The organism is Phytobacter sp. V69 (assembly GCF_965644215.1).
In the GTDB taxonomy this organism is placed as follows: Bacteria; Pseudomonadota; Gammaproteobacteria; order Enterobacterales; family Enterobacteriaceae; genus Phytobacter.
Genome location: NZ_CBFFRL010000011.1, coordinates 1 through 45933 on the forward strand (window position 1 = coordinate 1; position 45933 = coordinate 45933).

General features: G+C 56.1%; 44 protein-coding genes, 4 tRNA genes and 1 pseudogene. 26 read left to right on the forward strand and 23 right to left on the reverse strand.

Features of this window, described 5'->3' with window-relative positions; all coding sequences use genetic code 11:
* Window positions 1-201 precede the first annotated feature (201 nt).
* The 5 genes from ACSZPU_RS02785 to ACSZPU_RS02805 are packed head-to-tail and all read right to left on the reverse strand — an operon-like array spanning window position 202 to window position 4591.
* Window positions 202-621, reverse strand: coding sequence for a hypothetical protein (locus ACSZPU_RS02785; RefSeq protein ID WP_498995248.1), 420 nt, complete (start codon window positions 619-621; stop codon window positions 202-204).
* A 36-nt stretch (window positions 622-657) separates the two neighbouring features.
* Window positions 658-1389 carry a proteasome-type protease gene (locus tag ACSZPU_RS02790; RefSeq protein WP_498995249.1) on the reverse strand — a complete coding sequence of 244 codons (732 nt, stop codon included), beginning with the start codon at window positions 1387-1389 and terminating at the stop codon, window positions 658-660.
* Window positions 1390-1413: 24 nt separating this feature from the next.
* Window positions 1414-2232, reverse strand: coding sequence for a transglutaminase family protein (locus tag ACSZPU_RS02795; protein ID WP_498995251.1), 819 nt, complete (start codon window positions 2230-2232; stop codon window positions 1414-1416).
* Window positions 2229-3158: an alpha-E domain-containing protein gene (locus ACSZPU_RS02800; protein WP_498995253.1), complete on the reverse strand. Its 930-nt coding sequence runs from the start codon at window positions 3156-3158 to the stop codon at window positions 2229-2231. The genes ACSZPU_RS02795 and ACSZPU_RS02800 overlap by 4 nt, the downstream gene beginning before the upstream one ends.
* Complete coding sequence (locus tag ACSZPU_RS02805; RefSeq protein WP_498995255.1) at window positions 3158-4591, reverse strand: circularly permuted type 2 ATP-grasp protein; 1434 nt, start codon at window positions 4589-4591, stop codon at window positions 3158-3160. The genes ACSZPU_RS02800 and ACSZPU_RS02805 overlap by 1 nt, the downstream gene beginning before the upstream one ends.
* Before the next feature lie 244 nt (window positions 4592-4835).
* Between ACSZPU_RS02805 and ACSZPU_RS02810 the strand changes: the two genes are divergently transcribed.
* Window positions 4836-5180 (forward strand): nitrous oxide-stimulated promoter family protein, encoded by a 345-nt coding sequence (locus ACSZPU_RS02810; protein ID WP_498995257.1) that lies wholly within the window; start codon window positions 4836-4838, stop codon window positions 5178-5180.
* Window positions 5181-5210: 30 nt separating this feature from the next.
* Here the strand turns inward: ACSZPU_RS02810 and ACSZPU_RS02815 are convergent, their stop codons facing one another.
* The 6 genes from ACSZPU_RS02815 to hypA all read right to left on the reverse strand — a co-directional run bounded on the left by ACSZPU_RS02815 (window position 5211) and on the right by hypA (window position 9389).
* Entirely contained in the window at window positions 5211-5639 is a 429-nt protein-coding gene (locus tag ACSZPU_RS02815; protein WP_498995258.1) for a TOBE domain-containing protein, read from the reverse strand.
* A gap of 135 nt (window positions 5640-5774) precedes the next feature.
* A complete protein-coding gene (hypE, locus tag ACSZPU_RS02820) occupies window positions 5775-6785 on the reverse strand; it encodes a hydrogenase expression/formation protein HypE (protein ID WP_498995260.1) in 1011 nt (336 codons plus the stop codon).
* Window positions 6782-7903 (reverse strand): hydrogenase formation protein HypD, encoded by a 1122-nt coding sequence (gene hypD / locus ACSZPU_RS02825; RefSeq protein ID WP_498995262.1) that lies wholly within the window; start codon window positions 7901-7903, stop codon window positions 6782-6784. Before hypD ends, hypE begins: the two co-directional genes overlap by 4 nt.
* Window positions 7903-8175, reverse strand: coding sequence for a HypC/HybG/HupF family hydrogenase formation chaperone (locus ACSZPU_RS02830; RefSeq protein WP_498995264.1), 273 nt, complete (start codon window positions 8173-8175; stop codon window positions 7903-7905). The genes hypD and ACSZPU_RS02830 overlap by 1 nt, the downstream gene beginning before the upstream one ends.
* A complete protein-coding gene (gene hypB, locus ACSZPU_RS02835; protein WP_498995266.1) occupies window positions 8166-9038 on the reverse strand; it encodes a hydrogenase nickel incorporation protein HypB in 873 nt (290 codons plus the stop codon). Before hypB ends, ACSZPU_RS02830 begins: the two co-directional genes overlap by 10 nt.
* Before the next feature lie 3 nt (window positions 9039-9041).
* Window positions 9042-9389 carry a hydrogenase maturation nickel metallochaperone HypA gene (gene hypA, locus ACSZPU_RS02840; RefSeq protein WP_498995268.1) on the reverse strand — a complete coding sequence of 116 codons (348 nt, stop codon included), beginning with the start codon at window positions 9387-9389 and terminating at the stop codon, window positions 9042-9044.
* Window positions 9390-9614: 225 nt separating this feature from the next.
* Between hypA and hycI the strand changes: the two genes are divergently transcribed.
* The gene (gene hycI / locus ACSZPU_RS02845; RefSeq protein WP_498995271.1) at window positions 9615-10079 is read left to right on the forward strand and encodes a hydrogenase maturation peptidase HycI; all 465 of its coding nucleotides are present in this window, start codon (window positions 9615-9617) and stop codon (window positions 10077-10079) included.
* A 97-nt stretch (window positions 10080-10176) separates the two neighbouring features.
* On the opposite strand, the gene ACSZPU_RS02850 is transcribed toward hycI, so the two are convergent.
* Both ACSZPU_RS02850 and ascF read right to left on the reverse strand, forming a co-directional pair.
* Window positions 10177-11601: a 6-phospho-beta-glucosidase gene (locus tag ACSZPU_RS02850; RefSeq protein ID WP_498995273.1), complete on the reverse strand. Its 1425-nt coding sequence runs from the start codon at window positions 11599-11601 to the stop codon at window positions 10177-10179.
* Between the two features lie 12 nt (window positions 11602-11613).
* Window positions 11614-13062, reverse strand: a complete 1449-nt coding sequence (gene ascF / locus ACSZPU_RS02855) for a PTS cellobiose/arbutin/salicin transporter subunit IIBC (protein WP_498995275.1) — start codon at window positions 13060-13062, stop codon at window positions 11614-11616.
* Between the two features lie 253 nt (window positions 13063-13315).
* Between ascF and ACSZPU_RS02860 the strand changes: the two genes are divergently transcribed.
* The 4 genes from ACSZPU_RS02860 to hypF all read left to right on the forward strand — a co-directional run bounded on the left by ACSZPU_RS02860 (window position 13316) and on the right by hypF (window position 19446).
* A complete protein-coding gene (locus ACSZPU_RS02860; protein ID WP_498995277.1) occupies window positions 13316-14329 on the forward strand; it encodes a LacI family DNA-binding transcriptional regulator in 1014 nt (337 codons plus the stop codon).
* 133 nt (window positions 14330-14462) lie between these two features.
* Entirely contained in the window at window positions 14463-15008 is a 546-nt protein-coding gene (hydN, locus tag ACSZPU_RS02865; RefSeq protein ID WP_498995280.1) for an electron transport protein HydN, read from the forward strand.
* 52 nt (window positions 15009-15060) lie between these two features.
* Window positions 15061-17211 (forward strand): formate dehydrogenase subunit alpha, encoded by a 2151-nt coding sequence (gene fdhF, locus ACSZPU_RS02870; protein ID WP_498995283.1) that lies wholly within the window; start codon window positions 15061-15063, stop codon window positions 17209-17211.
* A 3-nt stretch (window positions 17212-17214) separates the two neighbouring features.
* Complete coding sequence (gene hypF, locus ACSZPU_RS02875) at window positions 17215-19446, forward strand: carbamoyltransferase HypF (RefSeq protein WP_498995286.1); 2232 nt, start codon at window positions 17215-17217, stop codon at window positions 19444-19446.
* Window positions 19447-19632: 186 nt separating this feature from the next.
* On the opposite strand, the gene norW is transcribed toward hypF, so the two are convergent.
* Both norW and norV read right to left on the reverse strand, forming a co-directional pair.
* The gene (gene norW, locus ACSZPU_RS02880; RefSeq protein ID WP_498995288.1) at window positions 19633-20766 is read right to left on the reverse strand and encodes an NADH:flavorubredoxin reductase NorW; all 1134 of its coding nucleotides are present in this window, start codon (window positions 20764-20766) and stop codon (window positions 19633-19635) included.
* Window positions 20763-22211 (reverse strand): anaerobic nitric oxide reductase flavorubredoxin, encoded by a 1449-nt coding sequence (gene norV / locus ACSZPU_RS02885; protein ID WP_498995291.1) that lies wholly within the window; start codon window positions 22209-22211, stop codon window positions 20763-20765. The genes norW and norV overlap by 4 nt, the downstream gene beginning before the upstream one ends.
* A 178-nt stretch (window positions 22212-22389) precedes the next feature.
* On the opposite strand from norV, the gene norR reads away from it, so the two are divergent.
* Complete coding sequence (gene norR, locus ACSZPU_RS02890) at window positions 22390-23907, forward strand: nitric oxide reductase transcriptional regulator NorR (RefSeq protein ID WP_498995293.1); 1518 nt, start codon at window positions 22390-22392, stop codon at window positions 23905-23907.
* Here the strand turns inward: norR and gutQ are convergent.
* The 7 genes from gutQ to srlA form a co-directional block, all read right to left on the reverse strand.
* A complete protein-coding gene (gene gutQ, locus ACSZPU_RS02895) occupies window positions 23904-24866 on the reverse strand; it encodes an arabinose-5-phosphate isomerase GutQ (RefSeq protein ID WP_498995295.1) in 963 nt (320 codons plus the stop codon). The genes norR and gutQ overlap by 4 nt on opposite strands.
* Complete coding sequence (gene srlR, locus ACSZPU_RS02900; RefSeq protein ID WP_498995296.1) at window positions 24859-25632, reverse strand: glucitol operon DNA-binding transcriptional repressor SrlR; 774 nt, start codon at window positions 25630-25632, stop codon at window positions 24859-24861. Before srlR ends, gutQ begins: the two co-directional genes overlap by 8 nt.
* 67 nt (window positions 25633-25699) lie before the next feature.
* Window positions 25700-26059, reverse strand: coding sequence for a transcriptional regulator GutM (gutM, locus tag ACSZPU_RS02905; RefSeq protein ID WP_498995299.1), 360 nt, complete (start codon window positions 26057-26059; stop codon window positions 25700-25702).
* Window positions 26060-26174: 115 nt separating this feature from the next.
* Window positions 26175-26954 carry a sorbitol-6-phosphate dehydrogenase gene (srlD, locus tag ACSZPU_RS02910; protein WP_498995301.1) on the reverse strand — a complete coding sequence of 260 codons (780 nt, stop codon included), beginning with the start codon at window positions 26952-26954 and terminating at the stop codon, window positions 26175-26177.
* 17 nt (window positions 26955-26971) lie between these two features.
* Window positions 26972-27334 (reverse strand): PTS glucitol/sorbitol transporter subunit IIA, encoded by a 363-nt coding sequence (gene srlB / locus ACSZPU_RS02915; protein WP_498995302.1) that lies wholly within the window; start codon window positions 27332-27334, stop codon window positions 26972-26974.
* A 10-nt stretch (window positions 27335-27344) separates the two neighbouring features.
* Window positions 27345-28316, reverse strand: a complete 972-nt coding sequence (gene srlE / locus ACSZPU_RS02920) for a PTS glucitol/sorbitol transporter subunit IIB (protein ID WP_498995304.1) — start codon at window positions 28314-28316, stop codon at window positions 27345-27347.
* Window positions 28313-28876 carry a PTS glucitol/sorbitol transporter subunit IIC gene (gene srlA / locus ACSZPU_RS02925; protein WP_039077628.1) on the reverse strand — a complete coding sequence of 188 codons (564 nt, stop codon included), beginning with the start codon at window positions 28874-28876 and terminating at the stop codon, window positions 28313-28315. Before srlA ends, srlE begins: the two co-directional genes overlap by 4 nt.
* Window positions 28877-29143: 267 nt before the next feature.
* On the opposite strand from srlA, the gene mltB reads away from it, so the two are divergent.
* From mltB to ACSZPU_RS03020, 19 genes and pseudogenes are all read left to right on the forward strand, one after another.
* Complete coding sequence (mltB, locus tag ACSZPU_RS02930; protein ID WP_498995306.1) at window positions 29144-30241, forward strand: lytic murein transglycosylase B; 1098 nt, start codon at window positions 29144-29146, stop codon at window positions 30239-30241.
* A gap of 230 nt (window positions 30242-30471) precedes the next feature.
* Entirely contained in the window at window positions 30472-31149 is a 678-nt protein-coding gene (locus ACSZPU_RS02935) for a metal ABC transporter ATP-binding protein (protein ID WP_498995308.1), read from the forward strand.
* Window positions 31146-32009 (forward strand): metal ABC transporter permease, encoded by an 864-nt coding sequence (locus tag ACSZPU_RS02940; protein WP_498995310.1) that lies wholly within the window; start codon window positions 31146-31148, stop codon window positions 32007-32009. The genes ACSZPU_RS02935 and ACSZPU_RS02940 overlap by 4 nt, the downstream gene beginning before the upstream one ends.
* The gene (locus ACSZPU_RS02945) at window positions 32009-32887 is read left to right on the forward strand and encodes a metal ABC transporter substrate-binding protein (RefSeq protein WP_498995334.1); all 879 of its coding nucleotides are present in this window, start codon (window positions 32009-32011) and stop codon (window positions 32885-32887) included. The genes ACSZPU_RS02940 and ACSZPU_RS02945 overlap by 1 nt, the downstream gene beginning before the upstream one ends.
* Window positions 32888-33010: 123 nt before the next feature.
* On the forward strand, window positions 33011-33508 hold the full coding sequence (gene pncC / locus ACSZPU_RS02950) for a nicotinamide-nucleotide amidase (RefSeq protein WP_498995312.1): 498 nt from the start codon (window positions 33011-33013) through the stop codon (window positions 33506-33508).
* 89 nt (window positions 33509-33597) lie between these two features.
* Window positions 33598-34662: a recombinase RecA gene (gene recA, locus ACSZPU_RS02955; RefSeq protein WP_498995314.1), complete on the forward strand. Its 1065-nt coding sequence runs from the start codon at window positions 33598-33600 to the stop codon at window positions 34660-34662.
* A gap of 68 nt (window positions 34663-34730) precedes the next feature.
* The gene (recX, locus tag ACSZPU_RS02960) at window positions 34731-35231 is read left to right on the forward strand and encodes a recombination regulator RecX (protein ID WP_498995316.1); all 501 of its coding nucleotides are present in this window, start codon (window positions 34731-34733) and stop codon (window positions 35229-35231) included.
* 129 nt (window positions 35232-35360) lie between these two features.
* Complete coding sequence (gene alaS / locus ACSZPU_RS02965; RefSeq protein ID WP_498995317.1) at window positions 35361-37988, forward strand: alanine--tRNA ligase; 2628 nt, start codon at window positions 35361-35363, stop codon at window positions 37986-37988.
* 242 nt (window positions 37989-38230) lie between these two features.
* Window positions 38231-38416 carry a carbon storage regulator CsrA gene (csrA, locus tag ACSZPU_RS02970; RefSeq protein ID WP_000906486.1) on the forward strand — a complete coding sequence of 62 codons (186 nt, stop codon included), beginning with the start codon at window positions 38231-38233 and terminating at the stop codon, window positions 38414-38416.
* 322 nt (window positions 38417-38738) lie between these two features.
* Window positions 38739-38831, forward strand: a tRNA-Ser gene (locus ACSZPU_RS02975).
* Between the two features lie 3 nt (window positions 38832-38834).
* Window positions 38835-38911, forward strand: a tRNA-Arg gene (locus ACSZPU_RS02980).
* A gap of 63 nt (window positions 38912-38974) precedes the next feature.
* Window positions 38975-39051 (forward strand) — tRNA-Arg (locus ACSZPU_RS02985).
* A 63-nt stretch (window positions 39052-39114) separates the two neighbouring features.
* Window positions 39115-39191 (forward strand) — tRNA-Arg (locus ACSZPU_RS02990).
* A 399-nt stretch (window positions 39192-39590) separates the two neighbouring features.
* Window positions 39591-39905 carry a BON domain-containing protein gene (locus ACSZPU_RS02995; protein WP_498995335.1) on the forward strand — a complete coding sequence of 105 codons (315 nt, stop codon included), beginning with the start codon at window positions 39591-39593 and terminating at the stop codon, window positions 39903-39905.
* A 116-nt stretch (window positions 39906-40021) separates the two neighbouring features.
* Window positions 40022-40588 carry a fructose-1-phosphate/6-phosphogluconate phosphatase gene (yqaB, locus tag ACSZPU_RS03000; protein WP_498995326.1) on the forward strand — a complete coding sequence of 189 codons (567 nt, stop codon included), beginning with the start codon at window positions 40022-40024 and terminating at the stop codon, window positions 40586-40588.
* A pseudogene (locus ACSZPU_RS03005) lies at window positions 40585-41014 on the forward strand (YqaA family protein). The gene yqaB and the pseudogene ACSZPU_RS03005 overlap by 4 nt, the downstream one beginning before the upstream one ends.
* An 80-nt stretch (window positions 41015-41094) precedes the next feature.
* Complete coding sequence (gene gshA / locus ACSZPU_RS03010) at window positions 41095-42639, forward strand: glutamate--cysteine ligase (protein WP_498995327.1); 1545 nt, start codon at window positions 41095-41097, stop codon at window positions 42637-42639.
* Window positions 42640-42791: 152 nt separating this feature from the next.
* The gene (gene luxS / locus ACSZPU_RS03015; protein WP_498995328.1) at window positions 42792-43307 is read left to right on the forward strand and encodes an S-ribosylhomocysteine lyase; all 516 of its coding nucleotides are present in this window, start codon (window positions 42792-42794) and stop codon (window positions 43305-43307) included.
* A 52-nt stretch (window positions 43308-43359) separates the two neighbouring features.
* A complete protein-coding gene (locus ACSZPU_RS03020; protein ID WP_498995331.1) occupies window positions 43360-44133 on the forward strand; it encodes an AraC family transcriptional regulator in 774 nt (257 codons plus the stop codon).
* Here the strand turns inward: ACSZPU_RS03020 and leuA are convergent.
* The gene (gene leuA, locus ACSZPU_RS03025) at window positions 44127-45785 is read right to left on the reverse strand and encodes a 2-isopropylmalate synthase (protein WP_498995332.1); all 1659 of its coding nucleotides are present in this window, start codon (window positions 45783-45785) and stop codon (window positions 44127-44129) included. The two genes, ACSZPU_RS03020 and leuA, sit on opposite strands and share 7 nt — an antisense overlap.
* Window positions 45786-45933 lie beyond the last annotated feature (148 nt).

Consider the following 45933-nt stretch of genomic DNA (forward strand, 5'->3'; position numbering starts at 1 on the left):
AGCGGGCATCGTGAAAAGTCTATGTCAAAGAAAGGGTTATGTTCTCATAATTGACGATTAAATCGCACCTTCCCTAACCGACGAGTGAATCTGTGATATCGCAGGATATTTTTATGCGAATAAAACAGCGCTGGTAGAGGAAACGGAAGGGCGCAGGCGTGCGATCTCAGCGGCTTTCACCGCTGGGATCGAAGAGACAGATTACTGGCTGGTCAGGTTTTCACATTCCGCAGAGGCATACTGTGCGGCGCTGAGCGGCACATTATCCAGCGCCTTTTTAATGGCGGAAGAAGAGGAAAACTGGTTTACCGCATCCCGTTGCATGATCTCGAAGCTTTTTTGAATATTCGCGGTGATATCGTCGCAGCTTGCCCCCTGGTTCAGGCCGCCAATCACGACGTTATTCAGGCGCTGGGACATGTCGGTGCCCATTTTTACGCCCATTTTGGCCGGGTCTGCTTTGCCTTCTTCCGGCATGGCACCGGTCAGCAGCGCAGACTTATACAGCGCCTGGCCCAGGGTCACTTTCGCTGCCGCGACCGCTTCTTCGTTCGATGTGGATGCCAGCGCGGATGTTGACGCTGCAAGCAAAAATAAGGTGCTAATGACTGCCAGTCTCATTGAGGAGCTCTTTGGTTATTACCGGTATCGCCCAACTTAGCCCTGTGCCGGAAAAGGCGGCAACTGGCGGAATGTGTTAACCAGACCTTCCGACCAGGCTTTGCGGATTCCGGTAAAGTAGGGATCGGTTTCCGTGATGCGCCGCTGTTCGCTGGCATCAAAGGTATTCGCGCGATAAATCATGACGTCCAGCGGCATGCCGACTGACAGGTTACTGCGTAACGTCGAGTCGATGGAGATCAGTGCGCAGCACATAGCGTGCTCCAGAGGGGTATCAACCGTCAACACCCTGTCGATAATCGGCTTACCGTATTTGCTTTCGCCAATCTGGAAGTAGGGGGTGTCATTCGTCGCTTCAATGAAATTGCCTTCGGGATAGATATGAAACAGGCGCGGGACTTCGCTGCCAATCTGGCCCCCAATCAGCATATTGCAGCCAAAATTGGTGCTGCTGTTTTGCTGCGCCGCGCTGTCGCGGTGGATCACTTCACGCACCGTCTCCCCAACCAGCGTTGCGGCGTCGTACATCGTTCCCATCTGCATCAGGTTTGGCGTATGCTGGCCCTGTATCCGCTCGTTAAGCAGGCTGACAATGCTCTGTGTGGTGGCCAGGTTTCCCGCCGACTGGATCACCAGCACCCGTTCCCCCTCCTTGCTGAACACATGGAGTTTTTTGAAGGTTGCAATGTGATCTACCCCCGCATTGGTGCGGGAGTCGGATGCAAAAACCAGCCCGTCGGAAAGACGCATGGCCACACAGTAAGTCATTAAAATACCTTAATTAATATCAATTCATTGTTGCTGCTGTACCTGTTGTTGTCGCTCAAACAGGCTAACCTCTGCGGCGGAAAACATCTCTTCACAGCCGCCGCCAAAACGGCTGCCACGCACCGGGCAGGCATCAAGATAATCCATTCCGACAGCCAGGCGTAGATGTTGGTTCAATTCACGCGTGTTATTGGTGATATCGAAACTCTGCCAGCGACCGTCAAGCCAGGCCTCTGCCCAGGCGTGCATTGCCACATGGTTCGTATCCCGGCTGTAAACATAGCCGCTGACGTAGCGCGCCGGAATGCGCAGGCTGCGACAGCAGGCCAGAAACACATGGGTGTGATCCTGACATACCCCTTTGCCTTTGGCAAAGGCGACGGCGGCGGTGTCATGCACCTGCGTGGCCCCCGGCGTGTAGGGCATTTTCAGGCGCAATTCCGCCATCAATTCCCCCAGGCTGGCAACGGCGTCGTGTTCCCGGTAATAGCGCAGGGCAAACTCGCGAATCGGCGCGTCGGCGTCGGTTAACGGGGTCGGACGCAGGAACACCAGCGGAGATAACGCCTCGCTGGCTTCTTCCGCTTCTCCCGTATTATCGGCGATCTCCACCACACCTTGAGCATGGATGACAATCTCCTGATGGGGATGATCGAGGGTTAAGACGTGCATCAGGTTGCCGTACGCGTCGGTGGTGGCCACTGCTGAAGCGGGCAGCAGCAGGTTCCACTCTTTAATATACTGGCGGGCGGAGGTTTGCGGCGTCAGACGCAGATACTGGGTGCTGAACTTCACTTCTTCATCGTAATGGTAGTGGGTCAGGTGATTAATGGTCAGTTTCATAGCGCCTCCAGATAGGTCTGGCGGATGCTATCGGCCAGCTCGTTAATTTTGGTGAGAAAACGGTTTAACCAGGCCTGAACATCTTCGGCCAGCACATCATCGAGCGAGCCAAAACGCAGCTCCACGTGCAGTTGATGGGCAAGGCGCAGTGGCACACGCGCCCGCTCGCTGCCAATCATCTCCAGCTGTTGCACCAGATCGCCGACGCAGGCATGTAGCGAACGCGGCACGTCATTGCGGAACACCAGCAATTCGGTGACGGTCTCGCGGCTGATCGGCTGGCGATAAATGCTGTGGTAGGCTTCCCGGGCGCTCACCGCACGCAGCAGCGTGTCGAGACGGTAATATTCGCGCACCGGATCCGGGTCGTTGCTGAGCTGCTGATCTTTAAGCGCCAGCAGCTGCGCGGTGGCAAACGAGCGCTCAATTAAGGTGCCGATACGGATAAAACACTGGGCGTCGTTACGCAGCAGGGTGCCGAACATCGCGCCACGGAACAGATGCGCGCGCTCCTTCACCCAGTCAAAAAAGGCGTCGATACCTATCTTATCCACCCCGGTCTGGCGCAGGTTGCGGATATCAATACGGGTGCTATTGATGCACTCCCACACTTCCGATGAGAGGCTGCCGCGCACGGCGTGGGCGTTGTTCCAGGCCATCTCAATACAGCTAAAAATGCTGCTGGGATTGTTGCTGTCGAGGGCAAAGAAATTGAGCAAGTTGTTCATGCTGAATCGGGCGTAACGTTCCCGAAACAGTTCATGCCCGAATGTCAGGTTCAGCGGCAGGGCTAAATCATGCTGCTGTTGGCTGTGGCGCGGCATCATCGACAATTTGTAGGTCACGTCGAGGACGCGGGCAAAACTCTCTGCCCGTTCCAGATAACGGGCCATCCAGTACAGTTCGCTGGCTGTGCGGCTTAACATTATTCGTCCTCCTCCATCACCCAGGTGTCTTTCGTGCCACCCCCTTGCGAGGAGTTCACCACCAGCGAACCTTCGGTCAGCGCCACGCGGGTCAGCCCGCCGGGCACCAGTCTTATCTCCTCGCCGCAGAGGGCGAACGGACGTAGATCAATGTGGCGTGGGGCCAGCCCTTCCTCGACAAAGGTCGGGCAAGTGGAGAGCGCCAGCGTATTTTGTGCAATGTAGTTACCGGGGTTCGCCAGCAAACGCTGACGGAAGGCGTCGATTTGCGCCTGAGTTGAGCGAGGTCCGACCAGCATGCCGTAGCCGCCCGCGCCGTGAACCTCTTTCACCACCATCTCATCCAGATGGGCCAGCACGTAGCTCAGGTCTTCGGCTTTGCGGCACTGCCAGGTGGGAATGTTGCCGAGGATCGGTTCCTCAGAAAGGTAAAAGCGGATCATCTCCGGGACGTACGGATAGATGGATTTATCGTCCGCCACCCCGGTGCCAATCGCATTGGCCAGCACCACGCCGCCCGCACGATAGACCGACAGCAGCCCCGGTACGCCCAGCATTGAATCGGAACGAAACGCCAGCGGGTCGAGGAAGGCATCGTCAATTCGGCGATAGATAACATCTACCCGGCACGGGCCTTCGGTGGTGCGCATATAGACACCGCCTTCTTTGACGAACAGGTCGGCGCTTTCGACCAGCTCCACCCCCATCTGTTGGGCAAGGAAACTGTGTTCAAAATAGGCGCTGTTAAAACGCCCGGGCGTCAGTACCACCACGCAGGGGTCATCAACCCAGGTGCTTTCACGCAGGGTTTGTAGCAGGTAGCTGGGGTAACGCTCGACGGGGGCGATATGCGAACTGGCGAACATTTCCGGGTAGAGGCGCATCATCATCTTGCGGTTTTCCAGCATATAAGAGACGCCGGACGGGGTACGCAGATTGTCTTCCAGCACGTAATAGTGCCCGTCGCTGTCGCGGACCATATCAATCCCGGTGATATGGGCATAAATGTTGTTGTGCAGGTCGACGCCCTGCATGCAGGGTTGATATTGCTCGTTAGCAAGCACTTGCTCACGGGGGACAATACCGGCATTGAGAATATGCTGGTGGTGGTAGATATCGTACAGGAAGGCGTTGAGTGCCTTCACTCGCTGACGTATTCCGGCATCAAGCATCCGCCATTCATGGGCCGGAATGATGCGCGGCACGCTGTCGAACGGAATTAAACGCTCCGTTCCCCCCTCTTCACCGTAAACGTTAAACGTAATACCGACGCGGTGAAACAGCAGTTCTGCCTGCTCTTTCTTCTGGCGAATGGCGTGCTGGTCGGTGTGCTGTAACCAGTGCCACCAGGCGTCATAGTGCTGGCGTTGCGTGCCTTCTGCGGTGAGCATCTCATCGTAGTATGGCGCGGTCGGAAGCGTCATTTTTATCATTGTCATCCCCTGCATTCCGTTTGATGAAGATATAGTCAAAATGCAGAAACCATGCCAGCGCACCAAAAGCACGGCTTATCACGGTATCGCGGGGTGGGGTGCACCGTAATGAGGAGCAAGCGACGAAAAAGTGCACCACAATGGCGTACAAGCGGCAGAAAGGGACGGAAGATGGTGCAAGTGTAAAGACGACTGCACCAGGACTTTAAAAGGTATAAAATAAATACCTCTTTAAGGAGGGGTGATGACGGGAAAACGCATTAGCCGCGAAAAACTGACCATCCGCAAAATGATTGCGCTCTACCTGCAGCGCTGTCCACAGGCGGTGGCAGATGAGGCGCACTACCAGGCGCTGAATGATTACGCGGATAAACGGCTGGATAAATGTGTGTTTGGCGAAGAGAAACCGGCCTGCAAACAATGTCCTGTGCACTGTTATCAGCCTGCAAAGCGTGACGAGATGAAGCAGATTATGCGCTGGGCCGGGCCGAGGATGCTGTGGCGCCACCCGATTTTGACCCTCCGTCATCTGATTGATGACAAACGTCCTGTTCCCGAGCTGCCGGAAAAATACCGCCCAAAAAAATAACGCCGTGGCGAGCACGGCGTGATGATTTTCTTACGCGCGCGTGGCAATAAGAATGGAAGAGGCTTTGACCAGAGCAATAACGCGTTTGCCCGGCGCCAGTTGCAGTTCTTCACAGCTTTCGTTAGTCACCACCGCCACCACTTCAAAACCAGCGTCGGTTGCCACGTGCACGGTCGCGTTCACCGCGCCTTCGGTTACGGAACTGACCGCACCGGCAAACTGATTGCGGGCAGAGAATTTCAGGCCGCAATCTTCCGTTGCCAGCATCACCCACGGCGCTTTAATCAGCGCGATCGCTTCTTTACCCGGATTCAGGCCCAACGCTTCTTTACTGCTGGATGTCACGATGGCGATCAGCTTTGCGCCACCGTCCAGGGTTAATTCCACTTCATCGTTAACCGCACCGTGCGCGGTTGCACTGACTTTACCGACGAGTTGATTACGAGCTGAAACTGCCATGTTGCCTCCAGATAAGTAAGATAAACATTCGTGCAGGCCTGCAACCGGCATCCATAACCCTTTTATTATTATGGAACTCTCCATAACCTAGGCAGACCTGAGTGATCACTATAGCGCACCCGCACAAACAAGAAATTAACAAATACGGGGTAGGGGCTCGGCGTGCGGTAAATCCAGAATCCGCTTCACGCCGTACAGTCCGGCCAGCCGCACTCCTTTACGCTCCATCACTTCGCCGATGATGGCGGCGTCCTGGCCGAGCGGGTGGGCGCGTAACTGCGCCAGCACCTGCTGCGCCGACTGACGCTGCACCGCAATTACCAGCTTGCCTTCGTTGGCAAAGTTTAGCGCTTCCAGCCCCAATAGCTCGCACACGCCGCGCACCGCGGTTTTGACCGGCAGGTCTCGCTCGTTAAGTTCGATACCGTATCCGCAGGCAGCGGCGAATTCATGCACCACCGCATTGACCCCGCCGCGCGTCGCATCGCGCAGTGCTTTCACGCCGGGAATATCGCGCAGTTGCTGAATCAGCGGGGTTAACACGGCACAGTCGCTGGTCAGTTCACCGTCCAGCCCTAATTGTTCGCGCAAATTGAGGATGGTCGCCCCGTGATCGCCGAGCGTGCCGCTGACCAGCAGCACATCCCCGGCTTCCAGGGTGCTGGCACCCCAGCGAATATTGGCCGGAATAGCGCCAAGGCCCGCGGTATTGATAAACAACTTATCCGCCGCCCCGCGCTGCACCACTTTGGTATCGCCGGTGACAATGGCAATATCCGCACGGCGAGCGGTTTCCGCCATGCTGGTGACCACCGCTTTCAGGGTCTCTATCGGCAGGCCTTCTTCGAGAATAAAACCGCAGGAGAGATAGCGCGGGATCGCACCGCTGACCGCCACATCGTTCGCCGTGCCGCAAATCGAGAGCTTGCCGATATCGCCGCCCGGGAAGAACAGCGGGTCGATAACGTAGCTGTCGGTGGAAAAGGCCAGCCGGTCGCCGCTGGCGGCGAGGGTGGCGAGATCGAGACGCGCCTGATCTTCCTGCTCACTGAGCCACGGGTTGGCGAACGCGTCGATAAATAGCTGGCTGATAAGCTGCTGCATGGCCTGACCGCCACTGCCGTGCGCCAGTTGTACTTCATTCATACTTCGCACTCCTGAGCACGATATTGATACCAGGCGGCGCAGGCTCCCTCAGAGGAGACCATCAGTGCGCCAAACGCGGTTTGTGGATTACAGGTATTGCCGAAAAGCGGGCACTGGTGTGGTTTACATTTGCCGGTCAGCACTTCGCCGCAGCGGGCACGTGGGTCATCGCAGGTTTGCTGCGGCGCAGGGTTAAAGTGGATCTCGGCATCAAAGCGCTGGTACGGTGCGGTTAAGCGCACGCCGGAATCGCCGATCATGCCCAGCCCGCGCCACTCGCTGTCACCCTGGACTTCAAACACCTCGTTGATGGCCTGCTGTGCGAGACGGTTCCCTTCGTCCGGCACCACGCGGCGGTACTGGTTTTCTATCTGATGGCGGGCGCTGATTTTCTGCTCCACCAGCATCAGTACGCCTTGCAGCAGATCCAGCGGTTCAAATCCGGCAACCACCAGCGGGCGATGGTACTCCTCGGCGATAAAGCCGTAGGCGTCGGTGCCGATCACCATGCTGACGTGGCCCGGCGCGAGGAACGTGTCGATGCTGTTATCCGGCTCTTCCAGCAGGCTGCGCAGGGTCGGAATAATGGTGATGTGCTGACAGAAAAAGTAAAAGTTACTCATGTCCTGCAGTTTTGCCTGCTGTAGCGTGATGGCGGTGGCGGGCATGGTGGTTTCGAAACCGAGGCCGAAAAAGACCACTTTGCGCTGCGGGTTCTGTTTTGCCAGGGTCAGCGCATCCAGCGGGGAATAGACGATACGCACATCCGCGCCGCGCGCTTTCGCCTGCAACAGAGAGCCGTTTTTCCCCGGCACGCGCATCGCATCACCGAAGGTACAGAAGATCACCTCCGGATGGCTGGCGATTTCCACACAGGTGTCAATGCGCCCCATTGGCAGGACACACACCGGGCAGCCAGGCCCGTGAATAAACTCTATGTTGTCCGGCAACAGCTGGTCGAGGCCGAACTTAAAGATGGCGTGGGTGTGCCCGCCACAGACTTCCATCACCCGCAGCGGGCGCTTCGCCGTATAGTCGAGCAGCGCCGCCCGTTTACACAGGCGATCGATAAGCTGCATAACCTGCTCCGGCGAGCGGTATTCATCAACAAAACGCATTATCTCTCCTCACCGAACAGCAGCGCGCCAACATCCGGCTCAACATCGTACATATTTTGCAGTGCCGCCAGCGTCTCCCGGGCCTCTTCTTCGTTTATCACGCTCATGGCGAAGCCCACATGTACCAACACCCACTGCCCGAGGCGAGTGTGCCCCGCTTCATCCGTGCTTCCCACCAGCGTTAAGTCGACGTCGCGCTGAATGCCGCACACGTCCACTTTCGCCTGATTGCCGTCAATGGCGCTAATTTGTCCCGGAACGCCTATGCACATCGTTGGGTCTCCAGCCAGTCCAGCCATCTGTCCATGCCTTCGCCGCTGGTGGCGGAAATCAGGAAAACCTCAATCGACGGGTTCACTTCCCGTGCATAGGCGAGGCATTTTTCCACATCAAACTTGAGGTAAGGCAGCAGGTCGATTTTGTTGAGCAGCATGATGGATGCCGCTGCAAACATATGCGGATATTTCAGCGGCTTGTCTTCACCTTCGGTGACCGACAGCACCGCGACTTTATGGCGCTCGCCGAGATCAAAACTGGCCGGGCACACCAGGTTGCCGACGTTTTCGATAAACAGAATGCCGTTGTCCGCCAGCGGCAGGCGCGGTGCGGCATCGGCAATCATTTGCGCATCCAGATGACACCCTTTGCCGGTGTTTACCTGAATCGCCGGGGTGCCGGTCTCGCGGATACGTGCGGCGTCGTTAACGGTTTGCTGATCCCCTTCGATAACCGCGCAGGGGACGCGGGCGTTCAGGCGGGTCAGGGTTTCGGTCAGTAGGGTGGTTTTACCGGAACCGGGGCTGGAGACCAGGTTCAACACCAGTTGATGGCTGGCGGCGAAGCGGGCGCGGTTGCGCGCGGCGATGCGGTTATTTTTGTCTAACACATCTATTTCCACTTCCAGCATCCGCCGTTGGCTCATGCCCGGCGCGTGGGTTCCGGCTTCGCCATGGCCGTAATGTAAATCCCCGTTCTCTGCCGTCGTCGGGCTGAAATTGTCAGTCTTCACGCCGGTTATCTTGATGGCCGGACGGGCGGCGGGAGCAAATGGCGCGCCGCGAAACGCAGAATGGGGATTATGCTCGTCACCCTCAATGTAGAGGTTACCGTCCTGACAACCACATGTCGTACACATTGCTCACTCCTCGATTTCCAGCCGCTGAATTTGCATGCCGTCATCAGCGACGATTTGCAAAGTATCGCTGTTGCATTGCGGGCAGCGACGCACGTGCTGGCTTAGTAAGGTCACGTATTGCTGGCAGTTTTCGCACCAGCATTCCGCCTGTTGTTCTTCGATGTGCAGTGTACAGCCCTCTGCCAGGGTGCCACGGCAGACCAGATCAAAACAAAACGTCAATGCGGCAGGTTCCACGCAGGAAAATGCGCCAACTTTGATCCAGACCTCAGTTACGCGCCGGGCGGCGTGTTGTTTCGCCTGTTGTTCAATAATCTCCAGCGCGCGCTGGCACAGTGTAATTTCATGCATACCGCCTCCTCATTGATCCGGCGCGTGTTGCAATAACAATGCCAGGGTTATTCGCTTTATTGCGGCGAGGATCAAGGTGTTAATACGTTGTTTTCCGGCAAAATAGCCGCCGCTGATGGCTCCGGACATTTCATTGATGACGAAAATGACGATTGCCAGGTTTCTCTGGCGTCAAAAATGACCGGGTGCGATGTAAATATCTCTATGGGGAAGTGAGGAGAGAAGGTGACGGACGTATTGCTCTGTGTGGGTAACAGCATGATGGGTGACGATGGCGCGGGCCCGCTGCTGGCGGAGATGTGCGCGGCGAATCCGCCCGGTAACTGGCAGGTGATTGATGGCGGTAGCGCACCGGAAAACGACGTGGTGGCGATCCGCGAACTGCGCCCGGACAGGCTGTTGATTGTCGACGCGACGGATATGGGGCTGAACCCTGGTGAGATCCGCATTGTCGACCCGGACGATATTGCCGAGATGTTCCTGATGACCACCCACAACATGCCGCTCAATTACCTCATCGATCAGCTTAAAGAAGATGTAGGTGAGGTGATTTTCCTCGGCATTCAGCCAGATATCGTCGGTTTTTATTACCCGATGACGCCCCCGGTAAAAGAGGCGGTTGCGGTGGTTTATCAGCGTCTTGAAGGATGGCAGGGGAACGGCGGGTTTGCGCAGTTGGAAGCGGAGTAGTTAGCTTGTAGCCCCGGTAAGCGCAGCGCCACCGGGGAATGTCCCGGATGCGGTGCTTAACGCACCTTATTCGGGCTACGAAATGACCGCCCGGCGCTTAATCCAAATCGGCCCCGTTGCTGGCGATCACCTTCTTGTACCACCAGAACGATTTTTTGCGCGTACGCGCCAGCGTGCCGTTGCCCGCGTCATCGCGGTCGACATAGACAAACCCGTAGCGCTTGCTCATCTCGCCAGTGGAGGCCGCCACCAGATCGATACAACCCCAGGTGGTGTAACCCATCACCGGAATGCCGTCTTCGATGGCGTCGCCCATGGCGCGGATATGCTCGCGCAAGTAGCTGATACGGTAATCGTCTTCGATCTCACCCTCGGCATTAAATTCATCTTTCGCCCCGAGACCGTTTTCCACCAAAAACAGCGGCTTCTGATAACGGTCATACATCATATTCATGGTGATACGCAGGCCCAGCGGGTCGATACCCCAGCCCCATTCGCTCACCTGAATATGCGGGTTACGCAGCGATTTCACGATGTTGGCCGCCGAGGTATTCAGCGCATTCATCTCGGCTGAGGCACAGCGCGAGGCGTAATAGCTAAACGACACGAAATCGACGGTATTTTTCAGGATCTCGCCGTCACCAGCTTCCTTCGCAATGGTGATGCCTTTTTCGCGGAACACGCGGGCGGCGTAGGCAGGGTAGGTACCGCGCGCCTGCACATCGATAAAGAACAAATTCTCGCGGTCTTTTTCCAGCGCCGTCCATACGTCTTCCGGCTTACAGGAGTACGGATAGAAATTGCCGCCGGCCAGCATGCAGCCGACCTGATTTTGCGGGTTCACCTCATGGGCGATTTTGGTCGCCAGCGCGCTGGCAATCAGCTCGTGATGCGCTGCCTGGTATTTCACCTGCTCCTGATTTTCGCCTTCTTCAAACACCAGCCCGGCACCGGAGAACGGGCTATGCAGCATGATGTTGATTTCATTAAACGTCAGCCAGTATTTCACCAGTCCGTCAAAAGCTTCAAAACAGGTACGGGCGTAGCGGGTGAAAAACTCCACCATCTTGCGATTACGCCAGGAGCCGTATTCGGTGACCAGATGCATCGGTACATCAAAGTGGCACAGCGTGACCAGCGGTTCGATACCGTACTTTTTGCACTCTGCGAACATGTCGCGGTAAAACGCGATGCCTTCGGCATTCGGCGTCAGCTCATCACCCTGCGGGTAGAGGCGGCTCCACGCGATGGAGGTGCGAAAGACGGTAAAGCCCATCTCCGCCATCAGCGCGATATCTTCCTTGTAACGATGATAGAAATCGATCGCCTGGTGGCTGGGATAATATTCGTCTTCACGCAGGGTGAAGCGTTTTTCCAGACCGAGTTTCACCGGCAGACGGTTCGCGCCGTGGGGAATGGTATCGACGGTGGTTAACCCTTTTCCGCCTTCCAGATACGCCCCTTCGGCCTGGTTGGCGGCAATGGCGCCGCCCCATAAAAATCCTTTCGGAAATACAGACATGCGTTACCTCGCTTAATGAGCCCGTGCTTCGTGAACAGCGGCCGTCTTTGCCGCCTGCGGTTTCTGCGTCTCGTCTTCCACCGGGATATCTTCAAAACCGAGAAGCAGCGTCAGAATAAAGGAGAGCACCACCGCCAGCGCCATCACCCCGAACACCCAAACAATGGTCATTGGGTTGGCCGGGTCGAAGAACTGTACGCTGGTGAACAAACCGGGTGCTGCCATCGAGTGGCTGGCAAGCCCGGCAATCCCAGCCACGGCACCGCAGATAAAGCCGCTGATAAGACTGGCAATCAGCGGGCGTTTCAGGCGAACGGCTACGCCGTATAGCGCCGGTTCAGAGATACCCGCCAGAATAGCGGAAGCCGCTGCCGCAAGCGCGGTCTGGCGCAGTTCCGGGTTTTTGGTTTTCCACGCCACCGCCAGCGACGAACCGCCCAGCGACAGGTTGGCGCCAATTTCTGACGGCATGACCATCCCTTCTTTGCCGGTTTCGGCAATGGTCTGAATGATGGTCGGAGTAAACACACGGTGCATCCCGGTCATCACCAGCAGCGGCCACAGCGCGCCCATAATGGCAACGGATAACCAGCCCAGGTAGCCGTGAATGGTGTAGACCAGAGACGAAATGCCGCTACCGATCCAGATCCCTAGTGGGCCAATCAGCACGATCGCCAGCGGCGCGGCAATCAGCACAATCAGCATCGGTTTAAGGAAGTTTTTGGTCACCGCCGGGGTAATTTTATCCACCCAACGTTCGATGTACGACAGGCACCAGGTCATCACCAGCGCCGGGATCACCGTGTAGGTGTATTTCACCGCCGTCACCGGCACCAGCGCGAATTCCACATGCTCACCCTGCGCGGCCTTCGCCATCAGGTCGATAAAGCTTGGGTGCACCAGTACGCCCGCAATAGCTATCGCCAGCGACATGTTGGTTTTGAATTTGACCGCCGCAGATGCCGCCACCATCAGCGGCAGGAAGAAGAACGCGCCGTCGCCAATCACCGTCAAAATGGTCAGCGTGGAGGAGCCTTTTGGCAGCAGGCCGGACATCTCCAGCACCATCGCCAGCAGCTTGACCATCGAGCCGCCGATGATCGCCGGGATCAGCGGAGACATGGTGCCGATCAGCGCGTCGAGAATGCCCGCACCAATGCGTTTAAGCGTCAGTTTCTGTTTGCCGACCGGCTGTGCTGGCTGCATGTCGCCTGGCAGTAGCGCCACCACTTCACGAAACGCATGCGATACCGTGTTGCCGATGATCACCTGGCACTGGCTCTCGTTACGTACCACGCCCATGACGCCACTAATGCCTTTGAGCGTTGGGCTGTCAATTTTGGCGTCGTCTTTCACCACGAAGCGCAGACGCGTCATGCAATGGGTGACGGCTGCGATGTTATCGACACCGCCCAGCGCATTCACCACCGCGCCGGCAAGCGCCGCATAATTCTTCGACAACGGGTTATATCCTGTTTTATCAATAGGGTATGGCCTCACCGCCCGGTTTGAGGTGGGCAATGAAACAGCAAATAGGAAACCGGTTCCACAAAATGATGATGAGTTTCATATGTGCAAACAAGATCAAAATTCCATCTTTTTTTATTTTTGTGATGGTGATCGCTTAATAATTTTTGACCTGATTTAACCCGTTGCGACATTCTCAGGAGGGTGAAGTACACTGCATGGCATCGAAATCAAACGGATAAGCAACATGACCACAATGCTTGAGGTGGCAAAGCGGGCAGGGGTGTCGAAGGCGACGGTCTCCCGCGTGCTATCGGGCAACGGCTACGTCAGCCAGGAGACCAAAGACCGGGTGTTTCAGGCGATTGAAGAGAGCGGATATCGCCCGAATTTGCTTGCGCGCAGTCTGGCGACGAACAAAACGCAAACGCTGGGGCTGGTGGTTACCAACACGTTGTATCACGGGGTCTATTTTAGCGAGCTGCTGTTTCATGCCGCGCGGATGACCGAAGATCAGGGGCGGCGTTTAATTCTGGCGGACGGGAAACACAGCGCGTTAGAAGAGCGCGAAGCGATTCAATATCTGCTCGATTTAAAATGCGATGCGATCATTATTTATCCGCGCTTTTTAAGCGTCGATGAAATGGACACACTCGTTAAAAGCCACTGCCAGCCGATTATGGTGCTTAATCGTCGCTTACGTAAAAATAGCAGCCACTGTGTCTGGTGCGATCAAAAAGCCTCGAGCTTTAACGCGGTGGCGAGATTAATTGCCATGGGCCACCGGGATATTGCATTTATTACCGGCTCACTGGATTCCCCAACCGGTATTGAGCGGCTTTCTGGCTATAAAGATGCGCTCACGCAGCAGGGCATTGAGTTACGTAATAAATTGATTGTGGAAGGAAAGTGGTCACCAGAAAGCGGGGCGGCAGGCGTGGAAATGCTGCTGGCACGCGGCGTCAAATTTAGTGCACTGGTGGCGAGCAACGATGATATGGCCATTGGTGCTATGAAGAAGCTGGATGAGCGGGGAATATCCGTACCGAAACAGGTTTCGGTTATTGGCTTCGATGATATAGCCATTGCCCCTTATGTGATTCCTGCCCTTTCCAGCGTCAAAATTCCGGTCACCGAAATGATTAAAGAAACCATCGAGCGATTAATCTTTATGCTGGATGGCGGTGAGTTTAATTATCATCAGCCGTTTCTCGGCGAATTAATGTTACGTGACTCACTGGTTGCTGGCCCCGCAAACTGACCTCGTCAACTGTCATCGTCACTTCTGTCGATGACAGCCTTTCCGTTAATAAAATTCTATATATAACAACTAAATACGAGTTGGCATGAAACCTGTATATCCGGCGTGATGAAACTCATTGCTGGAGAAGACGATGAACCGTTTTATTATGGCGGATGCCAGTAAATGTATCGGCTGTCGCACCTGTGAAGTGGCCTGTGTGGTCTCACACCAGGCGCAGCAGGACTGTGCGGCCCTTACCCCTGAAACCTTTTTACCCCGCATTCACGTTATCAAAGGCGTTAACGTCTCGACGGCAACACTCTGCCGCCAGTGCGAAGACGCCCCCTGCGCCAATGTCTGTCCGAATGGTGCAATCAGTCGCGACAAAGGCTTTGTTCATGTCATGCAGGAGCGCTGCATTGGCTGCAAAACCTGCGTGGTGGCCTGCCCCTATGGGGCCATGGAGGTCGTGGTCCGCCCGGTAGTGCGCCATAACGGCATCGGCCTGAACATGTCAGGGCAGAAGGCCGAAGCCAACAAATGCGATTTATGCTATCACCGCGAAGGCGGCCCGGCCTGTATATCGGTATGCCCGACGAAAGCGCTGGTCTGCGTAGATCGTGATGTACTGGAACACATGAGCGAAGAGAAGCGTCGTCGCACCGCGCTGGAAGGTGCCGTGTCGCTGGGTTTCTAAAGTCACTGGATTTCTAAAAACATAACTTTCACTTTTAACAGGTCTGTTACTGATGAAAAAAATTACGAGCGTATGTCCCTATTGCGGCGCTGGCTGCAAACTAAAACTGGTGGTGGATAATGGCAAAATTATCCGCGCCGAAGCGGCGGACGGGCACACCAATCAAAATGAACTCTGCCTGAAAGGCTATTACGGTTGGGATTTTCTTAACGACACCAAACTGCTGACGCCTCGCCTGACGCAGCCAATGATTCGCTATGAACGCGGCGGAAAGCTTACCCCGGTGAGCTGGGACGAAGCGATTCGCTATACGGCGAAACGGCTTGGCGAAATCAAAGCTAAATTTGGCCCCCGTTCCATTATGACCACCGGTTCATCGCGCGGCACCGGTAATGAGACCAACTACGTGATGCAGAAATTTGCCCGTGGGGTCTTACATACCAACAACGTCGACTGCTGCGCCCGTGTTTGTCACGGCCCTTCCGTTGCCGGGTTACAGCAAACCCTGGGTAACGGCGCAATGAGTAACTCTATCGGCGATATCGAAAACTCCAGCTGCCTGCTTGTCTTTGGCTACAACTGCGCCGATTCACACCCGATTGTGGCCAGACGCGTTATCAAAGCGAAACAGAAAGGGGCGAAAATCATCGTTTGCGATCCGCGACGGATTGAAACCGCGCGTATTGCCGACCAGCATCTGCAAATCAAAAATGGCTGCAACATGGCGCTGGTGAACGCCTTTGGCTATGTCCTGCTGGACGAAAAACTCTATGACCAAAGGTATGTTTCCAGCTTTACCACGGGCCTGGATGCGTACCGCGAGATTGTGAAAGATTACGCCCCGGAAGCTGTGGAGCATTTGACCGGCGTTTCGGCACGCCAGGTGCGTGAAGCCATGCGCACTTACGCCGCCGCGCCGAGCGCCACCATTATGTGGGGCATGGGGGTCACCCAGTTTGGCCAGGCGGTGGATGTGGTGAAAGGGCTGTCGAGCCTGGCGCTGCTGACCGGTAACCTCGGGCGCGAGAATGTCGGTGTCGGTCCGGTTCGTGGGCAGAACAACGTGCAGGGTGCCTGCGACATGGGCGTGATCCCCAATCAGTTCCCCGGCTACCAGGATGTGGTTGACCCGGATGTCCGCGCCAAATTCGCCAGCGCATGGGGCATCGACCCGGCGGTGATGGATGACAAAGTCGGCGTGCGCATTACCGAGGTGCCGCATCTGGCGCTGGAAGGCAAAGTGAAAGCCTATTACATCATGGGCGAAGATCCATTGCAGACCGAAGCCGATCTCGGCCTGGTGCGTAAAGGCTTTGAGGAGCTGGATTTTGTGGTGGTGCAGGACATCTTTATGACCAAAACCGCCGAACAGGCGGATGTGCTGCTCCCCGCCACCTCCTGGGGTGAGCATGGCGGCGTCTTTACCTGTGCGGATCGCGGGTTCCAGCGCTTCGAAAAAGCTATCGAGCCGATGTATAACGTCAAGCGTGACTGGGAAATTATTAGCCTTATCGCTACCGAGATGGGCTACCCGATGCATTACGATAACAACCAGCAAATCTGGGATGAACTGCGCGGTCTGTGTCCACTGTTCTACGGCGTGACCTACGAAAAAATGGGCGATATGGGACACGTACAGTGGCCGTGTCCGACGCTGGATCACCCCGGCACGCCGTATTTATACAAAGATAATAAGTTCGATACGCCGGATGGCAAGGGCCTGTTGTTTGCGGCTCCGTGGCGTGCGCCTGCCGAAGTGCCGGATGCGGAATTCCCGTTGGTGCTCAGCACCGTGCGCGAAGTCGGCCACTACTCTTGTCGCTCAATGACCGGGAACTGTGCCGCACTGCAAACTCTCGCCGATGAACCCGGTTTTGTGCAGATTAACCCACAGGATGCCGCTACGCTGGGCATCAAAAATCGCCAACTGGTGTGGGTGGAATCGCGCAGAGGGAAAGTGATCAGCCGTGCCGATGTGAATGAACGCACTAACAACGGCAGTGTCTACATGACCTACCAGTGGTGGATTGGCGCCTGCAACGAACTGACGCAGGATAATCTTGATCCCATTTCTAAAACCCCGGAAACCAAATATTGCGCGGTGCGGGTGAGTGCGATCAACGATCAGGCCTGGGCGGAAGAGTACACTCAGACAACCTATCAGCAGATGAAGACGCGCTTGCTGCATGCAGCGTTACAGTAAACGATGACCCACAACGGCGTTTGTATTCGCGTCTATGGAAAAGTACAAGGGGTGGGCTTCCGCCCCTTTGTCTGGCAACTGGCGCAACAGCTCAATCTTACCGGCGATGTCTGTAATGACGCGCAGGGCGTAGAAGTCCGCTTATGGGGCGACGAACGCCGTTTTCTTCCGTTGTTGTATCAGCAATGCCCGCCGCTGGCGTGCATTGATGACACCGAGGTTACCCCTTTTCAGTGGCCGCAGGCACCACGTGGTTTCACCATCCGCGAGAGTGCGGGTGGCTCGATGAACACGCAGATTGTGCCCGATGCCGCCACCTGTCCCGCCTGCCTGGCGGAGATGAATGACCCGGCTGAGCGGCGCTATCGCTACCCCTTTATTAACTGTACCCACTGCGGCCCGCGTTTCACCATTATCCACGCCATACCTTATGACCGCCCCTACACCGTAATGGCGGCGTTTCCACTGTGCCCAGTCTGCGAGGCCGAGTACCGCCATCCGGCCGACCGCCGTTTTCACGCCCAGCCCGTTGCCTGCCCGGCGTGCGGCCCGCAGCTGGAGTGGCACAGCGGAAAACAGCAACTGACTGGAGAAGACGCGCTGCAGGCGGCCATTGCGCTGCTTAAATCTGGCGGGATCGTCGCGGTGAAAGGTATCGGCGGCTTTCATCTGGCGTGTGATGCGCAGCGGCAGACGGCGGTGCAGCACCTGCGCGCCCGTAAACATCGCCCGGCGAAACCGCTGGCGGTGATGCTGCCTTCGGCTGACGGGCTGAGCGAGGCGGCTGTCCATTTGCTGAAGACGCCCGCTGCCCCCATCGTACTGGTGGCGAAAACGTTGCTGCCAGAACTGTGTCCGGCCATCGCCCCGGAGCTGGATGAGGTAGGGGTGATGCTGCCTGCCAATCCGTTACAACATCTGTTAGCCCAGGGGGTACAGCGCCCGCTGGTGATGACTTCTGGCAATCTGAGCGGCAAACCGCCCGCTCTGACAAACGCGCAGGCGCTTGATGACCTGGCAGAGATAGCCGACGGTTTTCTGCTGCACAACCGCGATATCGTGCAGCGAATGGATGATTCGGTGGTGCGCGAGAGCGGCGAGATGCTGCGCCGTTCCCGTGGCTACGTGCCGGATGCGCTGCAACTGCCGCCCGGTTTTCGCGACATCCCGCCCACGTTATGTCTGGGGGCGGATATGAAAAATACCTTCTGCCTGGTGCGTGACGACAGCGCGGTGTTAAGCCAGCATTTCGGTGATTTAACTGATGAGGGTGTGGAGACACAGTGGCGTAACGCGCTGCGTCTGATGCAGGCGATGTATGATTTTACCCCGCAACAGGTGGTCGCCGACGCGCACACGGGCTATCGCGCCACCCACTGGGCGCAGGAGACGGGGCTTTCGCAGTACACCGTGTTGCACCACCACGCGCATATTGCGGCAACCCTGGCCGAGCATGGTTGGCCGCGTGACGGTGGTGATGTGATTGCCCTGGCGCTGGACGGTATCGGCATGGGGGAAAACGGGGCGCTGTGGGGCGGTGAATGTCTGCGGGTCAATTATCGCGAAGCTGAACATTTGGGTGGTTTGCCCGCCGTGGCGCTGCCCGGCGGCGATCTGGCGGCCACTCAGCCGTGGCGCAACCTGTTTGCGCAGATGCTGGCATTTGTCCCTGACTGGCCGTCGTTCCCGGAAACCGCCGTGCTGCAACGGCAGAACTGGCCGGTACTGGCACGCGCCATAGCGCGCAATATCAATGCGCCGCTGGCGTCGTCGACCGGGCGGCTGTTTGACGCCGTCGCCTGTGCGCTGGACTGCGCGCCGCTTCATTTGAGCTATGAAGGGGAGGCCGCTTGCCAGTTGGAAGCGCTGGCGATGCGCGGCGGGGAGGTTACGCATCCGGTCACGCTGCCGCTTAAGGGCTATCGGCTTGATTTGGCGACCTTCTGGCGACAGTGGCTGACATGGCAGGCACCGGCAGAGCAGCGTGCCTGGGGTTTTCACGATGCGCTGGCGCATGGGCTGGCGCAGCTTGCGCGTAAGCAGGCCGATGCACGGCAAATTACCACTGTTGCCTTTGGCGGTGGCGTGTTGCATAACCGTCTGCTGAAAGCCCGTTTGTCGGTCTATCTTGCGGATTACACTTTGCTTTTCCCGCAGCATTTTCCCGCCGGCGACGGCGCGATTGCGCTGGGGCAGGGGGTTATCGCCGCCGCGCGCAGTCTGGCGCAGGGGTGAGACAACGTCCCCGGTGGCGCTGCGCTAACCGGGGCTACAAAACCAATCGGTGCCAGGAAACAACTTGCGGTCTGTTCCCCCTCACCCTGGCCCTCTCCCTCAGGGAGTGGGGACCGTTCGTGCTCACAAGAAAATCGTAGCCCGGATAAGGCGTTTTGCGCCGCATCCGGGAATGGCCACAGGCTCTCAAACGGGCAGCGTTTTCAACAGTGCGAACGCTTCCTTCATCCGGTCTTCGCTTACCACAAAGGCACACAGCTGGCCTGCATCGTTCAGGCCGCGGGCAACCATACCCTGTGCTTCGGTGGTGATATGCCAGTTCAAATCCCGGCGTGAGCTCTCACCTGCCAGATGCAACGGCAACTCAGGCGTTTTGACTTTCACCAGCATGGCGGGAAGCTTAAGCGGCGTACTCGCCCCGAGCAGGTTTTTCGCCAGATACATGGCGCTCAGTTGAATCGGCTGCAGGAACGGCAACAGCTTGCCGTCAATTTCCGCGCAGTCGCCGAGCGCATAAATATCCGGATTGCTGGTTTGCAGATAACTGTTCACGCAAACCCCGCGATTTACCGCCAGTCCGGCACTGCGTGCCAGCCCGGTTTCTGCGCGCAGCCCGGTGGCGGCAATCACTGCATCCACCTCAACGCTGCGCTGTCTGTCCAGTGTGGCGCGAATCCCGGACGCTGTTTTCTCCAGCCCCTTGAGCTGCGATTTCAACAGCAGATGCACGCCCATCTCGGTCAGGCGATGCTGCAAACGGCTGCTCACTTCCGGCGGCATCAGCGACGAAAGGATGCTGGCTTCATTGTCCACCAGCGTCACCGCTTTCCCCGCGCGACAAAAATCCATCGCCAGCTCAGTGCCAATCAACCCGCCGCCGATAATCAGCACCCGCCGGGCGTCACGCAGCTGTGCCTCGCAGACCTGATACTCCTGCTGACTGTTCAGGGTGAGCATCAGTTCGCTGCCCGCGACGGGGGGAACAAACGCACTGGCCCCGGTCGCCAGCACCAGCTTGTCGTACTGGCACTGCTTATCCGCGCTTTTGAGCACGTGGGCTTCGGCATCCAGCGCCGTCACCACCGTATGGGGAAACAGGCGCAGATTGAACTGTACGGCGAACTCCCCCGCTGACTGGCGGGTGAGGTCACTGGCGCGCTGCCCAAGGCTGATGACATGGCTCAGATCCGGCTTGTTGTATTCATCCATACTGTCGCTGGCGATAAGCGTCAGCGGCGTGGTGGTATCTGCCTTGCGGATGTTTTTTACCAGCTGTCGGGCGGCAAAGCCCGACCCGACAATCACAATGCCTGCACTCATACTGCCTCCGTTGCCAGTACGTCGAACACCTCTTTGCCCAGTGAACATTCCGGGCAGAAGAAATTATCCGGCACGTCACTCCACGGGGTACCCGGTACCACGTCCTGCATGGGTTCGCCGGTTGCCGGGTCGTAAATCCATTGGCACACGCTGCATTGCATGCAGGGGCCGAGATCTGCGGCGGCTTTTGCGGCACAGGCGCAGGCGGATTCCTCAACTGTCTTGGTGTTAACTGGCGTTGGCAGCGGTGCGAGCGCCCACTGGCGAGCAATATCACGGCCGTGCTGACGGCACAGTTCCAGCGCGTCGATATCCGGGCGCCATTTGGCTTTCAGGCTCAGCGACATCTCGAAGCCCGCATCCTGCAAACGGGTGGACAAACGGTCTACCGCGCCGCCGCTCCAGCCGTGGGAGCCGAAGGCGCTGGCGTGTTTGTTACGAAAACGCAGACCGGTTATCTCTTCTACCAGCCCGGCGATTTTCGGCATCATCACGTTGTTCATGGTGGAAGTACCCACCAGCACACCTTTGGAACGGAAGACGTTGGTCAGGATGTCGTTTTTGTCGCTGCGGGAGACGTTGAAAATCTTCACCGCCACGTTCGGGTCAACTTCGTTAATGCCCTGGGCAATCGCGTCGGCCATCATGCGGGTGTTATTCGACATGGTGTCGTAGAAGATGGTGATACGGTCTTCCTGATAGTCCGCCGCCCACCTCAGGTACAGCTCAACGATTTGCGTCGGGTTATCGCGCCATACCACGCCGTGGGAGGTGGCAATCATATCTACCGGCAGGTTGAAGCCGAGGATCTCGGTGATTTTCGGCGTCACCAGGCGGCTGAACGGCGTAAGGATGTTGGCGTAATAACGCTGGCATTGCTCGAACAATTCGGTCTGATCCACTTCGTCGTTAAACAGGCGTTCGTCGCAGTAGTGCTGGCCGAAGGCATCGTTGCTGAACAGCACCGCGTCGCCGGTCATATAGGTCATCATGCTGTCCGGCCAGTGCAGCATCGGGGTTTCAACGAAAATCAGCTGCTTGCCGTTACCGATATCCAGGCTGTCGCCGGTTTTCACGGTGTGGAAATTCCACTCCGGATGGTGGTGGTGACCGTTGATAGAGTCGATGGCATTGGTGGTGCAATAAATCGGGGTGTTCGGAATGTACGACATCAGCTCGGTGAGCGCACCCGCATGATCTTCTTCCGCGTGGTTGATAATGATGTAGTCGATGGCATCCAGGTCGATCTCCGCGCGCAGGTTCTGCACGAACTCGCGGCTGAATTTATGATCGACGGTATCAATCAGCACGTTTTTGCCTTCACGGATGACATAGCTGTTGTAGCTGCTGCCGCGCAGCGTTTTGTATTCGGTACCGTGGAAGTCACGAACTTCCCAGTCGCGTTGCCCAACCCAATGAATGTTATTTTTTACGTGAATAGCCATTTTGCGTACCTGTTCTGTATTAAAAAGATGTGATGGCTATTTCAAGATGCGTGCCAGTTTTTATGATTTTGATTTTTATGGTTTTATTTTTATTTAACTCGTGGTGGGTAGTCGAAATGACTATGCGTGATACTGTCATTATGACAACATGCATTGTCAAAATGACTGTGAGGCGACGATGAGTTTTTCCGTGAACGTGCTGGCGGGTATCGCCATTGAGTTACAGAGCGGCATTGGTCATGCCGACCGTTTTCAGCGTCTGATCGCCACCCTGCGCCAGGTGCTGGAGTGCGATGCCTCTGCGCTGTTGCGTTATGAAGCGCGGCAATTTATCCCGTTGGCGATTGATGGCCTGGCCCAGGATGTGCTGGGACGGCGCTTTACGCTGGAGGGCCACCCGCGACTCGAGGCGATTGCCCGCGCCGGGGATGTGGTGCGTTTCCCGGCAGACAGCTCTCTGCCGGACCCGTATGACGGGCTGATCCCCGGCCAGGAGAGCCTGAAAGTGCACGCCTGCGTGGGGCTGCCGCTGTTTGCCGGGCAAAATCTGATAGGCGCGCTTACTCTGGATGGCATGGCACCGGATCAGTTCGATAATTTTAGCGACGAAGAGCTGCGCCTGATTGCGGCGCTGGCGGCAGGGGCGCTCAACAATGCGCTGCTCATTGAAAAGCTCGAAAGCCAGAACATGGCTCCGGGCCTGCCTGCGACGTTCGAACAGGTCGCGCACACCGAAATGATCGGCCTTTCAGAAGGCATGGCGCAGCTTAAAAAAGAGATTGAGATTGTCGCCGGTTCCGATTTAAACGTGCTGGTAAGCGGTGAAACCGGCACCGGTAAAGAGCTGGTGGCGAAGGCCATTCACGAAAACTCGCCCCGGGCGGCTGATGCGCTGATCTATCTCAACTGTGCGGCACTGCCGGAAAGCGTGGCGGAAAGCGAGCTGTTTGGCCATGTGAAAGGGGCGTTTACCGGGGCCATCAGCAACCGTAGCGGCAAGTTTGAAATGGCCGATAACGGCACGCTGTTTCTTGATGAAATCGGCGAGCTGTCGCTGGCATTGCAGGCGAAGCTGCTACGCGTGCTGCAATACGGCGATATTCAGCGCGTTGGCGATGACCGCAGCCTACGGGTGGATGTGCGCGTACTGGCCGCCACCAACCGCGATCTGCGCGAAGAGGTGCTGGCCGGGCGTTTTCGTGCCGACCTGTTTCACCGCCTGAGCGTGTTCCCGCTGTTTGTTCCGCCGCTGCGCGAACGCGGTGAGGATGTGGTGTTGCTGGCGGGGTATTTCTGCGAGCAGTGCCGTCTGCGCCTTGGCCTTGGGCGCGTGGTGCTCAGCCCTGGCGCGCGGTCACATTTGCTGTCCTATCGCTGGCCGGGCAACGTGCGGGAGCTGGAACATGCCATTCACCGGGCGATTGTGCTGGCACGCGGAACGCGAAGCGGGGATGAGGTGGTGCTGGAAACGCGCCATTTTGCGCTGAGTGATGAGCCGGAACAGAATGTTGTCGCTGTGCAGGCCGTCCCTGTGGAGACGCAAAATCTGCGGGAGGCGACCGATGCGTTCCAGCGTACCGCCATTCGCCGGGCGCTGGAACACAGCCAGCATAACTGGGCGGCCAGCGCCCGGTTGCTGGAGATGGACGTCGCCAACCTGCATCGGCTGGCGAAACGTCTGGGGTTGAAAGATTAAATAATCCCGGCCTGATAGAAGGCCTGCAGGTTAATCGCGCCAACCAGTTTGCCGCTGTCATCCACCACCGGGGCGGCGGAGATTTTGCGTTTCATCAGCAGCTCTTTGGCGTCGATAGCGCGGCTGTCGGCGTTGAGGGTGATGCCGCCTTTGGTCATGGCTTCGCTGACATTCGCGTCCAGCGCACCGCCTGCAACCAGCCAGCGTCGCAGGTCGCCATCGGAGAAGATACCGAGGATTCCATCGGCTTCACTGCAGATAGCAACCATCCCCATCCCGGTGTGACTCAGTTCCAGCATGGCGTCCATCACCGTGGCGTCGATGCGCACGTGGGGAATCTCTTCTTTACGCATCAGGTGATGCACTTTATTCAGCAGGCGTGCGCCGAGCGCTCCCGCCGGGTGCGAGCGGGCAAAATCTTCCTCGTTAAAGCCACGCGCCTGCATCACCGCCATCGCCAGGGCGTCACCCAGCATCAGGGTGTTGACGGTGCTGGAGGTGGGGGCCAGCAGCATCGGGCAGGCTTCGCGTTCAACGGAAATATCCAGCACTGCGTTTGCGGCCAGCGCCAGCGGCGACAGGGATTTCCCGGTCATCGCCAGCACGATTACAGACCTTTCCTGCAACTGCGGGAGGATCAGATCCAGCTCTTTGGCCGAGCCGGAATAAGAGATAAAGAGCAGCACATCACGGCTTTCTATCATCCCCAAATCGCCGTGCAGCGCTTCTGCTGCGTGGACAAAGAAGGCGGGGGTGCCGGTGCTGGCGAAGGTGGCGGCAATCTTTTTACCAATATGCCCGGATTTGCCAATGCCCGAGACGATCACTTTCCCCTGGCAACGAATAATGGCATCGGCGGCGCGTAAAAACGCCTCGCCCAGGCGCTCCGGCAATCGGCTGGCTTCCTGCAGCTCAAGCAGCAGCGTCTGACGTGCGGTATGTAATAAAAGCTCACTCATGTTTTTCTCCAGCCACGATCACTTCGATGCCTTTCTCTTCCAGAGCGGCACGAAAGTCTGCCGGGATCCCGGCATCGGTGATCAGTTTATCGACGCTTTCCAGACTGCACACAATATTCGGGCTTTTGCGGCCAAATTTGGACGAATCTGCCATCAGGATCACTTCCCGCGCCGCGTTGCACATGGCTTTACTGACGGTGAAGACTTCATTGAAGGTGGTGACCCCGGCATGCAAATCGATGCCATCGGTGCCCATAAACAGTTTGTCGAAGCTGAAATGCTCAAAGGCGTTTTCCGCCAGTTGCCCATGGAAGGACGCGGATTTTTTGCGAAAGGTTCCGCCCGGCATCAGGATGGTTTGTTCATTATCCAGCTCGGAAAGCGCATTGACGATATGCAGGCTGTTGGTCATCACGGTGATGTTGTTGAAATGGCTCAGCAGGGGGACCATTTGCAGCACCGTGCTGCCCGCGTCCAGAATGATGGAATCGCCATCCTGAATAAATCCCACGGCGGTTTCGGCAATCAGCCCTTTTTGCAGGGTGTTGATTAAGGTCTTGTGGTCGATCGGCGGATCGGCTTCGTCTTTATTCAGCACGACACCGCCATAGGTGCGGATGACCGCGCCGGAGTGCTCCAGCACCACTAAATCTTTACGTATGGTGGTGCCCGTAGTGTCGAAGTGTGCTGCCAGCTCTTCAACCGAACATTTTCCCTGCTTTTGCAGATGCTCAAGAATGGCTGCCTGCCGCTGACGTGGTTTCATGGGCGCTTTTATCCTGCGTTAAGTTGCAAAATGATAATTTCGCAAGCTCATTGCGTTCACAACGAAATTATCCATGCTTCAGTTTAAGCGCTAATAATAGAGCATTCTGACAGATCGGATCATGGGGAAAGATCACATCAGGCTCTAATTCCTCACGTTTCAGGCCGATTAAGGTGTCGATTTTCGCGGGTCTGGCGAAAACGGTTAACCCGCGCATCAGCAGGGTGTCGGCGACGCGGTCCTGTTTATCGAACGCAACGGCAAGAACAACGCGCGGTTTGAAACGCCCGCCGGAGCGCCCGACGCCAACGCGCCCTTGCTGGCACAGCGCATCAAAGGCACGATTGAACTGGCGAATTTGCCAGCCGCCCAGCGCCATCTGGCTGAGCCAGGCGATAACAGCAAAGGTAATCAGTGCGGAAACCATTATTCCTCCTTTCCCCGGATGCGGCGCAAGCGCCTTATCCGGGCTACATTGATCTCCCTCTCCCTGTGGGAGAGGGTTGGGGTGAGGGCCGGGTGAGAACGTCAGACCACCCGATTCAGAACATCACCTGCCCGCCGGTAATATTGATCGACTGCCCGGTACAATAAGAGGCCTTCGGGCTTGCGTAAAACAGCAGCACGTCCAGCACATCCTGATAATCACAGCCGCGCTCAAGCGGGACCTTATCAATGTAATGCTGCTCAACCTTATCGGCGGCGATCCCCAGCTTGCTGGCATATTGCGGGATCAGGGACTGGAACATCGGCGATTTCAACAGGTTGCCCAGCATCAGTGAATGCACAGTAATACCGTATTCCGCGAGATCCAGCGCCAGTGATTGCGTCAGCCCCACGCCGCCAAACTTCGCCGCGCTGTAGCCGGAGTTGTGCTTGCTGCCCACCTTGCCGGATTTCGAGTTGATCTGGATGATACGACCCTGAATCCCGTCGCGAATCATCAGACGCGAAAACTCACGGGCACACAGAAAATACCCCACCAGATTCACCTGCAGTGAACGGTCAAAATCCCCGAGCTGCACATCGCTGATAAACGCCGCTTTGGCAATGCCCGCGCTGTAGACCAGTAAATCCGCGCGGCCAAAAATCTCATCCACACCGCGGGAAAGTGCCAGAACGCTCTGCTCGCTGGTGGCATCTGCGCCAAAACCGTAGGCCATGCCTTCACCGAACTCAGCGTTAATCTCTTGCGCCACGGTCGCGGCCTTATCACTCTGAATATCCACTACCGCTACGCGATAGCCTTCTGCGGCCAGCCCACGGCTGAGGAACGCCCCGAGTGTTTGTCCCCCACCAATGACAACGGCAACCTGTTTCATACTTTTCTCCTTACGACTTAAGCGACAAATTTCAGTGTGCAACCTGGATTGATGCTCTCCGGCACGTCACCTGCGACGTGTACCGTGCCGGGATATTCCGCCTGCGTCTGTCCATCGAAACGCAGGGTAATGTGCCCAAGTTCGCGCAGATTCAGCTCCGCCACCTCGCCGACGGCGGTCACCGGGTACTGCTTGCCGCCCAGCTCGAAACGGGCGCCGGGCTTAAGCTGTCCGTAGAAATCGCCGTGACAGTGGATAAAGCAAAACTCGGCCACATCGTCGGGGGCGCCTTCCCGGAAGGTAATCAGCATCCGGTCGCTTAGCGCATCGCGGGCGCAGTCACCAATCTGCGTAATAGTGGTTTGATAAATCACGCTCATGAACAACCTCTTATTGATAAATAAAGCCAGAGACAAACCAGGCGATAAGCACCGTTGGCGCGCCGGTTAAGAAGCGGCTGACCAGCACGGACGGCACGCCGACGCGCACGGTGTCCTGGCGTGCTTCGGCCAGTGAAAGCCCAACGGGGATAAAGTCACATGCGGCCTGGGCGTTAATGGCGAACAGGGCTGGCAGGGCAAGATGCGGCGGGATATTGCCCTGGCCAATTTGCACGCCAATCAAGACGCCGATCACCTGCGCGATGACCGCCCCTGGGCCGAGGAACGGCGACAGCAGGGGGAAAGAGCAGATCAGCGCCAGCGTCACCAGCCCTAACGGATGGCTGGCCAGCGGTGCCAGGCCGTGGGCAATCCAGTCACCCAGGCCGGAAGCCATGATGATGCCAATAAGCGCCGAGACGAACGCCATAAACGGCAGGATGGTTTTCAGCACCGTATCGATGGTGTCGCGCCCGGCCTGGAACAGCACGGCGACGGCGGAGCCCATCCCCATGCCGACTTTCGCCAGCAGCCCGTCGCTCTGCTCGGTGATTTTTTTACTGCTGTCGTAATCTCGGGCGCTCGATTCACGCTGCACGGGTTTACTGGTGAACTCGCCGTCCTGCCAGTAGATGTTTTCTTCCCTTACGCCAGAGACATAGATGTCTTCCAGGATGTACTGCGCCAGCGGGCCTGACTTGCCGGTGGCATGGATATTGATGGTTGGAATGCGGCGTTTCGGGTAGATACCGCAGCGCAGCGTCCCGCCGCAGTCGATCACCGCCACACCGATTTCCGCTTCTGCAGGTTCACCCTCTTTAAAGCCATCGACCGCTTCCCAGCCGGTCATTTGCGCCAGCTTGTCGACGATCGCCGGGCGCGTACCCGCGGTGATATAGACGATCTTTTTGTTCGCGGTGGGATCGAGTTCCAGTGGGCCGCCCCAGCCGCCGGTGCCTTTTTCAATCACAATGCAGCTCATGATGTCGCTCCTGCCAGTTGTACTTTCTGTTCAAGCTGAATGCCCATTTTTTTCTCGAAAATCGCCGTCGTCAGATCGGTAATCCAGCCGCGGAAAAAGTTGGTGACCAGACCCACCAGCAGATAGCTCACTGCCAGCGGGCCGAGCGGCAGACCGAGGGTGGTCAGGCCGTTGGCGATACCCAAATAGACGAACAATTCGCCGGGGTTGATGTGGGGGAACAGGCCATTCATCGAGTGACAGCTGTACGAGGCGGCCGCGTAATAACTGGGTTTGTAGCGTTCCGGCATAAAGCGCCCAAGACTCAGCGTCATCGGGTTACAGAAAACAAAGGTGCCCACGCACGGCAGCAGCAGGTAACGGGTCACCGGGTTGCCAGCACAGCGCTGTGCCAGCCGCTCGATGCGGTGCTGACCAATGAAGTTGATCAGTGCGTTCATGATAACCAGCAGGCTTATCAGCAGCGGCAGAATACCGGTCACCATCCCGGTAAACACAACCCCGCCTTTCTGAAACAGCCCGATGAACCATTCGGCACCATGGGTAATGGTTTCGATCATTGTTCTCTCCTGTAGGGTTTCACGTTGTTGCAAAACTGGGGCTTATAATAATCATTATGAAAGTTTAAAAAGTGTTATTTAGATCTCAATATGAAAGATAAAATGATCATTGTGAAAGTTTTTAGTAAGGAGGAAGTGTGAAACGAATACAAACGCGGGATTTCAGAAAAGAGAAGGGAGAAGATGTTTGGAAGCCGCTTCCTTGTGGAAGCCCGCATGCTTTACCATAATTCCTCCTGGTTGAATGAATTGTTAAATGGATGTCCCATGTTTAAGCGTCGTTACGCAGCGCTCCTCCCTGCGCTCGTTTTACTTGCCGCCTGTAGCAGCAAACCTCAACAAACCGCCGCGTCCACCGAAGGGGTGATCACCGGTCAGCCCGCGGAACCGTCCGGCGGTTTCCTGCTCAAGCCGCAGCACAATGTGATGGCGATGGGCGGTGACTTCGCCAATAACCCGGCGGCGGAGCAGTTCATCAATGAAATGGTGAGCAAGCACGGCTTTGACCGTCAGCAACTACACGAAATTCTTTCTCAGGCGAAGCGACTCGATTACGTGCTGCGCCTGATGGACAGACAGGCGCCTACCGGCCCGGCACCGGTTGGGCCGAATGGCGCATGGCTGCGCTATCGCAGCCAGTTCATCACCCCGGACAACGTGCAAAACGGCGTGGCGTTCTGGGATCAATATGAAGACGCGCTGAATCGCGCATGGATGGTCTATGGCGTACCACCGGAAATTATCGTCGGCATTATCGGCGTGGAAACCCGCTGGGGCCGCGTGATGGGCAAAACCCGCATCCTCGACGCGCTGGCGACCCTCTCATTTAACTACCCCCGCCGTGCGGCGTACTTCTCCAGCGAGCTGGAAACCTTCCTGCTGATGGCGCGTGATGAAAGTGATGATCCGCTCGATTTGAAAGGTTCGTTTGCCGGTGCGATGGGTTACGGGCAGTTTATGCCATCGTCCTACAAGCAATATGCCGTTGATTTTAATGGTGACGGACACATCAACCTGTGGGACCCGGTGGATGCCATCGGCAGCGTGGCAAACTACTTTAAAGAGCACGGCTGGGTGAAAGGCGACGCCGTTGCGGTACCGGCCAACGGCCAGGCACCGGGGCTGGCGAATGGCTTTAAAACCAACTACAGCGTGGCTCAACTGGCGTCGGCGGGCTTAACGCCGCAGCAATCGCTGGGGAATCATCAACAGGCCAGCTTGTTGCGCCTGGATGTGGGCACCAATTACGAGTACTGGTACGGCTTACCGAACTTCTACACCATCACCCGTTACAACAGCAGCACGCACTATGCGATGGCGGTCTGGCAGCTAGGCCTGGCGGTTGCAGAGGCGCGCGGTCGCTAATCCTCTTGCCCCCCTCCTGCGGGAAGGGGCAGAAACATTTCGACGCACTCCCCCGATAAATTCCAATTTACTTCATTTTTGTTTCTCATTATTGTTATGTTATAACATATTGAAGGCCAAATAATGATGGATGTTACCCTTTTCTCCTGCGCCAGCGCAGTCCGACTTGGACTGGCTGTGGCGTTGTTGGTTGTGCTGTGGCTGCTGACTGCATGGGCGGTGGCACTGGCATGATTGAGCTTGATCATCTGGTGGCGGGCTACGGCTCGCGCGCCATTACCCCCTCCCTGTGTGGTGTAGTGGAAGCCGGCAGCATGACCGCGATTGTCGGTGCCAATGGCTGTGGTAAATCGACGTTACTCAAAACGCTGGCAGGCTTACTGCCACCGGTCAGTGGCACGCTGCGCTGGGCTCCTTCACGCCCGGTTATCGGCTGGCTGGCGCAACGGCAGACGCTGGACCCGCATTTTCCGATTACCGTGCAGGATGTGGTCAGCATGGGGGCCTGGCCGCGTATCTCGCTGTTTCGTGGTCTCAATCGCCAGGCCAGGGCGCACGTGTCTGAAGCGCTGGAGCGGGTCGGGATGCGGGATATGGCCAAAACCACCGTTGAAGCCCTCTCTGGCGGCCAGTTTCAGCGCATGCTTTTCGCTCGCATGTGGTTACAGCAGGCGCCGCTCGTCATGCTCGATGAACCCTTTACCGGCATTGATGAAGCCACAAGCCATGTGTTGATGGAGCAGATTGTCGATATGCATCAGCAGGGACAAACCATTCTTGCCGTCTTGCACGACAGCGAACGCGTTAAACGCTACTTCCCCCAGACGCTGCGTCTGGATACGGAAAGCGCCCATTGGGGCGCGACCGAATTGACCCTGGCGCAGAACAGCGGAGCGTGCCTGGCATGATATGGCATCTCTTTTTCCAGCCGTTTATTGAGTTCGGCTTTATGCGCCGTGCGCTGGTGGTGTGCCTGGCGCTATCCATTAGCACCACGGCACTGGGCGTATTTTTACAACTGCGCCGCATGAGCCTGATGGGCGATGCACTTTCGCACGCGATTTTACCCGGCGTGGCGGCAGGTTATTTGCTCAACGGCATGTCATTGCTGGCGATGAGCCTGGGCGGATTCTTTGCCGGGATTATCGTGGCGCTGGTGGCAGGGGTTATCAGCCGACGCACGCCGCTAAAAGAGGACGCCAGCTTTGCCGGTCTGTATCTCGCGTCGCTGGCGCTGGGGGTTACGCTGGTGTCGCTGCGTGGCTCGAGCGTTGACCTGCTGCATTTACTGTTTGGCTCGGTGCTGGCGGTCGATCAGGACGCAGCGATGTTTGTCGCAGGCGTCGCCAGCCTGACGCTGCTGTGCCTGGCGCTGTTTTACCGCGGACTGGTTAGTGAAGCCTTCGACAGCAGCTTTTTACAGATTAACGCACCGCGCCTGCCCGCTGTTTTCCACAGCCTGTTTCTGGCGCTGCTGGTGCTAAACCTCGTCGCCGGGTTTCAGGTGCTGGGCACATTGATGGCGGTGGGCGTGATGATTTTACCGGCGGTCGCGGCACGCTGTTGGGCGCGGACATTGCCCGGGCTGCTGCTGTTTGCAGGCGTGAGCGGTGCGTTCTGCGCATGGTTTGGCCTGAGCCTTTCGTGGGTGGCAGGGCTACCGGCAGGACCGTCTATCGTCCTGACCGCGAGCGTCGTTTTTATTTTTTCCATTTTATTCGGCGTGCGCAGCACTTTACGCGCACAAAAACCAGGCAAGGAGACATGATGAAAAAGACAGGTGTGGTTCTGGCATTGGCGCTTGGGCTGATGACACAAAGCGTAATGGCGAAGACGTTGAACGTGGTCGCCAGCTTCTCGGTTCTGGGTGACATTGCGGCCAAAACGGGTGGGGACCATGTAAAAGTGACCACGCTGGTTGGTCCGGATGGTGACCCGCATACCTTTGAGCCGAGCGCCAAAGACAGCGCGCTGCTCAATAAGGCTGATGTAGTGGTAGTAAACGGTCTGGGGCTGGAAGGCTGGCTGGACCGACTGGTGAAAGCGTCCGGCTTTAAAGGCGTGGTCGTTGTCGCCTCTGAGGGCGTGTCAACGCACACGCTGGAAGAAGACGGCAAAACCGTCACCGACCCGCACGCCTGGAACAGTGCGGCTAACGGTGCGCTCTATGCGAAGAACATTCTCTCAGCGTATGTAAAAGCCGATCCGCAGGATGAAGCGGCATTAAAAGCAACCGGCCAGCAATATATTGAGCAGGTACAGCAGATGGACATCTGGGCGAAAACCCAGTTCAGCGCGGTACCGCAAGAGAAACGCAAAGTGCTGACCAGCCACGACGCCTTTGGTTACTTTGGCCGCGCGTACGGCGTGACCTTCATGGCACCGCAGGGTATCTCTTCGGAAAGTGAAGCCAGTGCACAGCAGATGGCCGACCTGATTAAGCAGATCAAAGCCGACGGGGTTCACACCTGGTTTATGGAAAACCAGCTTGATCCGCGTCTGGTGAAACAGATTGCCAGCGCGACCGGTGCGCAGCCGGGTGGGGAACTCTATCCGGAAGCCTTAAGTAAAAAAGGCGGTGAAGCGGATTCTTACGTCAAAGCGTTTCACCACAACGTTGAAACCATCGCCAACAGCATGAAATAACCCTCTAAGCCAGCGTAAGCTGGCTTTTTTCTGAAGCCTCCTCGTAAATTCGTCAGCCCGTCCCCACCTTTATCTTGAAAGTGGTATCTTTTCCGCCACGGTTTAAGTGCGACAGGAGTCTCCATGACTGACAGCGAATTAATGCAATTGAGTGAACGTGTAGGGCAGGCGCTCAACGCGCGTGGGGCAATGGTTACCACGGCGGAATCCTGCACCGGTGGCTGGGTGGCAAAAGTCATTACCGATATCGCCGGAAGCTCAGCCTGGTTTGAGCGCGGTTTCGTCACCTACAGTAACGAGGCCAAGTCGCAGATGATCGGCGTGAAAGCCGAAACGCTTGCCGCACACGGTGCGGTGAGTGAACCGGTGGTGGTAGAGATGGCCATCGGCGCCTTAAAAGCCGCGCGGGCGGATTACGCTATCTCCGTAAGCGGCATTGCCGGGCCGGACGGTGGCAGTGAGAGCAAGCCTGTCGGCACCGTGTGGTTCGGTTTTGCCAGCGTGAGCGGGCAGGGCATTACCCGGCGCGAATGCTTTAACGGCGACCGGGAAGCGGTGCGTCGTCAGGCGACGGCCTATGCGCTGCAAACACTGTGGCAACATTTTCTACAAAACACTTGATACTGTATGACTATACAGTATAATTGCGACAACAGAACAGAAATTCACGGCGAAGCGAACGCGTTTCACCTTGCATGACAGGAGTAATCATGGCTATCGACGAAAACAAACAAAAGGCGCTTGCGGCAGCACTGGGTCAGATCGAAAAGCAATTCGGTAAAGGCTCCATCATGCGTCTGGGTGAAGACCGTTCCATGGATGTCGAAACGATCTCCACTGGCTCGCTTTCGCTGGATATCGCACTGGGTGCGGGCGGTCTGCCAATGGGCCGTATTGTTGAAATTTACGGGCCAGAGTCGTCCGGTAAAACGACGCTGACCCTGCAGGTGATCGCCGCCGCGCAGCGCGAAGGCAAAACCTGTGCGTTCATCGACGCCGAACACGCGCTGGACCCGGTCTATGCACGTAAACTGGGCGTTGATATCGATAACCTGCTGTGTTCTCAGCCGGATACCGGTGAGCAGGCGCTGGAAATCTGTGACGCGCTGGCACGCTCTGGTGCCGTTGACGTTCTCGTTGTCGACTCCGTTGCGGCGCTGACGCCGAAAGCGGAAATCGAAGGCGAAATCGGTGACTCTCACATGGGCCTCGCGGCACGTATGATGAGCCAGGCAATGCGTAAACTGGCGGGTAACCTGAAACAGTCCAACACGCTGCTGATCTTTATCAACCAGATCCGTATGAAAATTGGCGTGATGTTCGGTAACCCGGAAACCACCACCGGTGGTAACGCGCTTAAGTTCTACGCCTCTGTTCGTCTGGATATTCGTCGCGTTGGTGCGGTGAAAGAGGGCGACAACGTGGTCGGTAGTGAAACCCGCGTGAAAGTGGTGAAAAACAAAATCGCTGCACCGTTCAAACAGGCTGAATTCCAGATCCTCTACGGCGAAGGTATCAACTTCTACGGTGAGTTGGTTGATCTGGGCGTGAAAGAGAAGCTGATTGAAAAAGCGGGCGCCTGGTATAGCTACAACGGCGAAAAAATCGGTCAGGGTAAAGCGAATGCGACAAACTGGCTGAAAGAAAACCCGGCAACGGCGAAAGAAATCGAGAAGAAAGTGCGTGAGATCCTGCTCAGCAATCCTTCATCCGGTGCCGATTTCTCGGTGGACGACAACGGCCAGGGTGTCGAAGAAACCAACGAAGATTTCTGATAATCTGAATAACAATCAAGGGCTGCTGATGCAGCCCTTTTGTTTTTAGAGCCTGCCAGGATTTAACCATGTCTGACAACACACCCCGCCGCTCCGCCTATGCCCGCTTACTCGACCGCGCGCTGCGTATTCTGGCGATGCGCGATCATGCGGAACAGGAACTTCGCCGCAAACTTACCGCCCCGGTAATGGGGAAAAACGGTCTGGAAAAGACCGATGCCACGCCGGAAGATGTCGACAAGGTCATTGCCTGGTGTATGGAAAGCAACTACCTCGACGATGCGCGTTTTGCCCGCCAGTTCATTGCCAGCCGCAGTCGCAAAGGTTACGGCCCCGCGCGTATCCGCCAGGAAATGGGCCAGAAAGGGCTGGCGCGGGATATCTGCGAAAGCGCGATGCGTGAGTGTGATATTGACTGGTGCGAACTTGCTCGTGAGCAGGCGCAGCGTAAATTCGGTGACCCGCTCCCCGTGGCCTTTGCGGAAAAAGCAAAAGTGCAACGCTTTTTGCTCTATCGTGGCTATTTACTGGAAGATATTCAGGATATCTGGCGAAATTTTGCCGATTGACCGCATACGGGATTTTACTTCGTAGTAAAGAAAACTTATCTTATTCCCACTTTTTCCAGTAGCGGGTTGCTGTCTGTCAAAGGGCAGTAATCCGCTACGACATTTCGTTAGCTTGATTTCAGGATAATTATGAGCAAGAGCACCGCTGAGATCCGTCAGGCGTTTCTCGATTTTTTCCATAGCAAGGGCCATCAGGTAGTTGCGAGCAGCTCCCTTGTGCCGAATAACGACCCGACTCTGCTGTTTACCAACGCCGGGATGAACCAGTTCAAGGACGTATTCCTTGGGCTCGATAAGCGTAATTATTCCCGTGCGACTACCGCGCAGCGCTGCGTGCGTGCGGGTGGTAAACACAACGACCTGGAAAACGTCGGTTACACCGCGCGTCACCATACCTTCTTCGAAATGCTGGGTAACTTCAGCTTCGGCGATTACTTTAAACACGATGCTATCCAGTACGCCTGGGAGCTGTTAACCGGTGATAACTGGTTCAAACTGCCGAAAGAGCGTCTGTGGGTTACCGTGTACGAGACTGACGACGAAGCCTACGAGATCTGGGAAAAAGAAGTCGGGATCCCGCGCGAGCGCATTATCCGTATCGGTGACAACAAAGGCGCGCCTTATGCTTCCGATAACTTCTGGCAGATGGGCGACACCGGTCCGTGCGGTCCTTGCACCGAGATTTTCTACGATCACGGCGATCACATCTGGGGTGGCCCTCCGGGAAGCCCGGAAGAAGACGGCGACCGCTACATTGAGATCTGGAACATCGTCTTCATGCAGTTCAACCGTCAGGCTGACGGTACCATGGAGCCGCTGCCGAAACCGTCCGTTGATACGGGCATGGGGCTTGAGCGTATCACCGCTGTACTGCAGCATGTGAATTCCAACTACGAAATCGACCTGTTCAGCAAACTTATCAAAGCGGTAGCCGACGTCACTGGCGCGACCGATTTGAGCAACAAATCCCTGCGCGTTATCGCGGACCATATTCGTTCCTGTGCCTTCCTGATTGCTGATGGCGTGATCCCGTCGAATGAGAACCGTGGCTATGTGCTGCGCCGTATCATTCGTCGTGCTATCCGTCATGGCAACATGCTGGGCGCGAAGGACACCTTCTTCTACAAACTGGTTGGCCCGCTGCTTGAAGTAATGGGTTCTGCCGGTGAAGAGCTGAAACGCCAGCAAACGCAGGTTGAGCAAGTTCTGAAAACCGAAGAAGAACAGTTTGCTCGTACGCTGGAGCGCGGTCTGGCGCTGCTGGACGAAGAACTGGCGAAACTGAAAGGCGACACGCTGGACGGCGAAACCGCTTTCCGTCTGTACGATACCTATGGCTTCCCGGTGGATCTGACGGCTGACGTTTGCCGTGAGCGTAACCTGAAAGTTTACGAAAAAGGCTTTGAAGCCGCAATGGAAGAGCAGCGCCGTCGTGCGCGTGAATCCAGCGGTTTTGGTGCAGACTACAACGCGATGATCCGCGTTGACGGTAGCTCAGAATTTAAAGGCTATGACCATCTGGAACTGACTGGCAAAGTGACCGCGCTGTTTGTTGATGGTAAAGCGGTTAATGCCGTGAACGCCGGTCAGGAAGCCGTTGTGGTTCTGGACCAGACGCCGTTCTATGCGGAATCCGGCGGCCAGGTTGGCGATAAAGGCGAGCTGAAAGGCAACGGCTTTACGTTCACCGTGAGCGACACGCAGAAATATGGCCAGGCAATTGGTCACCTGGGCAAAGTGGCCACAGGTTCGCTGAAAGTAGGCGATGGCGTGAAAGCAGAGGTGGATGAAGCGCGTCGTCTGCGTATCCGCCTGAACCACTCCGCGACTCACCTGATGCACGCCGCCCTGCGCGATGTGCTGGGTACGCATGTGGCGCAGAAAGGCTCACTGGTTAACGACAAAGCGCTGCGCTTCGACTTCTCGCATTTCGAAGCGATGAAACCGTCTGAAATCCGTGCGGTAGAAGATCTGGTGAACGCGCAAATTCGCCGTAACCTGCCGATCGAAACCAACATCATGGATATCGACGCAGCACGAGCCTCTGGCGCAATGGCGCTGTTTGGCGAGAAATATGATGACCGCGTGCGTGTTCTGAGCATGGGTGACTTCTCTACCGAACTGTGTGGCGGTACTCACGCATCGCGTACGGGCGATATCGGCCTGTTCCGCATTGTGTCTGAGTCCGGTACGGCCGCGGGCGTGCGTCGTATTGAAGCGGTCACTGGCGAAGGCGCGATTGCTGCGCTGCACGTACAGAGCGACCAGCTGCACGACATCGCACAGTTGCTGAAAGGCGATAGCGCGAATCTTGGCGACAAAGTTCGTTCCACACTGGAGCGCACCCGTCAGCTTGAGAAAGAGCTGCAGCAACTGAAAGAACAACAGGCCGCCCTGGAAAGCGCAAGCTTGACCGGGAAGGCTGAGGATATCAACGGCGTTAAACTCCTTGTCAGCGTGCTGGAGGGTGTTGAACCGAAGATGCTGCGTACCATGGTAGACGATCTCAAGAATCAATTAGGTTCTGCCGTTATCGTTCTGGCCACAGTGGCAGAAGGTAAGGTTTCTCTGATTGCGGGTGTGTCTAAGGATGTGACCGACCGCGTGAAAGCAGGGGAACTGGTTGGGATGGTTGCCCAGCAGGTTGGCGGTAAAGGTGGCGGGCGTCCAGATATGGCGCAGGCCGGCGGCACGGACGTGGCAGCACTTCCTGCAGCAATCGCCAGCGTAAAAGGCTGGGTAGGCGCGAAACTGTAATAATTACAAAGCGAATGCAGTCGTCATGGCCTTGCGGTCATGACGCTCTTGCCACTACGCTATTGAAAACGATAAAGTCAGGTTGAAGTTGTGTATATCGGCTAAACTTACGTCTAACAGAATGTAATGCCGTGACTGCTTACACTTTACGTGTTTGTCATCGCTTACCTTTTGGCGTTATATGATGGAGAATGCCGTGATACAGAGAGACCCGACTCTTTTAATCTTTCAAGGAGCAAAGAATGCTGATTCTGACTCGTCGAGTTGGTGAGACCCTCATGATTGGGGATGAGGTCACTGTGACTGTTTTAGGGGTTAAAGGTAACCAGGTACGTATTGGCGTTAACGCTCCTAAAGAAGTGTCTGTTCACCGTGAAGAAATCTACCAGCGTATCCAGGCTGAAAAATCACAGCAGTCCAGTTACTGATATTACCGCGTCTCGCCACCCTGGCGAGACGCAGCATTTTTCCCCGATTCTCCCTTTACTGCGTTACCTTTTTATTTCACTCCCGCAATCTGACTCTTCTTCCTGATGCTTTTGTCTGTGTTGTCGTACGAGGTGCATCACGTAATTTCTGCTGATAAAACATCCTTTTTGCGCTTTTAACCGGCTAATTGTCTGCGAAGTGTGCAAACGATTCAGGGGCTGGAAAAATTGTTTGACTTATAAGTCCCAGAAAGTAATATGTGCGCCACGCAGCGACGATGAGCAGAAACAAGTTCTTCTAAGCACTCGTAAGAGGCGTGTTGGTGAGGTGGCCGAGAGGCTGAAGGCGCTCCCCTGCTAAGGGAGTATGCGGTCAAAAGCTGCATCCGGGGTTCGAATCCCCGCCTCACCGCCATTTGCATCCATAGCTCAGCTGGATAGAGTACTCGGCTACGAACCGAGCGGTCGGAGGTTCGAATCCTCCTGGATGCACCATCTTTATCAGTGTTGCGGCTTGTTGAGCGATATTGAATCGGTAGTAAAGCAGTAAATCCTGATGCATCCATAGCTCAGCTGGATAGAGTACTCGGCTACGAACCGAGCGGTCGGAGGTTCGAATCCTCCTGGATGCACCATCTTTTATCAGGTATGGCTTTCAAAGCGGTATCTGATATCGGCAGTAAAGCAGTAATCCTGATGCATCCATAGCTCAGCTGGATAGAGTACTCGGCTACGAACCGAGCGGTCGGAGGTTCGAATCCTCCTGGATGCACCATCTTTCTCNNNNATCCATAGCTCAGCTGGATAGAGTACTCGGCTACGAACCGAGCGGTCGGAGGTTCGAATCCTCCTGGATGCACCATCTTCTCCAGATTCACAGCAATACTGTTCTTTCATGGTCTGCGCGATAACCGCGAGCACCAGGAAGGATAACGTTGCTTCAGCAGCGGCCCGTAGGGCGAACGCAGTGAGTCATCCCCCTGCATGCACCATCTTCTTCGAAAAAAACATCTTTTCCAGAACAACATTCTTTTCTCCGTCTCCTGATTTACCCGTTTCTACACATCTCCTTTTCCTTCCGTTATGGATTCTTATTGGCAGGCTGTTCTTTCCTCTATAATTTATCTACTTATCACGATGTGAATTGAGTAAGGCGAAGACAAGGAGAGACATGATGAAAGGGTTCAAAGCAATTTCTGCGTTTTGCGCAATGTTACTTGTCGCATTGACCCTGAGTGGTTGTGCGGGCTCGTCCAAAAAAGAAAGTACGGGGGGCTATATCGACGACACGGTTGTGACGACGAAAGTCAAAAGTGCGCTCTTTAACGATAAAAACATTAAGTCTTCAGAAATCAGCGTCGAGACCTTCAAAGGGCGTGTGCAACTGAGTGGTTTTGTCTCGTCGGCTGAAAGCGCTAAGCGTGCGGTCGATGTAGCGCGTCGGGTTCCGGGCGTTCGCGTGGTTGAGAACGATTTAAGAATTAAATAACCTTCTGCAAAACACAAAGGCGCCGCCGTGCGCCTTTGTTGTCTCTGCGTCCGGCAGCGACAACAATCTCTGTTTACGATAAAGTAACGTTTTGTTATCTGGTCTACGAGAACACGATGTACGAACGTTACGATGGTCTGATTTTCGATATGGATGGCACCATCCTGGATACCGAACCGACTCACCGTAAAGCCTGGCATGACGTGCTGGGACATTATGGTCTGCGCTACGATATACAAGCGATGATTGCGCTAAACGGTTCTCCCACCTGGCGTATTGCTCGGTCGGTTATTGAGCTGAATCAGGCCAGCCTCGACCCTTATGCGCTCGCGCGTGAAAAAACCGAGGCGGTGAAAGGCATGCTGCTCGATACCGTCCGCCCACTGCCGCTGATTGATGTTGTCAAAGAGTGGTATGGTCGCCGTCCGTTAGCTGTCGGAACGGGGAGCGAAAGCGCGATCGCCGAAGCATTGTTATCCCATCTTGGCCTGCGTCAGTATTTCACTGCCGTGGTTGCTGCCGATCATGTCAAAAATCATAAGCCTGCGCCCGACACCTTTTTACTCTGTGCTGAGCAAATGGGCGTTGCGCCGGAAAAATGCGTGGTTTTTGAGGATGCAGATTTTGGCCTGCAGGCGGCGCGCGCTGCCGGGATGGATGCTGTGGACGTGCGTCTATTGTGAGTGAAACGCTCTCGCTTGCGTCACTCTTTGCCAGCAGTTTTCTTAGCGCCACATTGCTTCCTGGCAACTCTGAGGTGGTGCTGGTTGCGATGTTGGTATCCGGCCTTAGTCAGCCGTGGCTACTTGTATTAATAGCAACAATAGGTAATAGCCTTGGGGGGCTGACTAACGTTATTCTTGGGCGTTTCTTTCCATTACGTGAAAAGTCACGCTGGCAGGAAAAAGCAACAGGTTGGCTAAGGCGCTACGGCGCAGCCACACTGTTATTAAGCTGGATGCCTGTAATCGGCGATTTGCTGTGCCTGCTGGCGGGATGGATGCGCATCTCCTGGGGGCCGGTAGTGTTTTTTTTTGTGCCTTGGGAAGGCGATACGCTATGTGCTACTGGCCATCGTAACGCTTCAGGGTATGACGTGGTGGCACTAATTGGACTGAGTGAGTGACCTTTAATCGTCAACCATTACAATTATGCTTAATAAAATGAATATTACAGGCGGGAGGTCAATTTGATCCCGGACGTATCACAGGCATTGTCCTGGCTGGAAAAAAATCCTCAGGCTCTAAAGGGGATTCAACGTGGTCTTGAGCGCGAAACGCTGCGCGTCAATGCGGATGGCACGCTGGCAACCACCAGCCATCCGCACGCACTGGGTTCCGCGTTGACCCATAAATGGATTACGACGGATTTTGCCGAAGCCTTGCTGGAGTTTATTACTCCGGTAGACGGTGATATTCAGCATATGCTGACCATCATGCGTGACGTTCACCGTTTTGCCGCGCGTGAAATTGGCGACGAGCGCATGTGGCCGCTGAGCATGCCGTGCTATATCGAAAACGGTCAGGATATCGAACTGGCGCAGTATGGCTCGTCAAACATTGGCCGGCTGAAAACGCTGTACCGCGAAGGGTTGAAAAACCGCTATGGCGCGTTGATGCAGACCATTTCAGGCGTGCACTACAACTTTTCTCTGCCGATGGCTTTTTGGGAAGCCAAATGCGGGGAAACCGATAAAGAATCCGTTTCAGACGGTTACTTCCGCCTGATCCGTAACTATTACCGTTTTGGTTGGGTCATTCCGTATCTGTTTGGCGCGTCTCCGGCGATTTGTCCCTCGTTCCTGCAGGGCAAACCGACAACGCTGCCGTTCGAGAAGACCCCTGGCGGCATGTATTATCTGCCGTATGCCACTTCGCTGCGGTTGAGCGATCTGGGGTATACCAATAAGTCGCAAAGCAACCTTGGCATCACCTTTAACAATCTGTCTGACTATGTCGTAGCGCTGAAACGCGCGATTAAGACGCCGTCAGAGGAATACGCGAAAATTGGCCTGGAAAAAGACGGTAAGCATCTCCAGATCAATACCAATGTCCTACAGATTGAAAATGAGCTGTATGCCCCGATTCGCCCGAAACGCGTGACGCGTAGCGGTGAATCGCCGTCAGATGCTCTGCTGCGCGGCGGGATTGAATACATTGAAGTGCGTTCGCTCGACATCAACCCGTTCACCCCGATTGGCGTGGATGAGCAGCAGATCCGTTTCCTCGATCTGTTTATGGTCTGGTGTGTGCTGGCGGATGCGCCGGAAATGAGCAGTGACGAACTACTGTGTACGCGTAAAAACTGGAATCGCGTGATTCTGGAAGGGCGCAAACCGGGCCTGACACTGGGTATGGGCTGTGAAGCCGATCAGTTCCCGTTGCCAGAGGTTGGAAAAGATCTGTTCCGCGATCTTAAACGCGTCGCACAGACCCTGGATGGCCTCTACGGCGGCAATCATTACGAAAAAGTGTGTGATGAACTGGTGGCAAGCTTCGACGATCCGGAACTGACATTCTCAGCACGCATTCTGCGTTCTATGATTGAACAAGGTATTGGTGGTACAGGTAAGTCGCTGGCAGACAAATACCGTACGATGCTGCGTGAAGAGCCGCTGGAAATTTTGCGCGAAGATGATTTCAGAAAAGAGTGTGATGCATCCCTGGCTCGCCAGAAAGACGTTGAAGCGTCGGATACGGAAACATTCGAGGCGTTGTTAGCAAGACACATCTGACAGAAAAGAAAAAGGCCACATTACTGTGGCCAAAATATTCATCTCTGAAAACAGGGATGATGATAACAAATGCGCGTCTTTCATATACTCAGACTCGCACCCGTTAAAAGAGTTCATTTTATTTTAAAAAAAATCACTGTGGAGGTGACTAAATGCCATTGTTGGATAGCTTCACTGTCGATCATACCCGTATGGAAGCGCCTGCAGTCCGTGTTGCCAAGACCATGAACACGCCGCACGGCGACGCCATCACCGTATTCGATCTGCGTTTTTGTGTGCCCAACAAAGAAGTGATGCCTGAAAAAGGTATCCACACGCTGGAGCACCTGTTCGCTGGCTTTATGCGCGATCATCTCAACGGGAACGGCGTGGAAATTATCGACATCTCCCCGATGGGCTGCCGCACGGGCTTCTACATGAGCCTGATTGGTACGCCTGACGAGAAACGTGTTGCCGATGCGTGGAAAGCGGCAATGGCCGACGTGCTGAAAGTGAAGGAACAGAACCAGATTCCGGAACTGAACGTCTACCAGTGCGGCACGTACCACATGCACTCCCTGAGCGAAGCACAAGACACCGCGCGCCATATTCTCGATAAAGACGTACGCGTCAACAGCAACGAAGAGCTGGCGCTGCCGAAAGAGAAACTGCAGGAACTGCACATCTAGTGCGCCTTTTCCCTCTCCCGCCGGGAGAGGGATGGGAAGGGGAGGTTAAGCGATGTCCACTGCATTAACCTTCTCTTTTACCCATCGCCCCCTGGTCCCCTTTGCACATGATTATGAGCACGGAGAAAGCGAGCCGTGGCATCAGCACGACTGCGCGCAGCTGCTGCATATCTTAAGCGGTGTGGTACGGGTGGACACGGCATCGGGTTGTTGGGTTGTACCGCCGGGGCGTGGCGTCTGGCTACCTGCCGGAACCCAGCATGCGATTCGTATCACGGGGAAAGTGGCGGCCCGCACGCTGTTTATTGACCCGCTTGCCCGCGCGGATTTGCCCGCTTCCTGCCAGATTGTACAAATCAAGCCGCTGCTGCGTGAGCTGATTGTCGCCTCATTTTCCCTTGCCGAAAATTATCTGCCGGGCAGTCGCGATGAACGTGTGTATGAGCTGATACTTGATGAGATCCGCGGCATGCGCGTGCTGCCATTCTTCTTGCCTGAGCCGGAAAGCGAGGTGCTGAAAAATCTGTGTCTGCGCATACGCGAGTCGATAGCCCAGCCCTGGAGCAGTGCGCAGGCATCGACGTTAATCAGCATGAGTGAAAAGACCCTGAACCGTCATTTTCAACGGCAAACGGCGTTAACCTATGGCAAATGGGTTCGGCGGGCAAAGCTGATGGAAGCGCTGCTCAGGCTTGCGCAGGGGCACTCGGTACTGCGCGTCGCGCTGGACCTGGGATACGGCAGCCACAGCGCATTTACGGCGATGTTTCGCCGGGTGATGGGCATATCACCCAGCGATTATTTCCGCACTCCGGAAAATCAGTGATTCTGGCTCAGCGCATTCAGTAACGCCTGTAAAGAGGCTCTTGCCACGTCATTATCGATTCCCACCCCCCAGCTTCCGCTGCCATCCGGATACAGGCAGTGAATGTAAGCAACTGAGCGGCTGTCGCTGCGCTCGCCAAGCGTGTGTTCGTGATAATCCTTAATACTGAATGGCTGTTTAAGCAACTGGCTCAACGCGCCTGCGGCGGCCGACAGCAACCCGTTGCCCTGGGCTTCGATTTTGCGGTTAGCTCCCTGGAACGCCAGCGTGGCCTGTAGATGTAACTGGCCGTCCTGGCGACTTTCGCTTTTATAATCCACCAGGGCCAGCGAAGGCTGCGGCACCAGACCGTAGCGCTGACGAAAGAGCTGCCACAACGCGTTTTGCGTCATCTCTTTACCGTGGCTATCGGTTTCACGCTGCACATGCTGGCTAAAATCCTGCTGCAACGCGCGGGGCAATTTCAGCCCGTGATTTTGCTCAATCAGCCACGTGCTGCCGCTCTTACCGGACTGACTGTTCACGCGGATCACCGCTTCGTAGGTACAGCCAATGTCCTGTGGATCGACCGGAAGGTAGGGCATCTCCCAGCGCTCGTGGGCCTTGCGGGCGTCGAAACCTTTTTTGATCGCGTCCTGATGCGAGCCGGAAAAGGCGGTATAGGCCAGGCGTCCGGCCCAGGGGTGGCGCGGGTGAACTGGCAGTTGGTTACAGGTTTCCACCACATCGACCACGCGCTGCATATTGCTGAAATCCAGCTCTGGCGAAATGCCCTGGCTATAAAGATTCATCGCCAGCGTGACCAGACACACGTTGCCGGTGCGCTCGCCATTACCGAACAGGCAGCCTTCGACGCGATCGGCACCGGCCAGCAGAGCCAGCTCAGCGCTCGCAACACCGGTACCGCGATCGTTATGAGGATGAACGCTGATGCTCACATCCTGGCGGCGGCTAAAGTGGCGGCAAAAATACTCAATCTGATCGGCGTAAACGTTGGGGGTGTTCACTTCGACCGTCGCGGGCAGGTTGATAATCATCGGGCGCCCGGCACCGGGTTCCCAGACGTCGGCCACGGCTTCACAAATTTCCAGCGCGAATTCCGGCTCGGTAAAACAGAAGGTCTCCGGGGAATACTCGTACTGCCAGCGCGTGTGTGGATGCTGTTCACACAGTTGGCGAATCAGGCGCGTGGAACGTACGGCAAGGGCAATCACATCGGCCTTTTCCATACCAAACACCAGCTTGCGAAACAGCGGTGCCGTCGCATTGTAAAGGTGAACGGTGGCACTGTGTGCCCCCTGCAGTGCGGCGAAGGTACGATGGATCAGGTCCTCGCGCGCCTGGGTCAGTACCTGGATCGTCACATCCTCGGGAATACGCTTCTCTTCAATCAGCTGGCGAACAAAGTTGAAGTCGGTTTGCGAAGCGGAGGGGAACGCCACTTCGATCTCTTTGAAACCGCAGGCGAGCAGCAGATCCCAGAATTGCAGCTTACGTTCGCTATCCATCGGCTCTGCCAGCGCCTGGTTGCCATCGCGCAGATCTGTCGACAGCCAGCGGGGCGCGTGGATCAGCTGTTTTTCCGGCCAGCGGCGGTCAGGTAACGAAATCGGCGTATAGGGACGGTATTTTTCTGCAGGGTTCTTGAGCATGGTCTTCTCCTTTTGTCTGTTAATTATCCTGGCGGCAGACGAGAAGGGATGCTTTAGCGTAGCGGACAGAAACTAGGCTGTGTCCCTTAATTGCATAACCTCTTGTAAAACAATCGGATGCAACCCAGCTTGACCATTGAAAGATAAT

Bases quoted from the DNA above. Each gene is read 5' to 3' on its own strand.
- ACSZPU_RS02800 (WP_498995253.1), bottom strand. From the start codon at position 3,158: ATGTTAAGCCGCACAGCCAGCGAACTGTACTGGATGGCCCGTTATCTG.
- hypA (WP_498995268.1), bottom strand. From the start codon at position 9,389: ATGCATGAAATTACACTGTGCCAGCGCGCGCTGGAGATTATTGAACAA.
- ACSZPU_RS02995 (WP_498995335.1), top strand. From the start codon at position 39,591: ATGAAAGGGTTCAAAGCAATTTCTGCGTTTTGCGCAATGTTACTTGTC.
- gutQ (WP_498995295.1), bottom strand. From the start codon at position 24,866: ATGAGTGAGCTTTTATTACATACCGCACGTCAGACGCTGCTGCTTGAG.
- hypB (WP_498995266.1), bottom strand. From the start codon at position 9,038: ATGTGTACGACATGTGGTTGTCAGGACGGTAACCTCTACATTGAGGGT.
- hypF (WP_498995286.1), top strand. From the start codon at position 17,215: ATGACCCACAACGGCGTTTGTATTCGCGTCTATGGAAAAGTACAAGGG.
- recX (WP_498995316.1), top strand. From the start codon at position 34,731: ATGTCTGACAACACACCCCGCCGCTCCGCCTATGCCCGCTTACTCGAC.
- luxS (WP_498995328.1), top strand. From the start codon at position 42,792: ATGCCATTGTTGGATAGCTTCACTGTCGATCATACCCGTATGGAAGCG.
- ACSZPU_RS02785 (WP_498995248.1), bottom strand. From the start codon at position 621: ATGAGACTGGCAGTCATTAGCACCTTATTTTTGCTTGCAGCGTCAACA.
- ACSZPU_RS02795 (WP_498995251.1), bottom strand. From the start codon at position 2,232: ATGAAACTGACCATTAATCACCTGACCCACTACCATTACGATGAAGAA.
- pncC (WP_498995312.1), top strand. From the start codon at position 33,011: ATGACTGACAGCGAATTAATGCAATTGAGTGAACGTGTAGGGCAGGCG.
- yqaB (WP_498995326.1), top strand. From the start codon at position 40,022: ATGTACGAACGTTACGATGGTCTGATTTTCGATATGGATGGCACCATC.
- norW (WP_498995288.1), bottom strand. From the start codon at position 20,766: ATGAGTGCAGGCATTGTGATTGTCGGGTCGGGCTTTGCCGCCCGACAG.
- norV (WP_498995291.1), bottom strand. From the start codon at position 22,211: ATGGCTATTCACGTAAAAAATAACATTCATTGGGTTGGGCAACGCGAC.
- srlD (WP_498995301.1), bottom strand. From the start codon at position 26,954: ATGAAACAGGTTGCCGTTGTCATTGGTGGGGGACAAACACTCGGGGCG.
- hypE (WP_498995260.1), bottom strand. From the start codon at position 6,785: ATGAATGAAGTACAACTGGCGCACGGCAGTGGCGGTCAGGCCATGCAG.
- alaS (WP_498995317.1), top strand. From the start codon at position 35,361: ATGAGCAAGAGCACCGCTGAGATCCGTCAGGCGTTTCTCGATTTTTTC.
- csrA (WP_000906486.1), top strand. From the start codon at position 38,231: ATGCTGATTCTGACTCGTCGAGTTGGTGAGACCCTCATGATTGGGGAT.
- ACSZPU_RS02940 (WP_498995310.1), top strand. From the start codon at position 31,146: ATGATATGGCATCTCTTTTTCCAGCCGTTTATTGAGTTCGGCTTTATG.
- srlA (WP_039077628.1), bottom strand. From the start codon at position 28,876: ATGATCGAAACCATTACCCATGGTGCCGAATGGTTCATCGGGCTGTTT.
- norR (WP_498995293.1), top strand. From the start codon at position 22,390: ATGAGTTTTTCCGTGAACGTGCTGGCGGGTATCGCCATTGAGTTACAG.
- ACSZPU_RS02815 (WP_498995258.1), bottom strand. From the start codon at position 5,639: ATGGCAGTTTCAGCTCGTAATCAACTCGTCGGTAAAGTCAGTGCAACC.
- ACSZPU_RS02830 (WP_498995264.1), bottom strand. From the start codon at position 8,175: ATGTGCATAGGCGTTCCGGGACAAATTAGCGCCATTGACGGCAATCAG.
- ACSZPU_RS02935 (WP_498995308.1), top strand. From the start codon at position 30,472: ATGATTGAGCTTGATCATCTGGTGGCGGGCTACGGCTCGCGCGCCATT.
- gutM (WP_498995299.1), bottom strand. From the start codon at position 26,059: ATGGTTTCCGCACTGATTACCTTTGCTGTTATCGCCTGGCTCAGCCAG.
- srlB (WP_498995302.1), bottom strand. From the start codon at position 27,334: ATGAGCGTGATTTATCAAACCACTATTACGCAGATTGGTGACTGCGCC.
- srlE (WP_498995304.1), bottom strand. From the start codon at position 28,316: ATGAGCTGCATTGTGATTGAAAAAGGCACCGGCGGCTGGGGCGGCCCA.
- leuA (WP_498995332.1), bottom strand. From the start codon at position 45,785: ATGCTCAAGAACCCTGCAGAAAAATACCGTCCCTATACGCCGATTTCG.
- ACSZPU_RS02810 (WP_498995257.1), top strand. From the start codon at position 4,836: ATGACGGGAAAACGCATTAGCCGCGAAAAACTGACCATCCGCAAAATG.
- ACSZPU_RS02945 (WP_498995334.1), top strand. From the start codon at position 32,009: ATGAAAAAGACAGGTGTGGTTCTGGCATTGGCGCTTGGGCTGATGACA.
- fdhF (WP_498995283.1), top strand. From the start codon at position 15,061: ATGAAAAAAATTACGAGCGTATGTCCCTATTGCGGCGCTGGCTGCAAA.
- recA (WP_498995314.1), top strand. From the start codon at position 33,598: ATGGCTATCGACGAAAACAAACAAAAGGCGCTTGCGGCAGCACTGGGT.
- mltB (WP_498995306.1), top strand. From the start codon at position 29,144: ATGTTTAAGCGTCGTTACGCAGCGCTCCTCCCTGCGCTCGTTTTACTT.
- ACSZPU_RS03020 (WP_498995331.1), top strand. From the start codon at position 43,360: ATGTCCACTGCATTAACCTTCTCTTTTACCCATCGCCCCCTGGTCCCC.
- srlR (WP_498995296.1), bottom strand. From the start codon at position 25,632: ATGAAACCACGTCAGCGGCAGGCAGCCATTCTTGAGCATCTGCAAAAG.
- ACSZPU_RS02850 (WP_498995273.1), bottom strand. From the start codon at position 11,601: ATGTCTGTATTTCCGAAAGGATTTTTATGGGGCGGCGCCATTGCCGCC.
- ACSZPU_RS02790 (WP_498995249.1), bottom strand. From the start codon at position 1,389: ATGACTTACTGTGTGGCCATGCGTCTTTCCGACGGGCTGGTTTTTGCA.
- ACSZPU_RS02860 (WP_498995277.1), top strand. From the start codon at position 13,316: ATGACCACAATGCTTGAGGTGGCAAAGCGGGCAGGGGTGTCGAAGGCG.
- hypD (WP_498995262.1), bottom strand. From the start codon at position 7,903: ATGCGTTTTGTTGATGAATACCGCTCGCCGGAGCAGGTTATGCAGCTT.
- hydN (WP_498995280.1), top strand. From the start codon at position 14,463: ATGAACCGTTTTATTATGGCGGATGCCAGTAAATGTATCGGCTGTCGC.
- ACSZPU_RS02805 (WP_498995255.1), bottom strand. From the start codon at position 4,591: ATGATAAAAATGACGCTTCCGACCGCGCCATACTACGATGAGATGCTC.